General features: G+C 67.5%; 48 protein-coding genes, 9 tRNA genes and 2 pseudogenes (1 of these 59 cut by a window edge). 25 read left to right on the top strand and 34 right to left on the bottom strand.

Features of this window, described 5'->3' with window-relative positions; translation table 11 throughout:
* Nucleotides 1-1,027: the 5' portion of a glycosyltransferase family 1 protein gene (locus TFC3_RS05290; protein ID WP_067496354.1), read on the bottom strand. The gene continues 122 nt to the left of window position 1, outside the view; the window shows 1,027 of its 1,149 coding nt (coding positions 1-1,027); its start codon is at nt 1,025-1,027; its stop codon lies off the left edge, out of view.
* Nucleotides 1,028-1,186: 159 nt separating this feature from the next.
* On the opposite strand from TFC3_RS05290, the gene TFC3_RS05285 reads away from it, so the two are divergent.
* Nucleotides 1,187-1,906, top strand: coding sequence for a TIGR03089 family protein (locus TFC3_RS05285; protein WP_067496351.1), 720 nt, complete (start codon nt 1,187-1,189; stop codon nt 1,904-1,906).
* A 140-nt stretch (nt 1,907-2,046) separates the two neighbouring features.
* Here TFC3_RS05285 and TFC3_RS05280 read toward each other — a convergent pair whose 3' ends face one another.
* From TFC3_RS05280 to TFC3_RS05265, 4 genes are all read right to left on the bottom strand, one after another.
* On the bottom strand, nt 2,047-2,364 hold the full coding sequence (locus TFC3_RS05280) for a hypothetical protein (RefSeq protein ID WP_067496349.1): 318 nt from the start codon (nt 2,362-2,364) through the stop codon (nt 2,047-2,049).
* A 268-nt stretch (nt 2,365-2,632) separates the two neighbouring features.
* Complete coding sequence (locus TFC3_RS05275; protein ID WP_067496346.1) at nt 2,633-3,751, bottom strand: hypothetical protein; 1,119 nt, start codon at nt 3,749-3,751, stop codon at nt 2,633-2,635.
* A gap of 9 nt (nt 3,752-3,760) precedes the next feature.
* On the bottom strand, nt 3,761-5,677 hold the full coding sequence (locus TFC3_RS05270; RefSeq protein WP_067496343.1) for an acetoacetate--CoA ligase: 1,917 nt from the start codon (nt 5,675-5,677) through the stop codon (nt 3,761-3,763).
* A 16-nt stretch (nt 5,678-5,693) separates the two neighbouring features.
* Complete coding sequence (locus TFC3_RS05265; RefSeq protein ID WP_067496340.1) at nt 5,694-6,209, bottom strand: acyl-CoA thioesterase; 516 nt, start codon at nt 6,207-6,209, stop codon at nt 5,694-5,696.
* On the opposite strand from TFC3_RS05265, the gene TFC3_RS05260 reads away from it, so the two are divergent.
* Nucleotides 6,148-7,824: a hypothetical protein gene (locus TFC3_RS05260; RefSeq protein ID WP_173745275.1), complete on the top strand. Its 1,677-nt coding sequence runs from the start codon at nt 6,148-6,150 to the stop codon at nt 7,822-7,824. The two genes, TFC3_RS05265 and TFC3_RS05260, sit on opposite strands and share 62 nt — an antisense overlap.
* Before the next feature lie 612 nt (nt 7,825-8,436).
* Entirely contained in the window at nt 8,437-9,018 is a 582-nt protein-coding gene (locus tag TFC3_RS36755; protein ID WP_153040101.1) for a hypothetical protein, read from the top strand.
* 128 nt (nt 9,019-9,146) lie between these two features.
* Here TFC3_RS36755 and TFC3_RS05250 read toward each other — a convergent pair whose 3' ends face one another.
* A complete protein-coding gene (locus tag TFC3_RS05250) occupies nt 9,147-10,301 on the bottom strand; it encodes an acyl-CoA dehydrogenase family protein (protein WP_067496331.1) in 1,155 nt (384 codons plus the stop codon).
* 333 nt (nt 10,302-10,634) lie between these two features.
* Between TFC3_RS05250 and TFC3_RS05245 the strand changes: the two are divergent.
* Nucleotides 10,635-10,919, top strand: a pseudogene (locus tag TFC3_RS05245) (UDP binding domain-containing protein); the annotation flags it as partial.
* Nucleotides 10,920-11,009: 90 nt separating this feature from the next.
* The gene (locus tag TFC3_RS05240) at nt 11,010-16,538 is read left to right on the top strand and encodes an SCO7613 C-terminal domain-containing membrane protein (protein ID WP_369819573.1); all 5,529 of its coding nucleotides are present in this window, start codon (nt 11,010-11,012) and stop codon (nt 16,536-16,538) included.
* Nucleotides 16,539-16,680: 142 nt separating this feature from the next.
* Here the strand turns inward: TFC3_RS05240 and TFC3_RS05235 are convergent, their stop codons facing one another.
* The 16 genes from TFC3_RS05235 to mca form a co-directional block, all read right to left on the bottom strand.
* The gene (locus TFC3_RS05235; protein ID WP_067496325.1) at nt 16,681-17,088 is read right to left on the bottom strand and encodes a hypothetical protein; all 408 of its coding nucleotides are present in this window, start codon (nt 17,086-17,088) and stop codon (nt 16,681-16,683) included.
* Entirely contained in the window at nt 17,085-17,582 is a 498-nt protein-coding gene (purE, locus tag TFC3_RS05230) for a 5-(carboxyamino)imidazole ribonucleotide mutase (protein ID WP_067496322.1), read from the bottom strand. The genes TFC3_RS05235 and purE overlap by 4 nt, the downstream gene beginning before the upstream one ends.
* The gene (locus tag TFC3_RS05225; RefSeq protein ID WP_067496319.1) at nt 17,582-18,760 is read right to left on the bottom strand and encodes a 5-(carboxyamino)imidazole ribonucleotide synthase; all 1,179 of its coding nucleotides are present in this window, start codon (nt 18,758-18,760) and stop codon (nt 17,582-17,584) included. The genes purE and TFC3_RS05225 overlap by 1 nt, the downstream gene beginning before the upstream one ends.
* Before the next feature lie 185 nt (nt 18,761-18,945).
* Nucleotides 18,946-19,016 (bottom strand) — tRNA-Cys (locus TFC3_RS05220).
* Between the two features lie 192 nt (nt 19,017-19,208).
* Nucleotides 19,209-19,282, bottom strand: a tRNA-Asn gene (locus TFC3_RS05215).
* 23 nt (nt 19,283-19,305) lie between these two features.
* Nucleotides 19,306-19,379, bottom strand: a tRNA-Ile gene (locus tag TFC3_RS05210).
* 22 nt (nt 19,380-19,401) lie between these two features.
* Nucleotides 19,402-19,475: transfer RNA gene (locus TFC3_RS05205), tRNA-Ala, on the bottom strand.
* Between the two features lie 12 nt (nt 19,476-19,487).
* Nucleotides 19,488-19,562, bottom strand: a tRNA-Leu gene (locus TFC3_RS05200).
* A 16-nt stretch (nt 19,563-19,578) separates the two neighbouring features.
* A tRNA-Leu gene (locus TFC3_RS05195) sits at nt 19,579-19,651 on the bottom strand.
* Between the two features lie 22 nt (nt 19,652-19,673).
* Nucleotides 19,674-19,747: transfer RNA gene (locus TFC3_RS05190), tRNA-Gly, on the bottom strand.
* Between the two features lie 12 nt (nt 19,748-19,759).
* Nucleotides 19,760-19,832: transfer RNA gene (locus TFC3_RS05185), tRNA-Ala, on the bottom strand.
* A gap of 376 nt (nt 19,833-20,208) precedes the next feature.
* Complete coding sequence (locus tag TFC3_RS37785) at nt 20,209-20,367, bottom strand: hypothetical protein (RefSeq protein ID WP_161952536.1); 159 nt, start codon at nt 20,365-20,367, stop codon at nt 20,209-20,211.
* 254 nt (nt 20,368-20,621) lie between these two features.
* Nucleotides 20,622-22,613: a thioredoxin domain-containing protein gene (locus TFC3_RS05180; RefSeq protein ID WP_067496316.1), complete on the bottom strand. Its 1,992-nt coding sequence runs from the start codon at nt 22,611-22,613 to the stop codon at nt 20,622-20,624.
* 140 nt (nt 22,614-22,753) lie between these two features.
* Nucleotides 22,754-25,309: a bifunctional diguanylate cyclase/phosphodiesterase gene (locus TFC3_RS05175; protein WP_153040407.1), complete on the bottom strand. Its 2,556-nt coding sequence runs from the start codon at nt 25,307-25,309 to the stop codon at nt 22,754-22,756.
* 817 nt (nt 25,310-26,126) lie between these two features.
* Nucleotides 26,127-26,420: a hypothetical protein gene (locus TFC3_RS05170; RefSeq protein ID WP_236718361.1), complete on the bottom strand. Its 294-nt coding sequence runs from the start codon at nt 26,418-26,420 to the stop codon at nt 26,127-26,129.
* A 615-nt stretch (nt 26,421-27,035) separates the two neighbouring features.
* Nucleotides 27,036-27,917, bottom strand: a complete 882-nt coding sequence (mca, locus tag TFC3_RS05165) for a mycothiol conjugate amidase Mca (protein ID WP_067496307.1) — start codon at nt 27,915-27,917, stop codon at nt 27,036-27,038.
* Nucleotides 27,918-28,027: 110 nt separating this feature from the next.
* Between mca and TFC3_RS05160 the strand changes: the two genes are divergently transcribed.
* Entirely contained in the window at nt 28,028-28,447 is a 420-nt protein-coding gene (locus TFC3_RS05160) for a DUF4307 domain-containing protein (RefSeq protein WP_067496304.1), read from the top strand.
* 184 nt (nt 28,448-28,631) lie between these two features.
* Nucleotides 28,632-29,126 carry a transcription elongation factor GreA gene (gene greA, locus TFC3_RS05155; RefSeq protein ID WP_067496301.1) on the top strand — a complete coding sequence of 165 codons (495 nt, stop codon included), beginning with the start codon at nt 28,632-28,634 and terminating at the stop codon, nt 29,124-29,126.
* A gap of 274 nt (nt 29,127-29,400) precedes the next feature.
* Here the strand turns inward: greA and ilvA are convergent, their stop codons facing one another.
* The 3 genes from ilvA to TFC3_RS05140 form a co-directional block, all read right to left on the bottom strand.
* Nucleotides 29,401-30,624 (bottom strand): threonine ammonia-lyase, encoded by a 1,224-nt coding sequence (gene ilvA, locus TFC3_RS05150; RefSeq protein ID WP_067496298.1) that lies wholly within the window; start codon nt 30,622-30,624, stop codon nt 29,401-29,403.
* A gap of 118 nt (nt 30,625-30,742) precedes the next feature.
* Entirely contained in the window at nt 30,743-32,104 is a 1,362-nt protein-coding gene (locus TFC3_RS05145) for an amidase (protein ID WP_067496297.1), read from the bottom strand.
* 71 nt (nt 32,105-32,175) lie between these two features.
* Complete coding sequence (locus tag TFC3_RS05140) at nt 32,176-33,327, bottom strand: cystathionine gamma-synthase (RefSeq protein ID WP_067496294.1); 1,152 nt, start codon at nt 33,325-33,327, stop codon at nt 32,176-32,178.
* A 24-nt stretch (nt 33,328-33,351) separates the two neighbouring features.
* Between TFC3_RS05140 and TFC3_RS05135 the strand changes: the two genes are divergently transcribed.
* The 15 genes from TFC3_RS05135 to TFC3_RS05065 all read left to right on the top strand — a co-directional run bounded on the left by TFC3_RS05135 (nt 33,352) and on the right by TFC3_RS05065 (nt 45,484).
* Nucleotides 33,352-33,771 (top strand): HIT family protein, encoded by a 420-nt coding sequence (locus TFC3_RS05135; protein WP_067496291.1) that lies wholly within the window; start codon nt 33,352-33,354, stop codon nt 33,769-33,771.
* Nucleotides 33,772-33,858: 87 nt separating this feature from the next.
* Entirely contained in the window at nt 33,859-34,518 is a 660-nt protein-coding gene (msrA, locus tag TFC3_RS05130; RefSeq protein WP_067506008.1) for a peptide-methionine (S)-S-oxide reductase MsrA, read from the top strand.
* A gap of 221 nt (nt 34,519-34,739) precedes the next feature.
* Complete coding sequence (locus TFC3_RS05125) at nt 34,740-35,060, top strand: hypothetical protein (RefSeq protein WP_067496288.1); 321 nt, start codon at nt 34,740-34,742, stop codon at nt 35,058-35,060.
* 832 nt (nt 35,061-35,892) lie between these two features.
* Nucleotides 35,893-36,630, top strand: a complete 738-nt coding sequence (locus TFC3_RS05120) for a uracil-DNA glycosylase (RefSeq protein ID WP_067496285.1) — start codon at nt 35,893-35,895, stop codon at nt 36,628-36,630.
* Between the two features lie 113 nt (nt 36,631-36,743).
* Nucleotides 36,744-37,442 (top strand): DUF4129 domain-containing protein, encoded by a 699-nt coding sequence (locus TFC3_RS05115; RefSeq protein ID WP_067496283.1) that lies wholly within the window; start codon nt 36,744-36,746, stop codon nt 37,440-37,442.
* On the top strand, nt 37,439-38,041 hold the full coding sequence (locus TFC3_RS05110) for a hypothetical protein (protein WP_067496280.1): 603 nt from the start codon (nt 37,439-37,441) through the stop codon (nt 38,039-38,041). Before TFC3_RS05115 ends, TFC3_RS05110 begins: the two co-directional genes overlap by 4 nt.
* Before the next feature lie 37 nt (nt 38,042-38,078).
* On the top strand, nt 38,079-39,065 hold the full coding sequence (locus TFC3_RS05105) for a MoxR family ATPase (RefSeq protein ID WP_067506005.1): 987 nt from the start codon (nt 38,079-38,081) through the stop codon (nt 39,063-39,065).
* Nucleotides 39,066-39,085: 20 nt separating this feature from the next.
* On the top strand, nt 39,086-40,426 hold the full coding sequence (locus tag TFC3_RS05100; protein ID WP_082772369.1) for a DUF58 domain-containing protein: 1,341 nt from the start codon (nt 39,086-39,088) through the stop codon (nt 40,424-40,426).
* A 1-nt stretch (nt 40,427) separates the two neighbouring features.
* Nucleotides 40,428-40,991: a hypothetical protein gene (locus tag TFC3_RS05095; RefSeq protein ID WP_067496277.1), complete on the top strand. Its 564-nt coding sequence runs from the start codon at nt 40,428-40,430 to the stop codon at nt 40,989-40,991.
* A 126-nt stretch (nt 40,992-41,117) separates the two neighbouring features.
* A complete protein-coding gene (locus TFC3_RS05090) occupies nt 41,118-42,476 on the top strand; it encodes an NAD(P)/FAD-dependent oxidoreductase (protein ID WP_067496275.1) in 1,359 nt (452 codons plus the stop codon).
* Nucleotides 42,477-42,600: 124 nt separating this feature from the next.
* Nucleotides 42,601-42,683, top strand: a tRNA-Leu gene (locus TFC3_RS05085).
* Nucleotides 42,684-42,887: 204 nt separating this feature from the next.
* Nucleotides 42,888-43,886, top strand: a complete 999-nt coding sequence (locus TFC3_RS05080) for a small ribosomal subunit Rsm22 family protein (RefSeq protein ID WP_067496272.1) — start codon at nt 42,888-42,890, stop codon at nt 43,884-43,886.
* 174 nt (nt 43,887-44,060) lie between these two features.
* Nucleotides 44,061-44,882 (top strand): Bax inhibitor-1/YccA family protein, encoded by an 822-nt coding sequence (locus TFC3_RS05075; protein ID WP_067496268.1) that lies wholly within the window; start codon nt 44,061-44,063, stop codon nt 44,880-44,882.
* A gap of 81 nt (nt 44,883-44,963) precedes the next feature.
* The gene (locus TFC3_RS05070) at nt 44,964-45,272 is read left to right on the top strand and encodes a hypothetical protein (protein ID WP_067496265.1); all 309 of its coding nucleotides are present in this window, start codon (nt 44,964-44,966) and stop codon (nt 45,270-45,272) included.
* 20 nt (nt 45,273-45,292) lie between these two features.
* A complete protein-coding gene (locus TFC3_RS05065; protein ID WP_161952535.1) occupies nt 45,293-45,484 on the top strand; it encodes an HAD-IA family hydrolase in 192 nt (63 codons plus the stop codon).
* A gap of 12 nt (nt 45,485-45,496) precedes the next feature.
* On the opposite strand, the gene TFC3_RS05060 is transcribed toward TFC3_RS05065, so the two are convergent.
* From TFC3_RS05060 to TFC3_RS05050, 3 genes and pseudogenes are all read right to left on the bottom strand, one after another.
* Nucleotides 45,497-46,741: an acetyl-CoA C-acetyltransferase gene (locus tag TFC3_RS05060; RefSeq protein ID WP_067496260.1), complete on the bottom strand. Its 1,245-nt coding sequence runs from the start codon at nt 46,739-46,741 to the stop codon at nt 45,497-45,499.
* 172 nt (nt 46,742-46,913) lie between these two features.
* Nucleotides 46,914-47,720 carry an SGNH/GDSL hydrolase family protein gene (locus TFC3_RS05055; RefSeq protein WP_067496257.1) on the bottom strand — a complete coding sequence of 269 codons (807 nt, stop codon included), beginning with the start codon at nt 47,718-47,720 and terminating at the stop codon, nt 46,914-46,916.
* Nucleotides 47,721-48,046: 326 nt separating this feature from the next.
* Nucleotides 48,047-48,976: pseudogene (locus TFC3_RS05050) on the bottom strand (SGNH/GDSL hydrolase family protein); the annotation flags it as partial.
* A 269-nt stretch (nt 48,977-49,245) separates the two neighbouring features.
* Between TFC3_RS05050 and TFC3_RS05045 the strand changes: the two are divergent.
* Complete coding sequence (locus tag TFC3_RS05045) at nt 49,246-49,602, top strand: YkvA family protein (protein WP_067496254.1); 357 nt, start codon at nt 49,246-49,248, stop codon at nt 49,600-49,602.
* 49 nt (nt 49,603-49,651) lie between these two features.
* Nucleotides 49,652-51,010 carry a cystathionine beta-synthase gene (locus TFC3_RS05040; protein WP_067496251.1) on the top strand — a complete coding sequence of 453 codons (1,359 nt, stop codon included), beginning with the start codon at nt 49,652-49,654 and terminating at the stop codon, nt 51,008-51,010.
* Nucleotides 51,011-51,180: 170 nt separating this feature from the next.
* Here TFC3_RS05040 and TFC3_RS39070 read toward each other — a convergent pair whose 3' ends face one another.
* Nucleotides 51,181-51,495, bottom strand: a complete 315-nt coding sequence (locus tag TFC3_RS39070; protein ID WP_236717992.1) for a PDZ domain-containing protein — start codon at nt 51,493-51,495, stop codon at nt 51,181-51,183.
* Between the two features lie 106 nt (nt 51,496-51,601).
* Nucleotides 51,602-52,123: a S1C family serine protease gene (locus tag TFC3_RS39065; RefSeq protein WP_236717991.1), complete on the bottom strand. Its 522-nt coding sequence runs from the start codon at nt 52,121-52,123 to the stop codon at nt 51,602-51,604.
* Between the two features lie 323 nt (nt 52,124-52,446).
* Between TFC3_RS39065 and TFC3_RS05030 the strand changes: the two genes are divergently transcribed.
* The gene (locus TFC3_RS05030; protein WP_067496248.1) at nt 52,447-52,761 is read left to right on the top strand and encodes a hypothetical protein; all 315 of its coding nucleotides are present in this window, start codon (nt 52,447-52,449) and stop codon (nt 52,759-52,761) included.
* A 354-nt stretch (nt 52,762-53,115) separates the two neighbouring features.
* Here the strand turns inward: TFC3_RS05030 and TFC3_RS05025 are convergent, their stop codons facing one another.
* The 4 genes from TFC3_RS05025 to TFC3_RS05010 all read right to left on the bottom strand — a co-directional run bounded on the left by TFC3_RS05025 (nt 53,116) and on the right by TFC3_RS05010 (nt 57,443).
* Nucleotides 53,116-53,625 carry a GNAT family N-acetyltransferase gene (locus TFC3_RS05025; RefSeq protein ID WP_067496244.1) on the bottom strand — a complete coding sequence of 170 codons (510 nt, stop codon included), beginning with the start codon at nt 53,623-53,625 and terminating at the stop codon, nt 53,116-53,118.
* Nucleotides 53,597-54,526 carry a ribonuclease Z gene (locus tag TFC3_RS05020; RefSeq protein ID WP_067496241.1) on the bottom strand — a complete coding sequence of 310 codons (930 nt, stop codon included), beginning with the start codon at nt 54,524-54,526 and terminating at the stop codon, nt 53,597-53,599. The genes TFC3_RS05025 and TFC3_RS05020 overlap by 29 nt, the downstream gene beginning before the upstream one ends.
* A gap of 304 nt (nt 54,527-54,830) precedes the next feature.
* Nucleotides 54,831-55,946: a polyphosphate kinase 2 gene (gene ppk2, locus TFC3_RS05015; protein WP_236717990.1), complete on the bottom strand. Its 1,116-nt coding sequence runs from the start codon at nt 55,944-55,946 to the stop codon at nt 54,831-54,833.
* A 75-nt stretch (nt 55,947-56,021) separates the two neighbouring features.
* Entirely contained in the window at nt 56,022-57,443 is a 1,422-nt protein-coding gene (locus TFC3_RS05010; protein ID WP_067496237.1) for a CYTH and CHAD domain-containing protein, read from the bottom strand.
* Between the last annotated feature and the right edge of the window lie 228 nt (nt 57,444-57,671).

Here is a 57,671-nt window from a genome sequence, read left to right as displayed (position 1 = left end):
GCAGGTCAGCGAGGTCCTCGGCGATGCGGTCGGGGTCCTCGGTCGTGTAAGCAACAGCGTCGCCGCCGACTTCGGGAAGCGATAGCCGCGGCGTGGTCAGCACCGGGGTGGCGCACGCCATCGCCTCGAGGATGGGCAGACCGAAACCCTCACCGAACGAGGGATAGCAGGCGACCAGCGCGCCGCCGAGGAAGCCGGGCAGGTCCGCGTACCGCAAATAGCCAGGACGCAGCAGCCGCAGGTGCGACGGCACCTCGGCCACCGCCCGGTCGATCTCGTCGTCGTGGCCCTGCCCACCAGCAATGACCAGGGCCGGCGGCCGCGGCCAGTCGGCCACCGCGCGGGCCCAGCCGCGGATCAGATTGGGCACGTTCTTGCGCGGCTCCTTGGCGCCGAGGAACGCGACGTAACCGGAGTCACCGAGGCCGAGCCGGGCCCGCACCCGCGCCTTCTCCTCGTCGCTGGGCGCGTGGAACGCGGTCTGGTCGACGCCGTGGTAGGCCACGTCGATGTGCGTCGGGTCGGCGTCAAGCAACCGGATCAACTCGTCACGGGTGGCCTTGCTGGGCACGATGACCCGGGCGGCACGACGCAGCGACGTCTTGATGGCGCTGCGGAAGAACGTGCGCTTGGTGTTGTCGTAGTGCTCCGGCTCGGTGAAGAAGGTCGCGTCGTGCACGGTCACCGTGACCGGGCATCCCGCCCGCAAGGGGCATGTGTAGAACGGCGAGTGCAGGACCCTCGCGCCCATCTGCTGGGCGAGCAACGGCAACCCGGTCTGCTCCCAGGCCAGCCGCGCCGGCCGGTGCGCCACCGCGGACGGCCCAGCGATCACCTCGGCGTTGGTGAGCATTCGCGAGTAACGCTCCGCATCCGAGCGCTGTGCCACCACAGCCAGATCAAGGCGTTCGGGATCGACAGCACCGAGCGCGCCGAGCAGGCCGTCGACGTATCGGCCCACACCACCGCGGTCGGCAGGGACGCTCGTAGCGTCGACGAGGACTCGGGGCGGACGACCGGTGGTCACTTGCAACTCCTCATAGCTGTGGGCCAGACCACGGCCAAGGGTACGCCGCTCGATGCATCCCGCGCCGCCCGCGACGCTTCCCGACATCGTGCCGTTACCCGTCCTTCCCCTGCGCGCCGCCCGTATCCACGCTCCGTCACCCAGCTATCGTCGTGTCTGATGAATGACACCATCCCGGCCGCGCTGCGCACAGCGGTCCGCCGCGACCCCACTACGCCGCTGTTGACCTGGTATGACGACGCCTCAGGCGACCGCACCGAACTTTCCGGCGCAACAATGGACAACTGGGTGTCGAAAACGGCGAACCTGCTGACGGACGGAGCCGGTCTGGACCACGGCGACTCGGTTGCCGTGCTGCTGCCGCCGCACTGGCAGACCGCAGCCATCCTGCTGGGCACCTGGGCCGCTGGGCTCACCGCAGCCCGCACTGCTTTCCCACGACCGGTGGACATGCTTTTCACCTGGCCGGGTGACGTCGACACGGCTGCAGCTTGGCCCTCCGGCGAGCGCTACGCTACCGGACTGCTGCCGCTGGCCATGCCGCTGCGAGAGCTGCCCGCGGGTTACGCCGACTACACGATCGAGGTCCGCGCCTACGGCGACCACTTCACCCCGATCCAACCGGTCACCCCCGCGTCCGCCGCACTCGACGACATAACCCACGAAGCCATTTCCGGTACGGCCACAGCCCGCGCCCAGGAGTTGGGCATCACAGCCGGGTCGCGCGTCCTGATCAACGCCGCCACGTACCCCGACCCCCGCGACTGGCTGCTGGCACCCCTGTTCGCCGGGGCAAGCGTCGTCCTCTGCGCCAACCTCGACGAGTCGGCAATCGACAGACGCGTCTCCTCGGAAAACGTCACCCTCGTTCTGCGGTAGGCAGTCGCAACGCAGTCACCGTCACTGAGAAGTCGTCCCCTCGGAGCCGCCCCCGGGAGCCGCTTCCTGGAAACCGTCACCTCTCAGGTGGGACAGCCAGAGCCGCCTCACGGGAGCCGCCTCACGAGAACCGTGACCTGTCAGGTGGAACCCCCTGTCAGATTCGAGCCGGCACCGGAGCGCAGCCGCATAGCCAGTTTGGGCACGAAGGCGTCGACGCGCGTGGTATTGCCGTTGAACTGGTCCGCGCCGACCGTGAACTCGATGAAGTCGCTGAGCGCGGCGTCGGCTGAGCCCAGGTGAAAGGACATCCGGCCGGACAAGTTCGCGGGCATGTCCAGATAGGGCTGCTCGGCGATCGAATGCGTCTGCCCGTTGAATGGCCAGTACACCTTGCTGTCGGGGAACCTGCTGTTGGTCCGGTTCAGCACCTTCACAGTCGGCACGTTCTGCGCCACGAGAATCCCTGCTACGTCCCACAAAGCTCCGCTCGGCATCGTCCTGATCATTGCCGTGTTCCCGCTCCTGGCCTCGCTCGTCGACGCGCCCTTCGCCGGTTCGTCCGCTGCTGACGGGTGCGGGAGCAGCGGACGATGACGCCGATGGGGACGTGGACGGGCTTGCGGCCGATGAGCGGGAGGTCGAAGCGGGCGAGGCAGGCACGCTGGCTGAGACCGGTGGACTGCTAAGGAAAGCTGAACCGGCGCCACGGCTGCCCTGACCCGGTCATGCCGCAACGGGAACAGCGCTGATCTTTCCGAGCAACGTCATCGCCCGCTGCCTCACGTCGGGTGCCGGGTGGCACGCCGCAACTGCGACCACGCCGGCGATGCGTTCGTCCCACGGCACGGTCAGCCTGCTCAGCCAGGTGAGTTGTGACCGCACCAAAGCCTTCTCCGGACGCCTCAGTACCGACCGCGATGCCTCCAGCAGCGTTTCGACGTCCAGGACGTCGGCGCGGCGCAGAGCCTTCTGAGCCATGGTCGCCACCGCTGGTGGGGCTTCGGTGAGCAGGCGCAGGTAGGTGGCGCTGCGCATGGCGATCTCCTCGGGGGTGGGCGCCAGAGCGTCGTGCAGCACGAGGAAGGACCTCAGCGCTCCGGGCCGATCACCGCGCTCCAAGCGTCCGAGAGTGGCGTTCAACACGTCATAGCGGTCGATGACCTTCTCGTCGCAGAGTTGAGCGATGGCTGCCGGAAAGGCGTGGCCCTGCGCGAGGCCAGGGTCACGAAAGAGCATGCGGCTACCGAGCGCGTCCACTTCGAACAGACGCGGCAGGAGCACCGGCAGGAACGGGTCGTCGCGCAGACGGTCGACCAGCGCTTCCAGCTTGGGGCTTCGTGGTGGTTCCGGACGCGGTTCGGCCGGTTCCGGTTGTGGACGCGAGAGGTCGTCGAGCCATCCGGCCACGAAGCGGTCACTCGTGGGCGGAGGGGCACCCTCCGCGCGAACCAGGCCCGCGAGGAATCTCCAGTGGGCCGGGCGGCTCGGCCCCTTGCGCCAGCTGTCGAGCCGGTGAGCGAGCTCCGCCAGCCAGGTGACGCGGTGCGCACGCGCCACGGTCAGAACCGGCTTGAGCGCGTCGGCGTCCAACGTCACCGACCGGCGGCCGAGGACCTGAGCGGCATGCACGGCGTCGGGCAGGCATCCCACGGCCGCGACGCAGAGAGTGACGGCAGTCTTGCCCCACCAGCCGCCGCGGCGGTGCCGGGCCATCGAGGGCAGCTCGGCTGCAAGGCCGCGACGGCCGTCGTTGTCGAGCGCCGAGACGCCTGCAACGGTCAGCGCGACGGAGCCACGGCTGACCAGCGGGATGAGATTTTGATACGCCTGTACGAAATTCATGCCGGGAGATTAGGCCGGAGGTACGACACTTTCAAAAGCGGTGAGGGATTCCGGATCAGCCAGGGCACCCGTCGCGGCGGCTTGCGCTGCGGGCGTACCGGTTAGGATGCGCTTGACCGGTACTTCGAGCTTCTTACCGGAGAGCGTGCGCGGCACGGCTCGTACCTGGTGGACCTCGTCCGGGACGTGCCTGGGCGACAGCGCGGCACGGAGTTCTGACGCGATCCGGCCGCGCAGTTTGCTATCAAGTTCATGACCCTCGCCGAGCACCACGAACAACAGCAGTCGATCTTGTTCGTCCAGGTGCACGACCAGCGAATCCATGACCTCGGGCAGCCTCTCGATGACCGAGTAGAACTCCGATGTGCCGAGCCTCACACCTCCGCGGTTGAGGGTGGCGTCCGATCGGCCGGTGATCACGCAGGTTCCGTCCTCACCGATGGTGATCCAGTCGCCGTGACGCCATATCCCGGGGAAGACGTCGAAGTACGCCTCGAAGTAGCGCCGGCCGTCGGGGTCGTTCCAGAATCCGACCGGCATGCTGGGCATCGGCGCGGTCACGACCAGCTCGCCGAGGCTGCCGATCAGCGGCTTACCGTCCGGATCGAAGGCCTCGACTCGAGCGCCTAAAGCACGGCAGGAGATAACCCCTTCGATCACGGGAAGCAAGGGCGCGCCGCCGACGAAACCGGTGCACACGTCGGTTCCCCCGGACAACGACTGCAGCTGCGGCTTGTCGCCCAGCACCTCATAGATCCAGCGGAAACCTTCCGGCGGCAGGGGTGCGCCGGTCGACCCGACGCCGCGGATGACGGTCGCTGGGGGCTGCACGCCGGCTTTGCGGCACGCGAGGATGAACGGTGCGGACGTACCGAAATAAGTGACTCCGGCGTCGGCGGCAAGTCGCCACAGCGCGCCCAGGTCGGGGTAGCCGGGGTTGCCGTCGAAGAGCACGATGGCCGCGCCTACCGCCGGCCCCGAGACCAGGAAGTTCCACATCATCCATCCGGTGGTGGTGAACCACAGGAACCGGTCGCCTGAGCCGATGTCGTGGTGCAGCGCCAGCATCTTCAGGTGTTCGAGCAGGATGCCGCCGTGGCCGTGAATGATGGGTTTGGGCAGGCCGGTGGTGCCCGAGGAGTACAAGACGTAGAGCGGGTGATCGAAGGGCACCGCCTCAAAGGTCAACGGATCATCACCGTCGAGCAAGTCCCAATCGCCGGATTCATAGAGGTACGGGATGGTGATCAAACGCTCGACGCTGGGCAGGGCGGCATGAATGGCAGCCACTTCAGCCCGGCGATCCACCTCTTTGTCGCCGTAGCGGTAGCCATCGACGGCAACAAGCACCTTGGGCTCGATTTGCGACCAGCGATCGATGACGCTGCGGGAGCCGAACTCCGGCGCACAGGACGAGAAGACCGCTCCTAAGCTCGCGGTCGCCAGCAACAGCACAAACGTTTCGGGGATGTTGGGGGCATATGCCGCTACTCGATCGCCTTGGCCGACTCCGCTGGCGCGCAGCCCGGCGGCGACCCTCCGGACCTGATCGCGCAACTGCCGGGCCGTGAGCACAACGGGTTCCCGAGTCTGGGAGTACGAGTAGACGACCACGTCGTTGTCGCCCATGCCCGGCATGCGCAACACGTTCTCGGCGTAACTCAGGGTCGCCCCGGGAAACCACCGCGCCCCGGGCATCGTGGCATCAGCGAGCGTCTCGGTCGGCTGCGAGTGCGCGACTACGTCGAAGTAGTCCCAGATCGCGGCCCAGAATCCGGCGAGATCAGTCACGGACCAGTCCCACAGCGACGGGTAGTCGTGCACCTCAACGCCGCGCTCCTCACGTACCCATGTCAGGAAATGTCCTATGCGTGAGGTGGTGAGAACGTCGGCCGGTGGCGTCCACAACACGGTGCCCGTCGTCATGCCGACACCTTAACGCTCATTCAGCAGGCGTGGCTCGCGCATCCTGAATGGCTTTGCGGCGGGCCAGCCGATGTTCGCGCCGAATCAAAGCCTCCCGGAAGCGGCGCTGGTTGTCAGCGCCTTCCGGCAACACAGGCGGAACCACTCGCGGTTGCCCGGACACGTCGACGCCGACAAACACCAGGTAGGCGGTGGCGACGGTCAGCGGCTCGCCTCCAGCGGTGTCCCAGCGCTCCGCCGTCACCCGCACGCCCACTTCCATCGAGGTGTGACCAGTCCAGTTGACCTGGGCGGACGCGTGCACGAGATCACCGACACGCACCGGTTCAACGAAGAGGATTTCGTCAATTGCCGCAGTCACTGCCGTGCCACCGCTGTGCCGCGCAGCCGCCGCTCCGGCAACGTCGTCGACGAACTTCATCAACACCCCACCGTGCACCGTGCCGTAGAGGTTGACGTCGGTCGCGGTCATGATCCGGCTCAGCGTCACCCGCGAGTGCGCGGTGGGTCGCCCCTGCGGCTTGTCACTCATGTCCGAAAGGCTATTCGGTACGTTTGCCGAGCTTGGGTACGGTCCGGTGGTGAGGCATCTCCGATCGATCCTGTATGCACTTGTGCTGGCACCGGCCACCTGGATCCTGTGCGGCGCGGGCTTCGACCGGGACTTGACCGGCCGCGCCCTGGACAATGGCAGCGGCCCGGAAACAATCGGCGGCCCGCTGCTCCTGCTGCTGGCCGGGGCCGCCTACGCGATCCTGCTTTTCGCGCCGATCTCCCCCGCCGGACCGCTCCTCGCCGGCGTACTCCTGCTGGGTATCGGGATCTTCGCCCGATTTGCCCGGGACGCGTACGCCGATCTGTGGCCGGCCGGGATCACCAAGGGTGGCTTTGACCTGAGTACACCGGGCTACGGCTTGACGCTGCTTCTTGCCGTACCCCTGATCTGTACTGCGTTGAGCGCCCGCCGTTGGGCCGCATACGAACCGCCGCATGTCATCTTTCTGGGCACCCTCGGCAAGGCGCGTGGACAGGCGCGGGCTTACGGCACGCCGATCGCCGCCGAAAGCACCACGGTGTTCGCAGCCGACTCCGACTTCGCGGCGGACCCCCACGCGGAGAGCTCACTTGACGAGCAGACGACGCTGTTGTCCGCATTGTTCGCAGAGTCGGCTAGCGAAACGGGAGCAGTTAAGGGCAGCGCTGCAGAATCGGATTCCGAGGCAGCGGAGGTGCTGGCTACTGGGGACACTCGACCTTCATCGGGACCGGCGCGGCCGTCACCTGGGGAAGCGACGGTGGCGATTACACGGCCGGCGATCGACGCGGATCGCACACAGGCGCTGCAAGTCGGCGCGTTCGCGCCGACGGTTCCGGATGAGGAACGGACTACGACGGTCGTGGCGATTCCCACCCAGAGAGTTCCGGACCGGGAACAGACCACCCGCATCATTCCCCTCAAGACAGAGCAGGCACCGGCAAAACGGGCCGCCGGAACGAGGCACGCTGAGCCCGCCGCGGTGTCCGGAACAACGGGCGATGATCCAGGCGATGTCACGACCGTGCTCGCGCCCATCAAACCGGCCGGCGGGTCACCCCTCGCTGATCAGGAGGAAGAGACCACGCTGCTGGGCATGCCCATAGCGGGTAAGCCGCCGGCGCCGGCGCAGACGCCTGCGATTGGCAAGTCGCCGGAGCCGCGCAAGCCTCCTACAAGGCCCGAGTCGCCAGAGTCGCGCAAGCCTCCTACAAGGCCCGAGTCGCCAGAGTCGCGCAAGCCTCCTACAAGGCCCGAGTCGCCAGAGTCGCGCAAGCCTCTTGCGAGCGACGAGTCGCCAGAATCAGGCAAGGCGGCCACGGTACGGCCGGAGCAGACGGAAGCCGCAACCGAGGATGCACGGGAGTCGCACCAGCAACTTGCGACCGAGGAGATGCCGGAGGCCCGCCCACCGCTCACGACCGGCGTTACGGACGGGGAGGGTGAACCGCTCGCGGCCGAGGGGTCACGTAAAGCCCTCCCAGCTGATGCGTCGCGGCCGACAAATCGGACGACCGTCGCGGGTCTTGAGAGTCCCGCCGACGAAGCCGCCGAGGACACCGGCCCCTTGACGGTCCCCGACTCCGGCGACGAGCCCACCCGCCGCCTCTGAGCAGCGGCGGCGGCCATGGAATCATGGGCGCAGCCCAGGTCGCGGAGATTGTCCATGCTTGACGAACGGGATGTCGGACACGTTAGCCCAGCCGACGAACATCGTGCTGACCCTGCCCGGCAAGTACCGGACGCCTATGACCGCGGGTACCGCTCCTGGCCGGTCGGCGAGCCGGCCGACCTGCGGGACTGGCCGATCCCGGCGTTCCCGTCCGGCGCCGGACCGGATCGTCGCCGCGAAATCGCGATGGTCCTTCTCAAGGGCCTCCCGGTGGGCCTGGCACGAGACCTTCTCGCCGCAGTCGGCCCTTCCGCCGAGCCATCCTCCGAGGGATCGGTCGGTCAGGTGCTGGGGCCGCTGCGGTCAGCTTTTGAGGCTGCCCTCGAGTGGACAGCCGGCAGCGGCCATCTAGCGAATCGTCTGCCGGCTGACCTGTGGACCTCGACCGCGGAGTTCGCGTCCGCGTGCACCGAGCAGTTCGCCGTACGAGGGGATGTTCTTGACCTTCCCGACACCCCGCCCTTGCCACCGCTGAATTTCTCGGGTCCTGGATGGCTGCGAGTCAGTTACGGCGAAACGTCGGGCAGCCGGAGCCATGCACCGGATTGCCGGGTGTTGAAGAGCCTGTCGCTGGCCCCGAACCAAGCTCCCACCTGGCCGGCGTGGCGCTTGAACCTGCCCGGCACGGACATGTGCACGATTTGTGGGGGTCCGGGCGTGGCGGCCACACCGGCGCTGCTCGGTTTCTTGGCGGCCGCTGTCATCTGGGAGCACCGTTCCGGCGAGTTGGTGGAGCGCTGGCAACTACGGGCCTGCCTCACCATGCTCGCCGAGGCCGCAGCTGCCCGCGCGCGCGAGGTCGAGCCGGACATCAGCTGGTACGAAAATGTCGTCACGGAGTTGCTCGCCGATCCGCCCGGCGAGCGCGGTCAGGAGGCTTGCCAAGCGCTCACCCAGCCCGACCGGCAGTACCGGAAGCTGGCGCGGGTTAAACAGCTCAGCGCGCTGACGCTGGCTCAGGACCGGTTGGAGGTCCTTGAGCAGGCTCTTCCGCCTCACCTGCGGCCGGAGCGGCCAATGCGGCTGAGCACCCGTTCGTCGCTGCAGACCTGGTACAAAAACCTCACCGAGGTGTGCCGGGACGAGATTCCGCACGTAGAAATGCTGCTGTTTTCCCTGCCTGACGAGGGTTAGCCAAGCGGCACCCAGCGGGAGACGTCCTCCGCCTGGAGGGACGCACTCCGCCTGGAGGGACGTTCTTCCGTCTGACGGGACGCGAACGGCCCCCACGCCTGGCGGGGCGTGAGGGCCGCTGCGAGCCTCTAACCCTTGAGCATCTGCCGGGCCATGACGATGCGCTGCACCTGGTTCGTACCCTCGTAGATCTGCGTGATCTTCGCGTCACGCATCATGCGCTCGACCGGGTAGTCGCGCGTGTAGCCGTAGCCGCCCAGGAGTTGCACCGCGTCCGTGGTGATCTCCATCGCGGCATCCGATGCGAAGCACTTGGCTGCCGCGCCGAAGAAGGTCAGATCCGCATCGCCGCGCTCGCTCTTGCCGGCCGCCACATAGGTCAGCTGCCGGGCCGCCTCGAGCTTCATGCCCATGTCCGCAAGCATGAACTGAATGCCCTGGAAATCGGCGATGGGCTTACCGAACTGCTTGCGCTCCTGGATGTAGCCCTTGGCGAAGTCGATGGCCCCCTGGGCGATGCCGATGGCCTGCGCCGCGATGGTTACGCGGGTGTGGTCAAGGGTGCGCATGGCCGTGGCGAAGCCCGTCCCCTCGTCACCGATCATTCGGTCGGCGGGGATCCGGACGTTGTCGAAGTAGACCTCGCGGGTAGGGCTGCCCTTGATGCCCAGCTTCTTCTCCGGCGCTCCAAAGCTGACGCCTTCATCCGCTTTTTCCACGACGAAAGCAGAAATGCCGCGAGAGCGCGCGGTCGGGTCGGTTACCGCGAAGACGGTGTAGTACTCCGATATGCCGGCGTTCGTGATCCAGCGCTTGACGCCGTTGAGCACCCAGAAATCACCGTCGCGAACCGCGCGAGTGGTCATCGATGCTGCGTCGCTGCCCGCTTCTGGCTCCGAGAGGCAGTACGAGAACATCGCCTCGCCGGCCGCCACAGGGGTCAGGTACTTGCGCTTGAGCTCGTCGGAGGCCGCAAGGATGAGCGGCATCGTGCCCAGCTTGTTCACGGCCGGGATGAGCGACGAACTGGCGCAGGCCCGTGCCACCTCTTCGATGACGATCGCGGTGGCCAGCGCATCAGCGCCCGCGCCGCCGTACTCCGCAGGGATGTGCGGGGCGTGGAAGTCCGAGGCACGCAGGGCGTCGTAAGAGGCTTTCGGGAATTCGCTGTTCTCGTCGGCTTCGGCCGCGTTCGGCGCCACGCGGGCGTCGCAGACCTCGCGGACCGCCTCGCGGATCGTCTCGTGGTCCTCTGGCAACTGATACACGTCGAAATCAGACATGCTTCGCCCTCTCTGCGCACCGCAACAACGCCATGTTACCGACGCGTAGGGTACGCGCACTATCCTTCGCCCGGGACGCCGCCAGGAAGCAAATCTGGCAGCGCCCCGAGACGACTCCGACAGCAGCGAACACCTCAGACAAACCGGGCACCGCTACGCCGGCATGTCCCCGAGGTGCGCCTCACCACCCTGGGCAGCGGCCCGGCACGCCGACCCCCGGCCTCGGCATCGAGGTGGCCTGGTCGCCGGAATTCCTGCAGGAGGGCTTCGCGGGTCGAGGACGTCCTGCGGCCGAACCGAATTGTGGTCGGCGCCAAGAGCGACCGGGCCAACCGCATCGCCGTGCTGGGAGCAGCGTTCAAGCCCAATTCCGATGACGTACGCGACGCGCCCGCGCTCGCAGCCGCCGCCAGCCCGGTCAAAGCCGGCGCCGACGTGCACGTCTACGACCCGCAAGGCACAGCGTGGGCCGAATTCCGCAACGCCGACCCGCAGGTCCTCGAAGCGCTCCTTGCCGGCAAACGCGTGATTGACGGCAAGAGCTGCCTGGACATGACCTTGTGGGCGCGGGCGGGCCGGGAATATCGCGGCATGGGGCGTCCTGCGCCGGCACTCTGACGGCTGACCGTTTTACGGCTGCGGCGGCAAACCTGCCGGGTTCACGGCCGTTTCCCATTATCTCGACCGGGTTGGGACTGTTCTAATGAGGTGTCGGAAGGGCATGGTCCTCCGGTAGGCGGGGTCGAAGGGAGTGCCGTGGCTCAGGCGCACAAGCCGGACGATAGCTACGACGATGAACTGGCCCGGATCGACGCGTCCATCGCGGAGCTGAAGATCCAGGACATGGCGGCAGCGAAGGAACGCACGAACATCGCCAGCAAGATCCAGGCCGCTCAGTTCCAGCGGGACATCCTGGCCCACGCCAATCAGCAGCGCAAACGTGCCGCTGCGGCGAAATCGGCCCGGCGGGTGCGCCGCCGGCCACCGGAGACCGGGGCGCCAGCCGCCGGACCGGCCGGCCCCGGCGCGGGCCACGCCGGCCCAAGCGCAGGTCAAGCAGGTCCAGGTCCGAGCCTGGGCGCGAGTCGAGCAGGCTCAGGCGCAGGCCAGGCAGGCCCGGGACCGGTAGGTCCTGGCGCAGGCCAGGTGTCCTCCGGCGCGGGCCAAGTGGGCCCAGGCGCGGCGGCGCAGGCAGGTGCAGGTCTTGATCAAGCGGACTCAGGCGCACGCCTGGCCGGTCCGGACGCGGGTCCGGGTGGGGGGTCGAGCGCAGGCCCGGCCGGTGCAGCAAGCGCGGTCATAACGGACACTCGGAGCGCTGAGCGCCGGACAAGTCGGGCAGGACGCCGCAGTGCGACCGCTTCGACGGCCACCGCGCCGCCGGAGGGCCCGCCGTCCTGGGCGTCGCCCGGCACGCCGTACACCGGGCCCGGTCCGGAAGGCGCGGCGACCGATGGCGTCACCGTCCTGGTGGACGACCCGCCGCCCACCGAGACACCGGCCCCACCGCGCCGGCCCCGAGTCGCGCCGCTACCGCCCGAGCATCCGCCGCCGCACGCGCCGGAGACATCGTCACAGTCGGTACAGAACATTTTGCTCGGTCTCAGCGCCTTGGTGCTGGGTGTGGCCGCGGTGGTGTTCGCCGGTGCGGCCACGAACGCCTTCGGCCGGGCGCTGATCCTGGGCATCTTCACCGCGATCTCCCTGACAGTGGCACCGGTCATCGCGCGCCGTGGGCTGACCTCGACCGGGGAGACGCTCGGAGCGGTCGGCCTCGTCCTGCTGCCGATGAGCCTGTACGCCTTGCACGGCAGCCCCGCGTTCGGCGGTTCCGCCCCAGTGTTCCTCGGGTTCACGCTCCTCATCACGGCAGCGGCCAGCTTCGTGTACGCAGGCGCGACGCGGCTCGCCGTGCCCAGGTACGCCACCGTGGTGGCCGTGCAGCCGGTGGCACCGCTGCTCGCGTACCCCATCATCGAAAGCCCGGCAGGCTGGGCGGGCGCCCTGACCGCCGTGGCCGTGATCGACCTGCTGCTGCTCACCACTGTCATCCGCCAGGGCCGCTTGCTTCCGCGCTGGCCGGTCGGCCGCCCGGTGGCCGGCGATCGGGAATCGCTGGCCGAGGCCGACGCCCGCACGATCGGCGAGCGCGACTTTGAGCGGCGTGCCGATCCCGCCGACCCGGGCGCGTACGAATCATCCGATATGCCGGTGCGGCCGGAGACCTTGCCCGAAGAACCGGACCTGATCATCGACGGGCTGGCCGGTCGTCGCCGCTGGCGCTGGCTGCCCACCCGTATTTTCCCTGGTCCTCGCCCGGCGGGCGCGCCAGCAGCCGGTTCGGTTCCGCTCGCGCCACCGGCGACACCGCCGTCGGCCGGCTGGCTGCGGCAGATGACGTACGTACTGCTGCTGATTGCCGCCGCAGGCGCCTTGTTCTACGGAACAGCAGGCCTGATCGGCGCGGACACCGTACCCGACGCGCTGCGGTCCGGCCTGATCCTCATCGCCGCGGCGGTCACCGCCGCGGCTGCCGCCCGGATGGTCGACCATGTCACGGCGAGCAACATCGCCGGCGCCGTGCTCACCCTGGCGATCATCGTGGTTTTCGCCCGGGTTGCCAACGTGGCCACTCCGGCCTGGACCCTGGCCGCCGCAGCCGCCGCCGTCGCGCTCACCGGCGCGATCGTCGGCCTGCTGCCGGACGAGGTGCGGCGCGGCCCGCAGTACGCGTCCGCCGCCGCCCTCACCGTTATTGGGGTTTTTGTCGCCCTCGACGCTCTGCGCGCGGCGTTCGCGCCCGTCCAAGCCGCCCGCCCGGTATGGCACGCGGACACAGCGGCATATGCGGATAAAATTTCCTCTGCCGCCGACGGGTCCGGGTGGATGCTGGCACTCAGCGCCCTCCTGCTGACCGTGGCTGCCGCCCTCGCGTTGCCGAGCGAATACCGGCGTGAGGGCGCCGTCATCGGCGTCGCTCTGACCGCTTTGTCGGTACCGTCGTCGCTGGCGCTGCCCTGGTCGGAAGCACCCTGGCCACTCGTCATCGCGTCAATCGGCATCGGCGGAGCCGGATTGCTCGCGCCGACAAGGCGGGTCGCCATCGCGCACATCGCGGCCGCTGGGGTGGTCGGGCTCTTCGGCGCGGGCGCCGCCTTGAGCGCGTCCTGGCTCACTGCCGCAGTACTGACCGCGCTGGCCGGCGCAGGCGTGATGGTCACGGTTGCGGCAAGGCAAATCCCGGTACGCCTGTACGCGTGGCTCGTCGGCGATTGGGCGTCCGGCGCGGCTGCCCTGGCCATCCCGGGCGCCGTAGTCACTGCCCTGCTCGCAGTCAACGACCCGGGTGGTGGCCCACCGCCCACTGAAGCAGTCACGGTGCCCGCGCTGGCTCTCGGGTTCCTCGCGGTGGCCGGCACGCTCACCTACGCTGCGGTGTTCCAAGTTGCCCGGCGCGAGGTCAGCGTGCCGATGACTGCGGGTGCCGGGCTGGGCGCGGTCGCGCTCGCCTTTGCCGCGCTGTTCGCCCCCGGCGCTACCGCACCGGACGTGTGGGTCGGCGCCCTGCTGCTGGCCGCCGCGCTCCTCCTGTTCTTCGCCAAGTCGCTGGACAACGGCCGCCGCGCCGACCGGATGCTGGACGGACCGGACATCGCGGCCGCCGCAGCCACCGTGGCAATCTGCGGCGCGCTGGCCCGAGTCACCGCTCTGGCCTTCCCGGATGCCCCGCTGGCGGTGGGGGCCGTCGTGGTGCTCATCGTCGCCTTCGGAGTACGAGCGGTGCCCGCCGATTGGCGACGCGGCCCGGTCCGCGGCATCGCCTTGGCCGGCCTGGTGGTCGGGTTCATCGCTGCTTGGCAGGCAGCCGGGCTCGGCCTGCGCATCATTGCCGCGCCCGGCCCGATCTGGGCGTCGGACGTCAGCAACGTTCCCGGCGACGTACCGGCCGGGGCGTGGCAAGCGCCGTTCGCACTGCTGATCATCGCCATTGCCGCGGCAACCGCGTTGCCGCGGCCGTGGAAGTACGACATCAGCGCCGCCGCTGCCGCGCTGGCCACCATCGGCGCGCCGGCAGCCTTCGAGTTGCCGTGGTGGTCACCGCTACTGATCGGCTGTGCTGTCGCTCTGGCCTACGGCATCGCCGCCGTTGCGGCAACCGATCCCCGCGACGCCCTTGCGCGAGCCGCCGCAGCCGCCGTGGTCCTTTTGCACGCCGCCGGCGCGGGCCTGGTCCGGCCCTGGTCCACGGCTCTCGCCCTCGGCATGATCGTGCTGATCGGCGCGCTGGTCGCCTGGCTGGCCCGAACCGGTCTGACACCGGCGGAGCGCCGAAACTGGATCGAGCGCGCCGAGGCCGAGGACGGCGTCGCACTCGCCTTCGACGACACGGGTATGCCCAGGCACCGCGCCAAGATTGGCGGCGCGGCCACGATGGGCGCCCTGCTCGCCGCGCCCGGAATGCTCGCCGCGATCGAGGCGGACCAGGGACAAACCGCCCAGGTCGTCCTGATCGCTGCGATCGCCGGGTCCAGCCTCATGCTCGCTTTGATGGCGGCGGTGGCCCGCCGGGTGCCGCAGTACCTGCCGTGGGCAACCGCCGGGCTGGTCGGTGGCGCGCTGGTCACAGCCATCGCTTCGGTTCCCAGTGATTACCCCACAGCTCTGTATGCGGCGGCCGCGGCGTTGATCGGCGTCATCGCGGAGCTGCTGCGCGGCTCAGTACCGGCGCCCGGTTTGACCGTGGCTGCGACGGTGGCCGAGCAGCAGGATCAATTCGCCACCACACGGTACGGGCGAAACCGGCGAATCCGCCCGTTGAGCCTGCACAGTCGTTGGCTTGTCGACCCGGCCACCGGCGCGGTCTGGGTTGCGGCGTTCCCCACCTTGCTCGCGCTCATCTCCATCTCACCGGCGCTGCGGGCTGCCCTCGTGGACCCGCTGGGACAGATAAGCGCGGTGTGGGACGGCCCGATCGAAGCGCTGACCGCCCCGGCTTCCGGCAGTGTGGACGGCACCAGCGTGCTGGCAACGGTGCTGCTCACGGTGGCTGCGGCGCTGGCGGCGCTCGGCTTTGGCGGCAAGGCGACTGAGGCCGTACCGGTAATCTTGCCCGGTTTGGCCCTGACGATTTTGATCGCGTCCATTGCTTTGGACGCGCCTTGGCCAGCGTCGACCACGGCGGCGCTGGTCGTCTTCACCATCTCGATGCTGGGGCTGGCCCTGACGCCTCCGCCGGTCCCCACGCGGGCCGCGATGCTGCGCACCACGCGCAACATCGTGTTCATTATCGGTCTGCTCGCCGGCGGCGCCGGTCTGGCCGGCAGCCTTGCCACGCAGCGGCTCACGCTCTTCACTCTCGGTTCGGCAGTCGGTGTCGGCCTAGTCGGAGCGGTCGCGGGACGCAGCCGCCACGCCCGGATCCTCGGCTGGATCTTTACGGCCGTCATGGGTCAGTTCTTCGTGCTGACGGTGACGCTGGTCGCCGGCCTGTCGCCGCAATGGGCAGCCTTCGGCGTGCTCGGTGTCGGAGCTGCGCTGCTCGTGCTCGAGGCTGCGCTCCCCCGCCTTGGCCTGCCGGAATACCGGTTGGAGGCGGCAACAGTCGAGTGGAGCGGTTACGCCTCGGCGCTCATTGCCGGTGCGCTCGCCTACAACTCCCCGCCGCACCTCGCCGCGCTGCTGGCTGCCTGGGGCGCTGTCCTCGGACTCGCGGCGACGCGCCCCGACCGCAGCCCGAACCAGCGCCGGAATCTGTTCTGGCTGGCAGTCGGCTTCGAAATCATCGGCATTTGGCTGTTCGTGGCGCTCGCGGATGTTGCGCTCCCGGAGGCGTACACCCTGCCGTTCGCCGCGCTCGCGCTGCTGGTGGGCATCCTCGAGGCCCGTCAGCGTCCCGACTTGAGCAGCTGGGCGGCGTACGGTCCGGCTTTGCTCGCGGCGTTCGTCCCGACCACCGGCCTGGTGATTGCGACAGACGCGGGTGACCTGCGTGAACTGCTGCTTCTTCTCGGCGCGGTGGCGACTTTGATCATCGGCTCCCGGATGCAGCAGCAAGCTCCGGTGGTGATCGGCGCGGTAGCTACCGCCGTCGCGACGCTGCACTTCGCGACGACCCTGGTAGGGCCGTGGCTGGTTTTGGTGCCGGTGGGAATGGTGCTGCTCTTCCTGGGTGCGACCAATGAGAATCGGCGTCGGACGCAGGAACGACTGAAAGGCGCCTTGGTCCGGATGCGCTGAGTTGGCGTGCTTCGGGCCTTGGCTGCTGGCGTGCGCCTTTGGCGGCGGCGTCCGCCTTTGGTCGTGGCGGTCCGCCTCTGATGGCGGCGTCCGGCCTGCGCGGCGGGAGTCGACTTCCGCGTCGGGTGGAGCTGCCGAGCGGTCAGGCGAAGGTCTCGCCGCTCAGCAGCGCCGGCATCAGCTCGGCGTTGTGCGTAGCGGCGAGATCCGGTCGTCCTTTGTACCTGGCCGGCGTGCTTTGGAACAGAATGATGCCGCTATCGGCGACGACCACGGTATGCACAGCGTTCAGCGCAGAATCAACATCGAACCGGCTCGCCGGCACCACGCCTACAATGGCGTGCAGCACTGACCCGTGAACACCACGGACTTTAGCGACATAGCGGGATTCGTCGGGAAACCCCACGCGCGCCTGTATATCTGCGCCGATGGTCTGACTACCGTCGAAGTCGACCATCAGCGCATCGGCCGCGAAGAGGTTCGCGAAGCCGGGCGCGTCTTTGCGGTGCCAGGCAGAGAGTAATTGCTCGTAGAACTCGGGCAGGGTCACGCCATGAGCCGCTGACGCAGCGCCTCGTCCTTCTCCGCAACGGCCTGCTCCAAGCTGGCCTGGAATGCCTGCATTTTTTTGAGCAGCACCGGATCCGAAGCCGCAAGCATGCGCACGGCCAGCAAACCCGCGTTCCGTGCACCGCCGATCGACACCGTGGCCACCGGCACCCCCGCCGGCATCTGCACGATCGACAGCAACGAGTCCATCCCGTCGAGGTACTTCAGCGGCACCGGTACACCGATCACCGGAAGCGGCGTCATCGAAGCCACCATGCCCGGCAGGTGCGCAGCGCCACCGGCGCCGGTGATGATGACCTTGAGCCCGCGGTCGGCGGCCGACGTGGCGTATTCGACCATCTTCTGTACGGTGCGGTGCGCCGACACCACGCCCACCTCGAACGGCACCTCGAACTCGGCGAGCGCAAGGGCCGCCGCCTCCATGGTGGACCAGTCCGAGTCGCTGCCCATGATCACGCCAACGACCGGAGCCATTACTCGCCTTCCTGAATGCCGTCCTGGAGCCAGCGCGCGGCGCGCACCGCCCTCGCGCGTACGGATGCCATGTCGTCTCCGAGCACCGTGACGTGCCCGATCTTGCGGCCCGGACGGACCTGCTTGCCGTACAAATGCACCCGGGCACCGGGATCAGCGGCGAACAAATGGTGCAGCCGCTCGTCGATCGACATGCCGCCGGGCTGCCCGCCGAGCACATTCGCCATCACCACGGCCGGCGCCGTCAGCGACGTCTCGCCCATCGGGTAGTCGAGCACCGCCCGCAGGTGCTGCTCGAATTGCGACGTCCGAGCACCTTCAATGGTCCAGTGCCCGGAGTTGTGCGGCCGCATGGCGAGCTCGTTGACCACGATGCCGGCTTCGGTCTCGAACAGCTCCACGGCCAGCAGCCCGACTACACCGAGCGCGCTGGCTAGGTCAATCGCCAACTGCTGCGCTTCAACCGCGCGCTCCTCGGGCAAATCGGGTGCTGGCGCCAGCACCTCGACGCAGATCCCGTCCTTCTGCACCGTTTCGACCACCGGGTACGCGGCAACCTGTCCGAACGGTGAGCGCGCCACCAGCGCGGCCAACTCGCGCCGCAATGTCACCCGCTCTTCGACGATCAAGGGCGTCCCGCTGGCAACGAGTTCCTCTGCAGCCGCGGCGCTCTCGAGCATCCAAACGCCGCGTCCGTCGTACCCGCCCCGGACCGCCTTGGCGACCACCGGCCAGCCGGATCCCGCGCGGGCGGCGGCAACTTCGGCGGCAAAGTCTGATATTTCAGACACGCTGGCGACCGGCCGCCACAGCGGAACCGGTGCGCCCATTTCCGACAGCCGCTCGCGCATCCGCTGCTTGTCCTGCGCAAACACGATCGCATCAGCACCGGGGTAGATCTTCACACCCTCGTCGGCCAGTGCAGCGATGTGCGCGGTGGGCACGTGCTCATGGTCGAAGGTGACCGCGTCGCACCCCTTCGCGAACTCCCGCAGCGCCGCGAGATCGGTATGCGTTCCGGTCTGCACGTCGGCAGCAACGAGGGCGGCACTGTCGTCGGGCTTTTCGGAAAGCACCCGCAACGACTGACCGAGGGCGATCGCGGCTTGGTGGGTCATCCGGGCCAGCTGGCCGCCACCCACCATGCCGACAACAGGGAGGCCGGTTCGAGTATCCATCGCGCCGCCAGCCTATCGACCCGCCTTGGCCCTCCGGTTGCCGAGGTAAGACCCCCACCTTCAAGACCAATTCATCGGGTACGGCAGCAACGCCAGGCTGAGCGCTTCGGCCACGATACGCATGGAACTGCAGCGGATGACCCAGGAGGAGGCTTGCCCGAGCGAAATGCCCGGGTTGCCGCTCGAGACCGCAGCCGGATTCGAACCGGCGTGTACCGCTTTGCAGGCGGCCCCCTGACCACTCGGGCATACGGTCGTGTCCGACAGAGCGGAAATAGTGGTGCGCGTCCCTGGTGCCGACCCAGGTCTGCCCTAAGGCGACGGTTTTACGGACCGTTGGACGTGCCGCCGTCCACGACGCGCGTGTGACCTCACCGGCGAAGCCAAGTCGGCCGAGCCCCACTGCTCCCAGCAAATCGGCCGGAATGCCGCAGGCCATGGGACTGAGCTCCGGCGGAAGGACTCGAACCTTCACCTGTGCGCATGAACAGTGCGCTGCCCTGCCGATTGGGCGACGCCGGATTGCGGACCCCGTTGGACCGCTGTATCGCCAGCTGGACTTAAACCAGCGACCTCCGCCTTATCAGGGCGGCGCTCTGACCAACTGAGCTACGACGATTCGCCGAAGCGGCAACGGTGCGTGGACCCGGCCGGTTTCGAACCGGCCACCTGCCGCTTGCAAGGCGGGCGCTCTACCAGAATGAGCTACGAGCCCTTATGACGTACGTACCCGGAGCGCGATTCGAACGCGCACTGTCGCCGACCTGAACGGCGCGCCTCCTGCCAATTGGGCTACCCGGGCCAAAGGTGGTGCTGCGTGCCCCCGGCGCGATTCGAACGCGCACTGGCGACGTCCTCAACGTCGTGCCTCTGCCATTGGGCTACAAGGGCGAAACTGGGTCAAGGGAAACAGAGCGGCTGGCCGGAATCGAACCGGCGGCCTCCACCATGGCAAGGTGGCGCTCTGACCTGCTGAGCTACAACCGCATCAAGGTGCCGTGGACCTGAGCGGACTCGAACCGCTGACCCCCGGTCTGCCGAACCGGTGCGCTACCAACTGCGCTACAAGCCCATGCCGGTCGACGGTGCCTGACCAGCAATCCAGCCGCTGATAGCGACCGCATGTTCGGCCGCGCGTTGCGACCGCATGTTCGGCCGCCGCGTTGCGACCGTTGACATGCCGGCGCTTTGAGACTGGCTGCCGGTCACGGCTTCGCGACCAGCCTTTCGGCCGCCACTTCGGCGGCCGGTTGCCCGGCTTTGCGTAAATTGCGTGCCAGGCTGTGTGTCATCCACTGTGCAGTTCTCAAAATACGGTGCCGCTGTTTTCGCTGAGGCAGCGTTCAGAGCGGAAGCACCGGCCGGTAACCGGTGTCCGCAAGGTGATCTTGAAACGAAAAAACCGCCCGATCCCGGTCTGGGTGGGCGGCGCTTATCGCTAGCTCCCGCTAGCTGCGCCACCGATGCAGATACAAGTTCAGGTAGTCAGCCGCATTCACGCCGTTGCCGGCTTCGGCGGCGGAAGAAACGAGGGAGGCCTGACAGATGAGTGCGCCGGCACCACACAGCGTCGTGCGCTGCGAAATGCCGCTGGGCTGCCCCATCATCGGTCTCTCCTGACTGCTCGGATCGCTTTGTGGTTCCTAGATTAGGGAGTCGGCTTCAGCGCGGCAACGCATTTATTATCCAATCTCGGGTGGTTGCTGCGCCCGACGACGACTGCATGAGGAGCGGCAATGTGACAGCGCATGGCCCATGCTTTCGCCGAAGACCTTGCATGACTACGACACGCCCGATTACCAGGTCAAGGGCGGTCGACAACCAAGCGGGCTCCGCACTTCCCGGGCCGTGGAGACGGCCGTTACCGAGCTAACCGTGCCTCGAGGTCGTCCACCGTGGTCACCGGCCGATCGCACACGAAACCGCGACAAACATAGGCTGCCGCCGCACCCTCGATGAACGGACGGTCGGCGAGCAGCGGGACGTCATCCTGGTCCGGCCGGCCAACGACGATCACCGTTCCCGGCGGAGCGTGCCGGTAGGCGGCCCCCACCAGGGGCTCCTCCGGATTCTCGGTAACGATCGCGATCTCGAACGGGCCGGCGAGCGCAGCTTCCGCCACCGTCGCCGAGTAACCGGTGAAGCGTGGATGTCCACCGATCAGCGGTCCGACGGTGGCCAGCGCAGCATCGGCAGCCTCGCGGAACCGCGTTTCGCCGCTGAGAGCTGCATACGCGACAAGACCCGCGCACATGGCGGACAAACCGGACGGGGTGGCGTTATCGGTCGGATCTGCCGGGCGGGTGACGAGCCGTTCCGCGTCGTCCGCAGTGTCGTAGAAGCCGCCGTTGCCCGTCCCGAAGTGATCCAACGCCACCTGAAGAAGATCGCCAGCCAGACTGAGCCAACGACCATCACCGGTGAGCTGGTGCACAGCGCAGAATGCTTCGGCGACGGCCCCGTAGTCCTCCAGAACCCCGGCCGGTTCACCGACCACGCCACCCCGGGAAACACGGCGCAGGCGCCCGTCGACGAGGTGACGGGTGGCGAGCACGTCGGCCAGCGCGATCGCAGCTTGGCGGGAGGACGGCGAATTCAGCAGGATGGCATGTTCAGCGAGGGCGGTGATGGCGAGGCCGTTCCAGGATGCGACGACCTTGTCATCTCGTGCCGGTTGAGGACGCTTTGCCCGTACCGAATGAAGACTTGAGCGAATTTTCTGCCAGCGCGCCACCAAGGCCGGGTCTGCCGCATCGATGTCCCGGGCGAGCGCCAGAACGCTGGTGCCGTGTTCGAATGTGCCTTTGGTGGTGACCGCGAACAGGTCGGCCGCCCAGGTGCCGTCGTCTTCGCCCAGAGCTTCGATGAGCTGAGCCGGCGTCCAGGAGTAGGTAAGGCCCTCGGTCCCCTCGGTGTCTGCGTCGAGGGCTGACGCCAGGCCGCCCGCGGAGGTTGCGAGATCGCGGAGCAGGAACGTCGCGGTCTCATCGGCGATGCGACGGGCGAGCGGGTCCTCAGTCAAACGCCAGAGCTGGGTGTAGACCCGCAGCAGCAGGGCGTTGTCGTACAGCATCTTCTCGAAGTGCGGCACGGTCCAGGTGTTGTCCACGGCATAGCGGGCAAATCCCCCACCGATCTGGTCGTAGATGCCGCCGCGAGCCATCTGCTCGGCGGTATGGCGGACCATCTCCAGGTCCTCGGCCGAACCGGTGCGCTGATGGCGGCGCAGCAGGAACAGCAAGTTCATGTGCGGCGGGAACTTCGGGGCACCGCCGAAGCCGCCGTACTGAGTGTCGTGGTCCTTGGCGAGCTGGGCCGCGGCCGCGTCGAGCAAATCGGCCGAAATGGGAGCGGTAGGACCGCCGACCAGTTGCGCGCCCCCGATGGCTTCGACCACCGTTGAGCTTTGCTTGAGTACCGCTGCGCGCTGGGTGCGCCAGGCTTCGGCGATCGAGTCGAGTAGCCGGGTGAAGCTCGCGGGCGGGAAGTACGTACCGCAGAAAAAGGGTTCGCCTTCCGGCGTCGCAAAGACGGTCATCGGCCACCCGCCCTGCCCGGTCATGGCCTGCGTGGCAGCCATGTAGACAGCGTCGACGTCCGGGCGCTCCTCGCGGTCAACCTTGATCGCCACGAAGTGCTCGTTGACCTGCCGAGCGACCGTTTCATCCTCGAACGACTCATGCGCCATGACATGGCACCAGTGGCAGGCGGCATAACCAATCGAGACGAGCACCGGTACGTCCCGCCGACGGGCCTCCTCGAACGCCTCCGGCGACCAGGGCCACCAGTCAACCGGGTTGGTGGCGTGCTGGAGCAGGTACGGCGAAGCGGCGGTCGCCAGACGATTTGTCATGACGTCAAATTAACCTCGGTTAATCGAGGAAAACGTGTGGTGCAAGCGGAACACGCGGTAGCGCGAAGTGAGCCGCGCTGGTCGGGCCGATGGTCAGTCGGGGATAAGGATCAGGCCGGCGCGGAAGCGGGTAGCGCTGGTCAGGAGGCGCCATCTACTCGGAGCGGCAGGATGGTGGGCGGAGCGGCGGCGGTCATCTGCTGCAGTACCGGAACGATTTTGTCGGCTGGTAGCGGGCGGCTGAAGTGGTAGCCCTGGGCGGAGGTACAGCCCAGCGCCAGCAGCGCCGCTCGCTGGTCGGCGGTTTCGACGCCCTCGGCGACCACCCGGGCACCCAGGCGTGTGCCGAGTTCCACCGCGCCACGAACGATCGCAGCAGCGCTCGGCGAATCGGCCATTTCCTGGACGAATGACCGGTCCACCTTGAGTTCGTCCACGACGACCCGCGTGACGAACGCCAGCGACGAGAAGCCGGTGCCGAAGTCGTCGACCGAGATCTGCACGCCGAGTTCGCGCAGCGCGTCCAGGACCTCGTCAACAACGGTGGAGTTACTGACCGCCAGCGACTCGGTGACCTCGAGCACCAACCGGTCGGGGACGATGCGATGCCGCCGCAAGGCTTCGGCGACCTGGGCCGGGAAAGTCACGTCGAGCAGGCTGCGTGCGGACACATTTACCGAAACGGGTACGTCCAACCCGGCGGCCGCCCAACCGGCAGCCGCCAGAAGCGCCCGGTCGAGGATGTATCGAGTGAAAGGTCCGAGAAGCCCGCCGTTCTCTGCCGTGCGAACGAAGGAATCAGGCGTCAGTAAGCCCCGCCGGGGATGATTCCATCGGATCAGCGCTTCGACGCCGGTTGGCGCCCCGGTTTCGAGGTCGACCTCGGGCTGCAACATCAGGATCAGTTGGTCGTCCGCGGTGAGCGCGTCGAGCAGCTCGGCAGGCAACGACAGGTGGTCGGTGCTGGTCGGGTCGTGGTTGCTGTCATACGCCGCGACTGCCACGTTGAGCGCCTTGGCCTGGTCGAGCGCTACGCCGGCCCGGCGGATGAGTTCGCCCAGCTCGGCACAGCCGGCTGTTTCCACAACGACGCCAACGGCTACTTCGGTGACGAGACGGACGCCGTCGATATCAACCGGTTTGCCCACAGCGTCAATGACTTCGCGGGCACGGCGCAAGGCGTGGGGAAGGGGGCTCGGCACCTCCTGCAGCGGCGTGGACGAATCGGTAACCGCTGCCACGGTGGGCAGCAGGATTGCGAACTCGTCGTCACCCAGCCGGGCGATGATCTCCTGTTCCCGGGAGAGATCGATCAGCCGCTCGGCCATGGTTCGCAGTACGGCATCGCCGGCTCGATATCCGAGGGTTCGGTTGACCTCGCGGAAGTTGTTGACATCGAGCAGCAGGACGGCGACCGGGCAGTCCGGGTTGAGTGACTTGAGTGTTTCGTCCCCATCGGACAGCAACGCGGCGCGGTTCGCGAGGCCGGTCAATGGATCGTGGGCTCCCTCGTAGGCGACCTGAGCATCGAGCAGCGCCAGCCGCTCACGTGCCGCCGCGTCATGCAAGGCGCCGGCCAGCACATCCGCGAAAGCGGACACAGCAAGCTCATCTTGAGCGGCGGGCAGAGCCGGCTCGGCGAGCCAGACGGTCAGATCGCCCACCTGCGCGCCTCCGACGGTCATCGCCCGCGTGATCACCGGACCCGGCATCGCGTCAGACGCCCGCTCCCACGCGTCCGCGGCGTATCGCCGGTCCTCCGGAAGTCCGCCGTCAGCCACGACACCCGCCGACAACCCGAGCGAAGAACCGATGGGGTTTTTGTCCACCGACGTCAAGGACGCGCCGGAACTGCCGGGCGAAAGCGACAAAGTCACTTCAATCTCAACCCGTCGCGCGCCGAAAACATCCAGCGCCCCGCGTAGGCCCGCCTCGGCTACGGCACGCTCGGTCGACCCGTTCAGGGTTCGGGTGGCCCGGGCAAATGCCGCCCAAATGCGCTTTTCTTCTTCAGCGCGTAGATGGCTGCGATATCCACGCTGCAGTAACCAGAGCACCACCGGCACAGCGATCAGCCACACCGGACCGTTGACCAGCAGATAGAGGATGGACAATCCGACTATCACGTTGCCTACGAACATCGGCAACTTCGCGTGCAAGGCCTGAACGGCAACCTGCATCGGCGCCGCGTCCTGGCGCAGAGTCAAGGTGAGGACCGCAAGTCCGAGCGTGATGACCTGGTACACGGCGGCGCCGGCCACCAGAGCCAACTGAGTTCGACGGCTGTCCACAGACGCAGCAGGTCCAGCTATGACGTACGAGATGAAGGTTGCGCCCGAAGCTCCCAGCGTGAGAGACGCAGCGAGATGAACGACATCCGCGACCATCCGCTGACCGTTGAGCCAGGTGATGAACAGCCACGCGGCGGCCACGCCCACGAGCGTCGCGGCGGGCACCCATCCGGGCGGGGCGAAAGTGAACCCGAGGATGAACGCCGTCTCGGCCCACGACACACTGACAGTGCCACGGCCGACACGGAAGCGCAGACGTCCTAGTTGCCCGAGCATGACCAGCAGCAACGCCATGCCGACGCCAACAATCGGCGTGACGGTGAACGACTCGGTGCTCGACAGCGGAAGAAAAACGCCAGCAAAAGCGCTGGCAAAAGCCGCAACAAGGACAGAAGCAAACAACATGCGTACGGCCGAAGCGCGCCGAACTGACGCAACAACGGCGCCTCCAGCATCCCGGGGTGCCATCGCCGTAACAGCGGTCGACGAAGTCATGTCACCTCCTCGCCCGAACGATCCGAACCGGGAGCGGGCCTGCTCCCGGAGTTCGAGGCGATCCGGCGTGGCTCGATCGCCGAAACGGGCGAGGCCTTCCGGAGCGAGCCCTTCTGAAGCGAGGCCAGGCCGGGATGGGCGCGAAAGCACGAGGCCGGTGCGAGGAGGCACGAAGCCGGCGACTGCAGGCGCGAGGCCGGAGCAGACAAGCGCAAGGCCGGAGCAGACAAGCGCGAAAGGGGTACCCGGCCCGCCCGGGGAGATGAGTCCGAATTAGCGTCATGCGCACACGCCGACAGGAGCAAGGCAGTGACTGCACTGTCGCTCACGTCCAACGCGGCCCTTGCCGGGACCACCGGCGCGGGTGCGTCAGCCGGTTGCTCTCTTCGTAACGTGGCTTGGGGTGGTCCCACGATTGCCGCAGGAGCCAAGGGCCGAAGCGCTCGGGAACGATCTTGCTCCTGGTCACACCGGAGGCCGCTGACCAGCGGCACAGGCGGATGCACGTGCATCTGCAGTGGAGGAAGCAGCGGGCGGGAGATGGTCATCGACGGCCCCCTTTCCGCGCAGGGTCGAGGGACGTCAAAGCCCCCCGGCGGAAGGCTAAGCCAATCCGGCGGAACGCAACAGGGGTTGACGGAGAAGCATCATCGATGCCGAGACGGTGATGGCCGACCGGGATGATTGCTCAGGGCAACTTGACAAAGTGGATCCAGCGCACTCGATCTCAGGAGCGATCGCTGCGGCCACCGTCCTTTGTCCGGTCTTCTGCAGAATCCACGCCCGCGACCTCAGCATCTGTCCTGGATTCGTCCATCGAGGAACGTCCGCCCTCGGCCACACGCGTCTTAGGGGTGTCGTCACCCTGAGCGAGCTTCGCTTCGACACTTGTCGCCTCAGCGTCCCGCGTGACACCGCGATTGTCGGGAAAACTGTCGGGAAGCCGACGCAACCGCTTATTCATGTTACGGATCAACAGCACCGTCGCGACGGTCAACAACACGATGATGAAGAGGCCCATGGGGCCGGCCAGCCCGCCGGACCGGGTGTCCCCGAAGTTGTTCACGGCAACGATATCCACACGTCAAAGGTACGCCCGCCAGCACCACACCCGGCCGCGGGATCCCGCAATTTCGCGCGAACCGACCCCGGCCCCGCCGCCCGGGGCCCAGCACGACCGCCGATGGCCCAGCTGCGGGCCCGGCAATGCCGGGCTACCGCTGCGGGGTCGCTCTCGATACCGCCCAAGCGCCATCGAGGGCAGCGCCGTTGATGGTGCTGACCGTCACGAGCGCTCGCCAAGCGTGGGCGCCGCGACTTGAGTACCGGGCCAAACACGTCCCGGCCCCCGCGAGGGGGCCGAGCCCAGCCCAACGTCCATGGCGCCTCCAGCCATCACGAAAGAAGGCCGGGCCCTCACCTCTCGCGGAACCACCTCGGGAACCCGCCAAGAAGCACGCCCGCCGCAACCGCCTGCTGAAGAGTCGCGGCAGCCACAACATGCGGTCGATCACCAACACCGCAGGAAGCCAACCGGCGCCAGCCGAGGTGATCACAAGCAAAAGCAGATCTCCGGGGTACGCCTGGACGGCCCTCAACAAGCCAGATGAGCGCGTACCCCCGAGAAACCACCCGATCAGCGAGCCTGAATTGACTCCCGGATCCCGGCAAACAAGTCCGACTCCGGGATCGGGCTGTCAACCAGCGACCGGGCCAGTTCGAAGTCCTCTGTCGGCCATACCTTCTGCTGCATTTCGGTTGGGACCTTGAACCAGAAGCCGTCCGGGTCGACCTGGGTGGCGTGGGCGCGCAATGCGTCGTCGCGGACCTCGAAGTATTCGCCGCATTCGATCCGGGTGGTGACCTTGTCGCCGCGGTCGGGGCGGTCTTCGGACTTCTCGAGCCATTCCGTGTACGGCGATTCGAGGCCGGCGGCGATCATGCCCTCGTGCAGTGCGAGCATGCGGGCGCGTGTCCAGCCGCCGTTGTAGTACAGCTTCAGGGGCTGCCACGGCTCGCCCAATTCCGGGTGCTGGCCGGGGTCACCGGCTGCGTCGAACGCCACCACGGAAATGTTGTGGCACATGATGTGATCCGGGTGCGGGTAGCCGCCGTTTTCGTCGTACGTGGTGATGACGTGCGGCTTGAACTCCCGAATGAGTTTGATCAGCGGAATGGCGCCCTCGGCCGGGTCGACCAGTCCGAAGCAGCCTTCGGGTAGCGGCGGCAGCGGGTCACCCTCGGGCAAGCCCGAGTCGACGAAACCGAGCCACGCCTGGCGTACGCCTAGGATTTCTCGCGCATTGTCCATCTCCCGCTTGCGGATGTTGGCAATGTCGGCCAGCACCTCCGGCCGGTCCATTTTCGGGTTGAGCACGCTGCCGCGCTCGCCGCCGGTACACGTTGCGACCAGCACGTCAACGCCCTCGGCGACATAACGCGCCATGGTGGCGGCACCCTTGCTCGACTCGTCATCCGGGTGCGCGTGCACGGTCATCAGACGCAACTGCTCAACCACTGATATCTCCCTCGACCGGACCTCATGTGGTGGACCCGGTTTCGGCTGCGAAGATGGACAAGGCCATTCTGTCCGATGGCACTGACACTTTTCGCAGGAGAGGTCCCCTGGTGAGCGAGACGCGCGCCACAGCACCGGTATTCCCACCGGGCCGTTACGGCCGGCGTCGGGACGGGCGCCGTCGCCTTGCCGGGCCGATCATATTCGCAGCGGTGATCGCCGTGGCCGCAGTTGCGCTTTCTTTCCGCCTCTACAGCCAATACGGCGACCCTGACTATGACGCTCAGATCGTTCGCTGGACCGATGTGACGCCCACTCAGGTGACCCTCGATTTCACCGTGCAAGTACCTCCGGGCGGCGCGGCAATCTGCGGTTTACGCGCCCGCGACTATGCCGGCGCGACGGTTGGCACCCGCACGGTGACGGTCCAGGCCGTCGGCGACGAACGCACGATCAAGGCCTCCGAGATCGTTCCGACCACGGCCCAGGCATTCGTCGGAGACGTGCTCAACTGCCGAGCCGCAAGCTGATTTCCGGTACGTCCACAGTTTTCCCACGCACCCTGCGCGCCGGTTCCGCACGCCGGACCAAGGAAACTGTCAGACCCGCACGGTAAGAAAGCACCAGGCAATTCCAGCGAATCGTCCACCTACCCTACCGCTGGTAAGCTTGGTGATTCGCTCCGCACGCTCAGCCCGCTTCAAGGAGAAGTCTGTGACCAGTTCAGAAGCGTCGAAGACCTGGCTCTCCCAGGACGCTTACGACCGGCTGCAGGCCGAGCTCGACGAGTTGATCGCAGCCCGGCCGGCCGTCGCCGCCGAGATCAACGCCCGCCGCGAGGAGGGCGACCTGCGAGAGAACGGCGGCTACCACGCTGCCCGTGAGGAGCAGGGCAAGCAGGAAGGCCGGATCCTCTACCTGAAGGAATTCCTGCGCAACGCCGAGGTCGGCGACGCCCCCACCGCCAACAAGGTCGCGCCCGGCATGGTGGTGACGATCTACTTCGACGACGACAAGAGCGACACCGAGAAGTTCCTGCTCGGCTCTCGCGAGATCGCGTCGACCACTGACCTCACCGTATACAGCCCTGAGTCGGCGCTCGGCAAGGCCATTCTCGACGCCAACAAGGGCCAGACGGTCACCTACACCGCCCCCAGCGGCGCGGACATCAAGGTCACTGTCGTGGAGTTCTCCCCCTTCGGCGGCTGACCCCGCCCTCGACTGTTCGCAGGCCGGCGCCGCTGCTCTCACCGGGGCAGGGGCGCTGGCCTGCGCAGGTATGCCTTCCTTATGTGGGGTGCTGGCCGGGCCTCGGCAGCGCGAGCGGCACTATGCGGGGCGGGCGGCGCTGCGCAAATTTACGGGCCCGACCGCCGGTAGTGCCGCACTGCGCCGACTGACGAGGGTGCCCAGCTGCGGGTAGCGCGGCGCGGCGCTGAACTAAAGGGTGCCCCACCGCAGCCGGTGCGGCGGGGCGCTTCCTCTACGGGGTGCCGGAGAGCAGGGTTACCGCGTAACCGGATTCGCGGAGTGAACCGATCAGCGTTTGCGAGTGGTCGGGGCCCCGGGTCTCCACCGACAGTTGCACTTCCACCTCACCGAAGCTGAGGCGCGGTTCCTGCCGGGTGTGCATGACGTCCACGATGTTCGCGCGATGCCGGGCGATCTCGGCGAGGATTCGGGCGAGTTCGCCGGGTTTGTCGCCGGTGCGCACGGACAGCCGAAGGAAGCGGCCCGCGGAGGCCAGCCCGTGTTCGATGACGCGCATGAGCAGCATCGGGTCGATGTTGCCGCCCGAAAGGATGCCCACGACTGGCGGCTTCAGCGGGAGGCTGGCGGAGAGCAAGGCGGCGACCGCTGCTCCCCCGGCCGGTTCCACCACCAGCTTGTGACGTTCGAGCAGCACCAACAGCGCTGCCGACAGGTCCTCGTCGGTGACCGTGACAACGTCGTCGACCAGGTCAGCCACATGCGCAAAGGTCAGATCACCCGGGCGCATCACCGCGATGCCGTCGGCGATGGTGGCGGACTCCGCCAGCGTGACGGGGGCACCCGCAGCCAGGGAGAGCGGGTAGGCAGCCGCGCCCGCCGCTTGCACGCCGATGATCCGAATATCGGGTTTGATGGCTTTTGCCGCCACTGCCACACCCGAAATCAGGCCACCGCCACCGACCGCGGTGACGATGGTGCCGACCTCGGGACACTGTTCGAGGATTTCGAGTCCGACTGTGCCCTGGCCCGCGATGACATCGCGATGGTCGAACGGGTGAATCAGCACCGCCCCGGTTCGGTCCGCGAATTCGCGGGCGGCGGCGAGCGAGTCGTCGACCGTGCTGCCGGCGTACTCGATCTCAGCGCCGTACCCTTTGGTCGCGGCGACCTTGGGCAGCGGCGCGCCCTCGGGCATGAAGACCGTTGCGTGCGTACCCAAGAGTCCAGCAGCCAGCGCCACACCCTGGGCGTGGTTGCCCGCGCTGGCCGCAACGACTCCCCGCGCCCGCTCCTCCGGCGATAGCCGGGAAATTCGGGTATATGCCCCGCGAACCTTGTACGAGCCGGCGCGTTGCTGGTTCTCGCACTTGAGAAACGCCGGCATGCCCAGCGTCGCGCTCAACGGCATCGAATGATCGAGCGGGGTGGTCCTCACGACGCCGGCGAGCAGCTTGCGAGCGGCCTCGATGTCGGCGAGCGAAAGCAGGTCCCTCATAGCAGTGATCGTGCCACCCAACGGGCACGCAGCGACCACCACCTCCCGTGAGCCGCGCCGCCATGACGACCGGATGGAAGATTCGGACCCCGCGACCCGGTGGCAAACCGGGTCGCGGTCACACGAACGCGTGCCGCTGCCAGGGGTTCGCCACTTCGAGCAGCCCCGCGATCGACAGCAGCGTGAGCTCCGAGTCGGGCGGGCCTACGAATTGCACGCCGACCGGCAGCCCGTCCGGGCGCACCCCCACCGGCACGACTATCGCGGGCAGGCCGGCGACGTTCCAAGGGGCGGCATAAGGGGCATACGTGATGTTCGTCCGCATGTTGGCGCGCCAACTGCCGCTGGCATGCCCTCCGGCCGGGGGTGGGACGGTGGCCAGCACGGGGGTGAGGAGCACGTCGATTTCGTTCTTCGCGAAGAACTCGATCGCCTTGGTTCGCCACGCGTCGCGGGTTTGCTGGCGTACCCAACCGCGGTTCGAGGCGACCTTGCCAAGCGCGATGTGCCGGCGGGTTCGCGGTTGCAGCTTCTTCACGTCAAGACCGGAGGATTCCTGGTACGCCGAGGCGAACCAGGTCAGCAGCACCGCGAGCCCGAGGGCCGTGGTGTAGGGCGGGTCGGCGGTCACGGTGTCGTGCCCGGCATCGACCAAGAGCCGTGCGGCGGTTGCGACGGCGGCACGGTTCGGCTCGTCTGGTCGTACCCCCTGAATCGGGGAGCGCAAGCTCACGCCCACCCGCAGCTTTTCCGGTGGGGTGAGCTTGGCGGGAGCCCGACCGGCCAGAGCACTGAACCCGAGCGCAGCATCCGCGACCGTGGTGGCGAGAATGCCGTGCTCCACCAGACCGAACCAACCATCCTGGCCCAGGTCGACCGGGACGGTGCCGCGACCTGGTTTAAGTCCGACAAGTCCGCAGCAAGCAGCCGGGATGCGCACCGAGCCGAGCCCGTCGTTGCCATGCGCAATCGGCACCAGGCCCGCCGCGACTGCCGCCGCCGCGCCGCCCGACGAGCCGCCTGCCGTGCGGTCAAGCAGCCAGGGGTTACGGGTGGGAGCATCGGCGTCGTCGGTCGTGGCCCACAGTCCCATTTCGGGCATTCGGGTCACGCCGACGACTACGGCACCCGCGCCACGCAACCGGCGGACGACTTCGTGATCCTCCTCGGCGATCTCCTTGCGCGCGGCCTCCGAGCCATGCCAGGTAGGCAAGCCGGCGACCTGCGTGTTCTCCTTCACCGCAACCGGCACACCGGCCAGCGGAAGGTTCGCCAGGTCCTCCTGCTCGTCGACCTTCTCGGCCTCGGCGATCGCCTCGCCGCCGCGCACCACCCGGAACGCCGCGATCTCCGGATCGGAGATCGCGATCTGTTCGAGGTGATCCGCTACCACCTGCGTGGCGGTCGTGTCTCCGCGACGGACCGCTCGGGAGATCTGCTTCGCCGTGGCACCCACCCACGTGGTCGCCAGGTTATCCATGGCCCGTCTCCGCTTTGTCTGTATTGAAAGCCTTTACACCGCCGTCACATCGTCGTCCGCCGTCCAGGAGCTCAGCTGAGCGCCTGTTCCAGATCGGCGAGCAAATCGTCAGCGGTTTCGATGCCGACAGACAGTCGCACGAGATCGGCGGGGACTTCAAGCGGTGAGCCCGCCGCGCTGAGGTGTGTCATTTGCCCAGGGTGCTCGATCAGCGATTCCACGCCGCCCAGCGACTCGGCCAACACGAAGAGTTTTGTCCGGTTGCAGATGTCAATGGCCTGCTCAAGACCACCGCGCGCCCGGAAGGAGATCATGCCCCCGAAACGCGACATCTGCTTGGCAGCAGTTTCGTGTCCGGGATGCGACTCGAGACCGGGATACAGAACCGCGCCCACCTTGGGGTGCCCCTCAAGGAACGCGACGATGCGCTCGGCGTTGTCACAGTGCCGATCCATCCGTACGCCCAAAGTCTTGATTCCGCGAAGAGTGAGCCACGCATCGAACGGCCCGTTCACCGCACCCATGGCGTTCTGATGGAACGCGAGCTGCTCCCCCAACCCGTCATCGGCCGCGACCAGGGCCCCGCCGACCACGTCGGAATGCCCGCCCAGGTACTTCGTCGTGGAGTGGATGACCACGTCGGCGCCCAGGGCGATGGGCTGCTGAAGATACGGCGAGGCGAACGTGTTGTCGACCGCGAGCAGCGCGTCATACTCATGCGCCAAGGCAGCCAGCGCAGCGATGTCGGCAATGTTCAGCAGTGGATTCGTGGGCGTTTCCACCCAGATCATCCGCGTATGCCCGGGGCGGAAGGCGGCACGAACGGCATCAAGGTCGTTCAGCGGCACCGCGGTCCAGTCCAGCCCCCAGTTCTCGGCGACCTTGCTGAACAGGCGGAACGTGCCGCCGTACGCGTCATCGGGGATCACCACGTGATCACCCGGCCGGCACACCGCCCGCAGCAGCGCGTCCTCGGCGGCGAGGCCGCTGGCGAAGGCCAAGCCGCGGCGTCCGCCCTCGAGCGCCGCGAGGCATTCCTGCAAAGCGTCGCGAGTCGGGTTGCCCGAGCGGCTGTACTCGTAGCCCAGCCGCGGCGAGCCAACGGCATCCTGCGCGTACGTGCTCGTCTGATAAATAGGCGGCACCACCGAACCCGTCCGAGGATCCGGTTCCTGCCCCGCGTGAATGGCGAGAGTGTCAAAGCCGTAGTTGTTACCCGTCATGAAGGGCAACGTTAGTCTGCGCTGATGGCTGACTGTGTCTTCTGCGGCATCGTGGCGGGCACGGTCCCCGCGTTCAAGGTGGCCGACACGCCTGAGGGCGTCGGGTTCCTGGATGTCCGCCCGGTGTTCAAGGGACATGTCCTGATCGTGCCGCGTGCGCACGTACCCCAATTGACTGATCTGCCGTCAAGCGATCTGGCGGACTATTTCGGACTTGTCCAGCGCTTGGCTGAGGCGGTGCCGGCGGCGCTCGGCTCGCAGGGCACCTTTGTGGCGAACAACAACGTGGTGTCGCAGTCGCAGCCGCACCTGCACTTCCATGTGGTGCCCCGGACAAAGGGGGACGGATTGCGCGGGTTCTTCTGGCCTCGGCACAAGTACGCCTCGGACGAGGAGGCCGCGGAATACGCCGCTCGGATCGGTACGGCCTTTGGTTCGGGTTGATCGTGGCCTCTCGGCCGGGCGTCTTGCTCGATCGGGTAAGGATGGCGGGGTGGATGGTGTTGCACCCAGCGGATGAAGGGAGTCACCGTGTTCCTGCGGTACAAGAAGGCCGAGCTACCCACCCCCGATAAGGCCCTTCCGGGCCGGTTCATCGAGATGCCGGTGGCCGACACGCACACGGTGCTCGGAAACCCGCTGAAGGGCCCCTGGCCGGCCGGACTCGAGACGGCCGTGTTCGGCATGGGCTGTTTCTGGGGCGCCGAGCGCATCTTCTGGCGCCTGCCCGGCGTGTACTCGACCTCGGTCGGCTACGCGGGCGGCTTCACCGAGAACCCGACGTACGAGGAGACCTGCTCGGGCGCGACCGGCCATGCCGAGGTCGTCCAGGTGGTCTACGACCCCTCCAAGATCGCCTACGAGGACCTGCTCAAGGCGTTCTGGGAGAACCACGACCCGACCCAGGGCATGCGCCAGGGCAACGACGTGGGCACCCAGTACCGCTCGGCCATCTACACGACGACGCCGGAGCAGGCCAAGATCGCCCAGGCTTCCCTGGAGGCGTTCCAGCCGATCGTCACCAAGGCCGGCCGCGGCTCGATCACCACTGAGATCGGCCCGCTGACCAGGTACTACTACGCCGAGGATTACCACCAGCAATACCTCTCGGACAGCAAGAACCCGGGCGGCTACTGCAACCACGGCCCCAACGGCATGACCTGCCCGGTCGGCGTCGCCAAGACCGCCTGATAGATCTCATTGCACGTCCGCTGCCGCGCCGATTTCCGGCGCGGCAGTTTCGTTTGGCACGGCATTTTCGCTTTGGCGCTGCGGTCATCGGCGCTGGTGAGCGCGTCTACCTGCGGCTGGGTACCCCCTGCGGGTGTAAAAGATCGACACTCGCCAAACCCATCTCACACACTGAATGGACGGACATTTCGCCAGCCTGATCCCGTGTGGGAGGTGTCGCCATGCCTGAGTTTCACAGCGACGAGGAGCACGCCGCCTGGACCCTTGCCGAGTCCCTCATCGAACAGGCCCGGGCCATGATGCGGCAGGCCGAAGCGGCCCTGGAGACCTGGCGACTCGGCAAGGAGATGACTCTGCAACGCTGCGCACGGCGCGGGATCAGCCCCACCGACGCCGAGATTCGCTGGTCCGAGACCGCGAACGCCAAGAACGCCCTGACCGACAACAGTTTCCACGTGTCGCTCGCGACGATGTACTACGGAGCAGCGGCCGCCCATTACTCGCGTGCGCAGTACCTGCACAGCCGATATGGCCGCTTTTGAGACGGCCCACTGCGCGAATGCGGTCAAAGAAAAGCGCCGCCTCGACTGGGGCGGCGGTCGTGACAGCGCTTCTCGTTCAACCTGCAGGGCCGGCGCACGCACGGGGGACGAGCACCGACCCTCCAGGGGCCTGCCTCCAGTGTGCGACGCATACCTAGGAATGCCCTGTGCCGTAGCCCGAGAAAAGCTGGGAACTCGCTGACCGCCGATTTGAGGTTGCGGGGGCTTGACCCGGCAACTCGCGCAGCGCGTTGGCCGCTGTCATCACACCGCGCTGGCGTAGCCAACCCGGCGCGGTGACGGCTGATTCGCCGCAGTGGCAACACCGCCCGGCAGTGATCAGCTGGACGTCGGCGGGTCCGCAGCCGGCGGGTCGGCGGGGGCGGTCGCCGTGGTCGGCGGGGCGGCGGCGTCGGTCCGCTCCGGGCCGGCTCCGGCGAGGGCGAGGCCTAGACGAGTAAGTCCTAACTACCCCTGAGTCGTGGGCATGACGAAGGGTGTCGATGATCCGTTTGTGACGACAGACATCAACACCCTTCTGACCGCGCCCAGCCCCCTACCTGAGCGGCTCCGTAACCGCCTCCGCCGCCACCCGCTGAGCCGAGCAGTCCCCGCATCGACCGGTTCCGCCCCGCTTGGCGCACCGGAAGCCCACCCGTCCGCCGCCGCATTGATTGGTCGCCTGAAACGCCAATCGCCGCGCCAGCCCAGACTGACCGCCACGCCGAGCCACCCGCCGGCACGCCACGCGCCCTCGCCCGATCGCCTCAACCAAAATCAATCGCCCGGACCGGACCCACCTTCCCGGCCGGATCGTGCTTCGCTAGAGGGCGTGCTCAGCCGTACCCCAGAAGATGTAGCCACCCAGGCATCCGCCGCGCCCGATTTGCCCGTGCTCGACGCCGAAATTTCGGACTGTTTTGCCTGTCCGCGGCTGGTTGCCTGGCGGGAGGAAGTTGCGGTCACCAAGCGGGCCGCCTTCCGTGACCAGACCTATTGGGGCCGTCCGATCCCCGGAATGGGTCCCAGCGACGCCGCGATCGCAATACTCGGGCTCGCCCCGGCTGCGCACGGCGGCAACCGCACCGGCCGCATCTTCACCGGCGACCGCTCGGGTGATGTGCTCATCGCCGCCATGCACCGAGCCGGCCTCGCCAATCAGTCCACCAGCGTCAGCGCCGACGACGGTCTGGCCTTCGCACACACCCGGATTTTCGCGGCGGTCCGGTGCGCGCCGCCGGACAACAAGCCACTGCCAGTCGAGCGCGACACCTGCGCGCCCTGGCTGCACCGCGAGGTCTCACTGATCAGACCCACGCTGCGCGTCGTGGTCGCTCTCGGCGGTTTTGCCTGGGCTGCATGGTGGCCAATTCTCAAGCAGGTGTACGGACTCAGCGCCCCCGTCCCACGCCCCAAATTCACGCACGGCGCCCACGTCAGCATGCCCGGCGGCCCGGATCTGCTCGGCTGCTACCACGTCTCGCAGCAGAACACGTTCACCGGCCGTTTGACGCCCGCCATGCTGGACGACGTGTTCGACAGTGCGAAACAGCTAGCGGGCCTGGCATGATTCGGTCCTGCGGCACACACCGCGCTGAACAAGCGGTTTGCGGCCCCGCCGCGCTGAATGAGTAAAGGTCGTGCGGCACCCGCCGCGCTGAGCCAGCAAGGATCGCCGGACTCTTGGATCTCGCCGCACTGCGCCGTTGGTGGCCCCTGGTCGCCGTCATCATGCTGCTCAGCATCGCCGCGCTGGCCGCCACCCGCTCGGCGCCGCAGCTTGAACGCTTCAACCCGGATGCCCTGCCGGAGGAATCGGCTGTTCCGTTGCTGCCGCCCACTCCCGAGCCGATCGCCAGCCAGTCACTCAAGCCGGTCGAAGCGGCCGGTGGTTTGCCCGATTGGGTAGGAACTGCGGCGTGGATTGTGCTCGCGATCGCGGGCGTTCTGGTGGTTTCCCTGGTGATATGGGCTCTGTTCCGCGATGTCGCGCGCCGACGTGGGCGGCGGCGGGGGAAGCGGGCGGCAAAGCGGACAGATGTACGTACCGCCGAAGATTTGGTTGCTGCTGTTGATGCCGGCTTGCAGGAGCTGTCGGACAGCGACCGGGACCCGCGCCGAGCCGTGATCGCCTGTTGGGTGCGCCTGGAGGACGCCGCGGCCGCGGCCGGAACCCCACGCCACGCCGGCGACAGCCCCACCGACTTGGTCGCTCGCCTGCTCGCCGAGCAGCGGCTCGAAGCCGCAGTGCTCACTCCTTTCGCGCACGTTTACCGGCAAGCGCGATATGCGACGCACACCGTGGACAACCAGATGCGGCAGCAGGCCCGAACCGCGTTGGAGCGGCTGCGCACCGATCTCGGGGCGGGGGTGGCGTCGTGAGCCGCGATCCGGACGAGGGGCTTGCCGGACTTTTCGGATCTGTCGAGGAGCCGGCCGCCGCCGAGGAGTATCAGGAGCCGGTCGAAAAGCCCCGATCCAAGGTTGCCTGGGTCCTGCGCAACGCCTTGCTCGTCGGCGCCGCCTCCGCGATCACCGTGGCGGTGCTGCGGTCTCAGGGCCTCAAGGTGTCGGTGCTGCTCATTGTGGCTGCGTTCGTGGCCCTGCGCCTGCTCATGCTCGCGGTGTCCGAAGTGGCCCCGCCACCGGTACCGCGCCGGTCGGGCCGTCGTGGCGAGGAGCCTGGCGAGTATTTCTGGTCCGGTGGTGACACGCTGCGGACAGCGGTGCATCGCTGGGAAAAACAACTCCAGTGGTCGCACGATGACCCGGACCGGTTCTCGCGTATCGTCCTGCCGGCGCTGTCGGAATTGACCGATGAGCGGCTGCGGCTGCGGCACGGCATCACGCGCGAGTCGGATCCGAAGCGGGCACGCGAGCTGATGGGCGAACCGCTGTGGGAAATGCTCAACGACTCGGTGCGGCGCACGCCGAAACCGCGGGACCTGGCGTCGTACGTGGAAGCCTTGGAAAGAATTTGAGAAGGGTGGTTCGGTGACGGACGCGAGCGTTGAGGCGATGCCGCCCTACGAGGTGGGCCGCCTGGCAGGCGCAGTCCTCGACGCGGTCGGCAGCGTGGTGGTCGGCAAGCGGGATTCCCTTGAGCTGGTGCTGGCCGGCATTCTGGCCGGCGGGCACGTGCTTTTGGAGGATTTGCCCGGCCTTGGCAAGACGCTGACCGCTCGCTCGTTCGCGCAGGCCCTCGGACTCGACTTCCGGCGCCTGCAGTTCACCCCAGACCTGCTGCCCGCCGACGTGACCGGTTCGTTCCTCTATGACCAGCGCAAGGGCGACTTCGCCTTCCGGGCAGGTCCGGTATTCACCAACATGTTGCTGGCGGACGAGATCAACCGCACGCCACCGAAAACTCAGGCGGCGCTGCTCGAAGCCATGCAGGAAAAGCAGGTGTCGGTCGAGGGCGTCACCTACCGTCTGGACCCGCCGTTCCACGTGCTGGCGACCGCAAATCCCATCGAGTACGAGGGCACGTACCCGCTGCCCGAAGCTCAGCTGGACCGTTTCATGCTGCGCGTGTCGTTCGGCTACCCGACGCAGGACGAGGAATGGGACGTGCTGCGCCGGCGGATGTCGCGTCGTCAGGAAGAGGCGCAGATCGCACCGATGGTGGATGCTCGCACGTTGCAGTCCATGCAGGCGGCGCTCGAGTCGATCGTGGTCGAGGATTCGATCGGCCGCTACATAGTCGCCCTGACCTCCGCGACCCGTGAGCACGCGTCCGCTTTGGTCGGTTCGTCGCCTCGTGGTTCGCTTGCCCTTCTGTTGCTCGCTCGCGCCCGAGCGGTCATGGCCGGCCGCGATTACGTGGTGCCCGAGGACGTCAAGGACGTTGCGGTGCCTGCGCTGGCGCACCGGATCACGCTGCGGCCGGAGATGTGGCTGCGCAGGGTGGACCCGTCGTTTGTGGTCCAGGAGGTGCTGCAAAACGTTTCAGCGCCGGCCAGCGGGGCGCTGCCCACGTACGCGGGCGGGTATGCCGAGCAGTGAGCGCGACCGATTCGCCGACGCTGCGCGCTGCGGTGCCCCCGACGGAGGCCGTGGCCGATGACGGCTGGGCTCAGCCGGCTTGGGTGCCCACCCGCGCGCTGGGGCGTACGGTCCTGATCACCGGCTTGCTCCTGGTGCTCGGAGTGGCGCTCGGCCGGGTGGATCTGGTGCTGCTGGCCGCACCCTTCGCCATCGGTGCCGCGGTTGCTTTGCGACGGATGCCCAGATTCGCCCCCGAATTGAGCATTGAAGCCGACGAAGAGCACATCGTCGAAGGTGGCAATGTGCGTGCCGGGCTAACCGTGGCAAACCCGGACGTCATCACCTACGACCTCGTGGTTGTGCGCGCCCGGACGTCGCCGTGGCTGGAGCTGGAGGACGCCGACCGTCCGCACGCGATCAAGGTGGCACCGGACGGCTGGACCGCTGTTGACTTGAGCGGCCGCGCCACCCGCTGGGGCCGGCAGGACGTGGGACCGGCGGCTGCCCGGGTTGCCGCGTGTGGCGGATTGCTGGCGTGCCGGCCTGTGGTGATCCCCGCCCAGGGCGTGCGCGTGTACCCGGAGACCGAGCCGTTCGCGGCCACGGAGGCGATGCCCGCGGCGGCAGGGCTGGTCGGTAACCATCGCTCGCGACGACCGGGGGAGGGCGGCGAACTGGCCGGGGTGCGCCCCTTCGCGCCCGGCGACCGGCTGCGGCGCATTGACTGGCGAGTTTCCCTGCGTACCCGCGATTTGCACGTTGCGTCCACTTTGTCGGACCGAGACGCGGAGGTTCTGCTGCTCCTGGACGTGCTCGGCGAAGCCGGAGAATCAGGGGGCGTAAAGGGCAAAGCCTCAGTTCTCGACACCACCGTACGAGCGGCCGCCGCGATCGCGGAGCACTACTTGCAGCGCGGTGACCGGGTGTCCCTGGCCGAGTACGGCTCCTCCGCCCGCCGCCTGCGTCCCGCCACCGGGCGCCGGCAATACCTCACCGTCCTGGAATGGCTTCTCGACGTGCGAGCCGACACTGGCGAGCCGAATTCAGAACACGTCTTCGGCGCCCACAACGTTTCTTCCGACGCGCTCGTCGTGGTGCTGACCCCGCTGGTCGACCCGCGCGCGGCGGACATGCTGGCCGGACTCGTGCAGTCCGGCCGATACACGGTTGCTGTGGACACCCTGCCGCATGATGCGGCACCGCCACCCAGCGGACCGTGGACGTCACTGGCCACCCAGCTGTGGCGGATGGAACGGGAGAACGTACTGGGCCGGTTGCGCGAGCACGGCGTACCGGTCGTTGACTGGGCCGGCGCGGGCAGCCTCGACCTGGTGTTGCGCGATGTCGCGCGGCTCGCCTCCGCCCCGCGGGGTCGTTGACATGGCCGGGAAAATCACCCAACGAGCGAATCGCGCCCGCACGGTCATCAAGCGCGCCACCATTCTGCCGCTTCTCGTTCGCGCTGGTGTGGCCGTCGCCTTCTTCGGCGCGATGACGGTTGCGTGGCCGGTGTCCGTAGTGGTCAGCTGCTGGATGGTGTTGCTCGCGGTCGCAGCCATCTATCCGGCATTCGCGCCACGCGGCCGCGGTGTCACCATCGTTCTGATCATCGCGGTGGGCGGTTGGATCCTCGACACCACTTGGTACGACGCCCGGATCGCGCTCTGGCGGGTGCTCGCGATCGCCACCTTGACCTACGCCGGCCATACCCTCGCCGCACTCGCCGCCGTGCTGCCCTACGACGCAATCGTCAACGCTGATGTCGTACTGTCATGGGCCGGCCGGGCCGGGCTCGCGGTGTTGGGATCGGCGGTGCTGACCGTCATTGTTCTGGGCCTGACCTCGGATCTGGCCGGCGGAGCGTTCCTCGTGGCGACCCTGGTGGGACTAGCCGCAGCAGTTGGCCTGACCTTGCTGCTGGCCCGGTTGTTGCGCCGTCCGTGACGGAACTCTCACAGCTCGCACTCAGCGAAACAAAATCGAAATCCAGGCGTTACGACTCTTGACGTCCCAGCTTGTCCTTGGTCACACAACGACGCATCCAGCGGCCCCTGGCGCGACAATGACAACGTGAACCCGCAACGCATCGTGGTGGTAGGAGCAGGGCACGTCGGCTTGTACACGGCCCTTCGCCTGTCGAAGAAGCTCAGCTCGCGCCGTGCCGAGGTCGTCGTCATCGACCCGCAGCCGCACATGACGTACCAGCCGTTCCTGCCCGAAGCGGCAGCCGGCAACATCTCGCCGCGCCACTCGGTTGTGCCGCTGCGCCGCGAGCTCAAGCGTTGCCGGATCGTCGCCGGTGAGGTCACCAGGATCGAGCACACCCGCAAGACGGTCACCGTGCAGCCGATCGACGGTCCGGTAAAGGAAATCGAGTACGACCACATCGTGGTCGCCCCCGGTTCCGTGTCGCGCACTCTGCCCATCCCGGGCCTGCGCGAGCAGGGCATCGGCCTCAAGACCATCGGTGAGGCCATCTACCTGCGCAACCACGTCCTCGACCGGCTCGACGTCGCCGCCGTGACCCCGGACCCCGAGGTCCGCAAGGCGTCGCTGACGTTCCTGTTCGTCGGCGGCGGTTTCGCCGGCGCCGAGGCGCTGGCCGAGATGGAGGATGTCGTTCGCGACGGCCTCAAGTACTACCCCGAACTCAATCAGGAGGAAGTCCGCTTCGTCCTGGTCGAGGCGGCTAACAAGATCCTCCCCGAGGTCGGCCCGCAGATGGGTGCCTACGCGGCCCGCCAACTGCGCAAGCGCGACATCGACATCCGCCTCGAGACCATCATGAAGTCCTGCGTGGACGGTGAGGTGCACCTCTCCGACGGCGACGTCTTCCGCGCCGACACCATCGTGTGGACCGCCGGCGTCAAGCCGTCCCCGATGCTCGAGCAGACGGACCTCCCGCTCGGCCCTCGCGGCCACGTCAACTGCCTGCCCACCCTGCAGGTCGTCACCGAGGACGGCAAGGTCCTCGACGGCGCCTGGTCGGCCGGCGACTGCGCGCAGGTCCCCGACCTGACCAACCCCGGTGGCTGGTGCTCTCCGAGCGCCCAGCACGCCGTGCGCCAGGCTGCGGTGCTGGCCGACAACATCCGCAAGGTGATCCTTGGCGGCACCCCCGCCGACTACAAGCACAAGTACGCCGGCAGCGTGGCCAGCCTGGGCCTGCACAAGGGCGTCGCCAAGGTGTACGGCATCAAGCTCAAGGGCTGGCCGGCCTGGATGATGCACCGCCTCTACCACGTGAGCCGCATCCCCTCGTTCAACCGCAAGGTGCGCGTGCTCGCCGACTGGGGTCTGGCCTCGGTCCTCAAGCGCGAGGTCATCTCTCTGGGCCAGCTCCACGAGCCCCGCGAGGAGTTCGAGGACGTAACGCCGCCGCTGACCGGCAACAAGGAACTCCGCCGAGTCGGCGCTGGCGCCCGCTGACCGAAATCGCCACCCCGGTGCCAGAGCCAGCGCAACACTCCTGACACCGGGCCCAGCGACGATTTATGCCCGTCCGGCGTCGTGCCGGGCGGGCACCACCCGCTACGGTGGTCAGCAGCACTCGGCCCGGGTGGTGGAACGGCAGACACGGCCGCCTTAAAAGCGGCTGCCCCAAAAGGCGTGCGGGTTCGAGACCCGCCCCGGGCACATCCCCTTCCGCGCAGCCAGACCTCCGCCTGCGTGACTCGCCGTCGGATCCCAGATGACCTGGGCGCCGCGAGCGACTCTTGCGTGACTCGCTGTCGGATCCAGATGACCTGGGCGCTGCGAGCGACTCTTGCGTGACTCGCTGTCCCATCCATATGACCTGGGCGCGGCGAGCGAATACGGCATTGCCTAGGATTTCGGATCGTGACCGCCGAGCTGCCCGCTGATCTCCGTGCCGGTCTTGAGACCGAAGCCGCTCGGGCGCCCGAAGAGCGCCTGGCCCAGTCGGTGAGTCGGCTGATCGAGGCCTACCGCTCGGGCAAGCCCGCCTCCGTGCCGATCCTTACCTCGTCAACCGACGTTCTCGCGTATGCCGCCTATCGGATGCCCGCTACCTTCGCGGCAGTCCGAGCGGCCCTAGGGCAAATTGCCGGGGCTTATTCGGACTTCTCCCCGCGCAGTCACCTGGACATCGGCGGCGGAACCGGCGCAGCAGTATGGGCGGCAGCCGACGCCTATCCGGGCTTGTCCGATATTTCGGTACGCGATCAAGTCGCCGACGCCCTCACGTTCGGCGCTCGCCTGACCGGAAAAGCGAACAACCCGGCCTTGCGAAAAGCCATGTGGGACCAGTGGCACGCCAGCACCTCCGCCGGCCTTCCCCGCGCCGACCTCGTCACCGTCTCCTACGTTCTCGGCGAGCTCCCCGCCCAAGCCCAAGCCGCCCTGCTCGCCCAGGTCATCCCGGCGGCCGCCGGCCTGCTGCTGGTCATCGAGCCCGGTACGCCGGCAGGCTACGAGCGAGTCCTCCGCGCCCGCCAAGCGATGCTCGATCTGGGGCTGACGATCGTGGCTCCCTGTCCCCACCAGAACGCCTGCCCGTTGTCGACAACCCCGGGCGACTGGTGCCACTTTGCCGCCCGAGTAAACCGGTCCGCGGTGCATCGCCGGCTCAAGAACGCCCAACTCGGACACGAGGATGAGAAGTTCTCGTTCATCGCGGGCGCGCCGTCACCAACTCTCCAGCAGCCCGGCGGTCGAGTACTGCGGCATCCGCAGTTCCGCAAAGGCATGGTGACAATGCAGCTCTGTCGCGCCGCTGGGGACGTACAGCTGCAAATCATCTCGAAGAAGGAGGGAACGCTCTACCGTGCGGCGCGCGATGTCGAGTGGGGGGACGCCTGGCCTCCGCCCGGCGCTTGAGCCGGCACTCAGCAGCAGAATGGGCAAGAAACATGCCCTGTGCAGGCATCTTGCTTTTCAGCTCGTTCACAGCCAGCAGAGCCGGTCCTGTGCCGATAGTGCGCTTACCCTTGGTAGAAGCACGCCACCGAAGCACGCCCGCGTGCTAACCAACCCCCAGGGAGGCTGGACCCAGTGAAGACATCGAACCCGGTGCTTTCGCGCCTCGGCCAAGCGGCTGAGCGGGAGCGCGGGGCCGGATACGGACCCTACGGGCCGCCTGCCCAGCCGGGTTACGGTCAGCCGTACGCGTCGGACACCGGCTACCCGGCCGCGCCCCCCGCCGTACGCCCCATGACGATCGACGATGTTGTCGTCAAGACCGTGACGCTGCTCGGCATCACCGGCGTTTCCGCCGTCGCGGCATGGAACCTGATCCCGAACAGCCTGCTCGGTGCCGCCTGGATCGGTGCCGCCGTGGTCGGCCTGGTGCTGGGCTTCGTCATCTCGTTCATGCGGATGGCCAACCCGGCCCTCGTCGTGGCGTACGCGGTCGTTGAAGGGGCTTTTGTCGGCCTCGTCAGCAAATTCTTCAACGACATCATGGGCTATTCGGGCATCGTCCTGCAGGCGGTGGTCGCCACCTTCGGCGTCTTCTTCCTGATGGCGTTCCTGTATCGCGCCCGCGTCATCCGTGCCACGCCCAAGTTCACCCGGGGTCTGATCGCGGTCATGGGCGGCTTGTTTGCCGTCATGCTGATCAACCTGGTGCTGTCGTTGTTCGGCGTGCACACCGGCCTGCGCGACAACGGTGCCCTCGGCATCATCTTCAGCCTGGTCTGCATCGTCGTCGCGTCGCTGAGCTTCATCCTCAACTTCGACGAGATCGAGCAGGCGACCCGCATGGGCTTGCCGCAGCGCTACTCCTGGACCGCCGCCTTCGGCATCCTGGTCGGCCTGATCTGGCTGTACCTCGAGGTCCTGCGCCTGCTGAGCTTCCTGCAGGGCGACGATTAAGACCCGGCAAACCAGCATTGAGCAACCGAACGCCCGGACCATGCAACCGTCCGGGCGTTCGGCGTTGGATAGGGTCGCCGGGTGGCTGAAGATTTCCAGGTAGCGGTTCAGCGCCTGCTCACGCAGGTTGGGCATTGGGAGACCGGGCGCTGGGGGGTCGCCGCCGGCGAGGGCACGCGGGGAGACTTGGTGTACGCCCTGGTGCAGCGCCTGGCGGATTACGCAGCCGACGCCGAGAACCGCCCCCGTCGCGCCGTTCCGCGCGAGCCGGACATGATCCTGCCCGACCAGCTCAAGGTGATGACCGACGACCTGTTGGCCGCCGATCCGGCTCCCGAGCTGTTGGACCAGGCGGTCGATAATGTGATCCAAATCCGGAATTCCCTGTGAATTCGCGGACGCTGCCATCGGTGCGATTGCTCAAGCCGGACCCCAAGGCCTTCCACGACGCCTGTGCCCGGATCGGCACCCCGCCAGCCGACTGCCTGCTCATCGACGACCTGCCCGCCAACGTCGAAGGAGCCCAGGCAGCCGGCTTGCAAGCCGTACTCCACGAGGGCAACGCGCGCACGATGGCGTACATCGAACGCTTCCTGCAGTAAGAACGACCCAGCTCAGCTGAGCCGTTCGAGCACCATCGCCATGCCCTGGCCGCCACCGACGCACATGGTCTCCAGGCCGATGGACTTGTCGTGCCAGTCCAGCGCGTTGAGCAGCGTGCCAGTGATGCGGGCGCCGGTCATGCCGAACGGGTGGCCGACCGCGATCGCGCCACCGTTCACGTTCAGCTTCTCGATCGGAATGCCCAGGTCGCGGTAGCTGGGGATGACCTGCGCGGCGAATGCCTCGTTGATTTCGACCAGGTCCACGTCGTCGATGCTCATGCCGGCGCGGACCAGCGCCTGCCGGGATGCCTCCACCGGACCGAGCCCCATGGTCTCGGGGGAGAGCGCCGTGACGCCCGTCGACACGATCCGGGCCAGCGGGGTGATACCAAGCTCGCGGGCCTTGGTGTCGCTCATGATGACCACTGCCGCCGCACCGTCGTTCAGGGGGCAGCAGTTGCCTGCGGTGACCCGGCCATCCGGACGGAACACCGGCTTGAGCCCCGCCACACCTTCAAGGGTCACGCCGGCGCGCGGGCCGTCATCGGTGGAGACGACAGAGCCGTCGGGCAGCGTCACCGGGGTGATCTCACGCTGCCAGAAACCGTCGGCGATGGCCTTCTCGGCGAGGTTCTGACTCCGTACACCGAATTCGTCCATGTCCTCGCGGCTGACATCCTTGAGCTGGGCGAGGTTCTCGGCGGTCTGCCCCATGGCAACGTAGATGTCGGGCAGGGCCCCATCTGCGCGCGGGTCGTGCCAGGTTTGACCGCCTTGCGCATATTTGACGGTACGAGCTTGAGCACCCGCGAACTCGGGGTTCTGCCAGCCGCCGCCCACCAACTCCTGAGCGTCCGACGGCAACCCGTCCGAGCTGCCCCGGGCAAACCGGGACACAGTCTCCACGCCCGCCGACACGAAGATGTCACCCTCGCCGGCCTTGATCGCGTGAAACGCCATCCGCGTGGTCTGCAGCGACGAGGAGCAGTACCGCGTAACAGTGGCACCGGGCAGGCCGTCGAGGCCCAGCTTCACGGCAACCACGCGGCCCATGTTGAAGCCCTGTTCGCCGCCGGGCAGACCGCAGCCGAGGTACAGGTCCTCGATCAGCGTCCGATCGAGCTGCGGCACCTTGCTCAGCGCGGCGTCGACGATGGTGGCGGCAAGGTCGTCGGGTCGCAGATCCTTCAAGGAGCCCTTGTGGGCGCGCCCGATGGGAGAGCGGGCAGTGGCGACGATGACAGCTTCCGGCATGACTTCACGTTAACGCGTCAGTAACTTAGCCGGGAACCCCAACTTCGTCACACGCGTCCCGCGAGGCTCTTCCCTTCAGGTCCCCGCGAAAGCGTCGCCCTCAGGTGAAGGCCCGCGCCTGCTCCGAGCGCTCTGAAGGCCCGTGGCCGTGCCCGCGAAAGTCTCCACCGCTTTACTCCTGGGTCGACCGCCGCCCAGCCGCCTGCGCCGCTTCGAACACCGCCGGGTACAGCGCCAACGCCCACACCCGGTAACCGTCAGCCGAAGGATGGAATCCGTCGTAGCAGAGCGTCCCCGCGTCCGCCCGGAACACCGCGCCGGTCTCCTCGCCGAGGTCGACCACAGCTCCGCCCGCATCGGTAACCGCGAGTGCCTGCGCCTTGGCCATCCGGCGGCCGACCCAGCCCGTTACCTGCCGCAGCGGCTGGGCGATCGAGCGCGACGCCCCCAAGTCTGGGCAAGTGCCCACTACCACCTGAACGCCGGCGTCGTGCAGCCGGCGAACGGCCTTGCCGAGCAGCTCAGCCGAGTCCTCGGCGTTGCGCAGGCCGGTGGCGTCGTTGGCGCCGATCAGCACCAGGGCCACGTCCGGGCGGTCGCCGAGCAGCGCCCTGGCCACCTGGGTGCCGAGGTCGACCGATCGGGAGCCGGCCACGCCGACGCTGGACAGCAGCACGTGTCGCGGTCCGGTTTCCGGGGTGCCCTCGGCGAGCAGGCGGGCGAGCTGACCGCCGACCGTCTCGGAGAGCCACTCCACGCCCACGCCGATGGCCGCCGAATCGCCGAGCAGCACCAGCCGCAACGTGGGCGCGCTGGACGGACCCATCGAGGTACGCAACGCGAGCCCCATGGTCGGCTTGGCATAGCGGCGGCTGCGGGCCGCAATCGCGTCCCCGGCCAGCAGGGCGGCTCCGCCCACGGCAGAGGCGAACAACGTCGTGGCCGCAGCCTTGCCGATTCGACCCGTTACGCCCGTCATGTCGCCTCCTTGACGTCGGCACCGGTCGCACCACTGGGCTTGCGACCGCCAGATTCCGCACTTGGTCCGGCGTGCCCGCCGGTCCGCTTCTGGTGTGAGGTCTGTTGATCCTCTGGTGTCCAGCCTACGGCGCCGGAAGCCGAGCGTCCCGACCCACGAGTAACACGACTTCCCGGACGGCTCGTCAGATGTGCCCGAGCGGGGCCTTCCTCCGATGCTGGGCCGGTGGCCGGTCGCTGATCCGACGCCGGGTCATCCGGCAGGGGACCGGCGGGTGAAGAGCCGGAGAAGGAGGGGGCCCGGTGCCCGAACCACAACCGCGGCTCGCCGAACCACGGATGACGCCGCAGCTGCGCCCAGCGCCCGGCAGGCCCGCGCTCACGCCCGTTGACCTCAGCGCCGCTGACCTCTGTTCCTGCTGCTCGTACCGCTTCCTGGGCAGCTTCGGGCAGCGCGCGGACGCCCTCGGTGCCGACAGCCGGGGTGCGGTCGTCCTCGCCCAGCACGGCCATCAACGCGGGCATGATGACAGCGGCAGCGCGGGCGTACCCCTCGACCGACGGGTGGAAGCGGTCCGAGCCGAACATGCGTACCGGATCGGCCATGAACGCCGGGCCCAGCAGGTCGGCCAGCGAGACTGTGCTGCCACCGGCCTCGACCACCGCGACGGTCTGGTCGGCGGCGAGCTGCCGGCTCCAGGAGCGGGCCAGCCAGCGCAACGGCGGCTTGATCGGCTGGATCGCACCGACGTCTGGGCAAGTGCCCACTACGACCTTGCATCCGGTCGCGCGCAGCCGGCGGACGGCATCGGCAAGATGGCGTACGGCGGCAGCGCGCGCGGAGACGTGGGTGACATCGTTGCCGCCGATGATGATCACAGCGAGTTCGGGCCGGTACTCCAGAGCGGCGTCGACCTGGTAGCTCAAGCCCGCGGACACGGCGCCAACCACGGCGAGCCGGTGCAGCCGGACGGGCCGGCGCAGTCGGCGCGACACGCCGGTAGCCAGCAGTGCGCCGGGTGTTTCGCGGGGCCGGTGCACGCCGTACCCGGCCGCCGTCGAATCGCCGAGGATGACCATGCTCAGCGCCTTGCCCGGAAATTTCGGCCCATATACTCCGTCGCCGCGCGGTGGCGGCGCCTCGGCCATCGGAATGATCCGTCGTGCGTCGGCCGCCTGCCGCAACAACACGCCCGCGGACAGCAGGGTGATGCCCGCTGCCGCGCCGGTGACGCCGCCGGCGACCTGGCTGGCCAGCTTGATCCGCCGGCGGTCCTCCGCTGTCAAACTACGCACCCTTTGCACGATCTCCCTCGCTCTCAGCCGATGAAGCGCCGTGGCCGGTGGTGACCGGCCCTGGCCGGTAACGCCCGGTCCAAGCCGCTGGTTGCGGTCGCGGGCCGGGCGAAACCTTTCGTGGTGGGGCTTTCGAGGCTAACGCGGCTGTGCGACGAAAATCTGAACCGCCGCGGAACGGGCGGATGTGGCGAGGTGCAGTCATGCTTGTTTCAGGGAAAGGGGACAACATGGCTAGAACGTTGCGACGAACCGCCGCGTTTACCGCGCTCGCCAAGGCACTCATGTCCGGCGCGCGTGGTGGTCCCTCTATTGGCAAGCGACTCGCGGCCTTGCCCAGAATGCTCAAAGCAACTGCCCGCCGGGAGTACGACGGCGGCTTACGAGTAGCGATGATGGCGGCGGCTACGGCGTACGTCATTTCGCCCATCGATGTGATCCCGGAGGCCGCGCTGCTCGTCTTCGGTCTCGCCGACGATGCCGTCATGATCACCTGGCTGGCGGGCACCGTGCTCGCCGAAACCGAACGTTTCCTGGAATGGGAACGGCAACGAGATGCGGTCCTGAACGGGAGTGTCGTGCCCTGAGCCGTAGGCTGACCTCAATCAACGGGTCGGCACGGAAGGGCGCAGAGACGTGCGGTACTACGACAACGTCGTCGAGATCATTGGGGACACCCCCCTCGTCCGGCTACGCAACGTCACCGAGGGCATCGCGGCGACGGTGCTCGCCAAGGTGGAGTACTTCAACCCCGGCGGATCGGTGAAGGACCGGATCGCGCTACGGATGGTGGAGGACGCGGAGAAGGCCGGGCTGCTCAAAGAAGGCGGCACAATCGTCGAGCCCACCAGCGGAAATACCGGCGTCGGGCTGGCGCTGGTGGCTCAGCTGCGCGGTTATCGCTGCGTCTTCGTCTGCCCGGACAAGGTGAGCGAAGACAAGCAGAACGTGCTGCGGGCGTACGGTGCCGAGGTAGTGGTTTGTCCCACCGCAGTGGCCCCGGAAGATCCGCGCTCGTATTACAACGTCTCGGACCGCCTGGCCCGTGAGATCCCGGGCGCGTGGAAGCCGGATCAGTACAGCAACCCGGCCAACCCGCGTTCGCACTACGAGGAGACCGGTCCGGAGCTCTGGAAGCAGACCGAGGGCCGGATCACCCATTTTGTCGCAGGTGTCGGCACCGGTGGCACCATCAGCGGCGTCGGGAAGTACCTGAAAGAGCAGGGACAAGTCCGAATTATCGGGGCAGACCCCGAAGGGTCGGTCTACTCCGGCGGCACCGGGCGGCCCTACCTGGTGGAGGGTGTAGGCGAGGACTTCTGGCCAACCACCTACGACCAGAGTGTCTGCGACGAGGTCATCGAGGTGTCGGATTCCGACTCATTTGAAATGACTCGCCGCCTGGCTCGCGAAGAAGGCCTTCTGGTCGGCGGCAGTTGCGGCATGGCAGTGGTGGCAGCCCTCGAAGCAGCCCGCAAGGCCGGCCCGGACGACGTGGTGGTGGTCCTGCTCCCCGACGGCGGCCGCGGTTACCTGTCCAAGATCTTCAACGATCGCTGGATGGCCCGGTACGGCTTTCTGTCCTCGGCCGACGGCAGCCCCACGGTCGCCACGGCGTTGGAGTCCAAGGGCGGCTCCATTCCGCCCCTGGTCCATGTGCACCCGACCGAAACGGTCCGCGACGCCATCGACTACATGCGCGAGTACGGCATCAGCCAGCTCCCGGTTCTCAAGGCGGAGCCGCCGGTCGTCACCGGCGAGGTAGCCGGCTCGATCGCCGAGAAGTCCCTGCTCGACGCCTTGTTCACCGGCCAGGCGCACCTGCACGACACCATCGAGCGCCACATGGGCGAGCCCTTGCAGATGATCGGCGGCGGCCAGCCGGTGAGCGAGGTGGTGGCCCTGCTGGAAAACGCGGACGCGGCCATGGTCCTGATCGACGGCAAACCCGCAGGCGTCCTCACCCGCCAGGACCTCCTCGCCCATTTGAGCTAGTTTTCCCGGTACGCCCCCAGCGCGCCACCAGCGAAACGAGCCGCGGTCCCACAGCCGGAACCGCGGCTTCGCAACCTCCTGCGAGTGACCCGGACAATCGCTCGGTGATGAGGGACATCCGGTTAAGTTGGTTCCGGGGAAGCGCTGAGCACATCACCAAGGCGTTCCGCTCAGCCCAGTTCAGTGGGAACGCTGACAACATCGACCAGTGCGTTCTTGCGTAGCACTGTTATGGGAAGGTTCTTCCCAATTGCCGGGCCAAGCATCAGCCGTTGCAGGGCCTGCACGCTCTGCACCGGTTGCCCGCCCGCGCTGAGCAACACATCACCCAGGTAGATGCCAGCCGTGCCCGCCGGGCTACCCGGCACGACCTCGACCACCCGTAGCCCGAGCTTCTGCCCGAGCCGCTCGGCCAGTGGTGGTGGCAGCGGAACCGGAACCCCCGCTACCCCAAGCCAGGCCCGCCGGACCCGCCCGGTAGTCACCAGGTCCCGATGATCTGCCGCGTGGTCGCGTTGATCGGCACTGCCAGCCCCAGCCCGTACCCGGCGACCGCGGTGTTGATCCCCACAACCGTGCCGGTGGAGTTGGCTAACGCCCCCCCGAATTGCCAGGGTTCAGCGCAGCGTCGATCTGAATAACGTTGTCGATGATGCGAACCCGCCGCCCATCACGGGCCGGCAGCGAGCGGCCAAGGCCGGAAACCACTCCTGCGGTTACCGAACCGGCCAGCCCCATCGGATTACCCACCGCAACGACCAACTGGCCGATGTGCAGCGTGTCAGCATTGCCGAGCGGAGCAGAAGGCGCGCCCGATTGGTGCACGCGAACCACGGCCAAATCGGACAGAGCATCCGCCCCAACAACGTCGAAGCGGGTCTCAGTGCCGTCGGCGAACTCGGCGACCCCGCCGGTAGCCCCGGCAACCACATGAGCGTTGGTAAGCAAAAATCCGTCGTTGGTGAAGGTCACCGCAGACCCGGCGCCCGCACCCCGAGGGGTACGCACACTGAGCGCGGCAACGGAGGGCAGGAGGCTGGTGGCAACACCGGTCACCACACGGCTGTAGGCATCAAGTGCCTCAGTTTCGACACCCGTGTGTTCTGTGTCCATGGCAGCGCCAACGCCACCGTCAGCACCGCCTATATCCGGTTCCCGTCCGCTGACGGCGAACAGCCCCAAGCGGCGTTCTGACCTATGGCGTGCGGGGCGCCTGATGCTGGGCCTGTACTGGCTGGGTCGCGCTATCCCTGCTGCCGCAACCCTTGCCGTGCGCGCTTGCGCTGTCCGCGCTGGATGGAGACATCGCCCAAGCCTGCGAATATCGGCCGTCACTGATAGTTGCGAGGGTCGCACACTCAGTCCGACCGGTCCGTCCGTTTCGGGCGTTGTATGAGTCAGACAAACCGACCCGTCGGACGGAGGTTCGAGAAACAATGGTCACCGCCGACCAGTCCGCACCGGCTGGCATCGTGGACCGCCTGCTGTGGCAGGACGCCCAGCGCATGCTGGGCCGCCACGCGAGCGCCGGCCATGACGGCAATTGTGTCTGGTGCGGATGGCGCTGGCCGTGTGCTCCCCGGCGCATAGCCGAACGCGCCGACGTTGCTTCCCGCCGCCCCTGGCGCGAGGCCTGGACCATTCGGCACGACCTGAACAGTATGCGCGATTTGCCCGGCATGCAGGACGATAACCGCCCGCGCCGGGACATGCGCCAGATCGACGAACTGAACCGAGGGCATTTCGACTGAAAACCCCAAGGGTTCCCCTTGCAGGGCGCAGCCGAGCTCTTCCGTCCCCCGGCACGAGCACCCGGCGCAGCCGCCCTCCGCGGTGACATCGCGCGTAGCCCCGCCAGCATGCCGGTGTCCCGCACCATGGACCCGCCCAGAACCAAACCGACCGGCACGCCTCCGCCGGTCGGCGCCTCCGGCCAGGCGCACAACGGTTCGGGCGGGCGCGGTAGGCGGGAGTGCGTGACCACAGGTTCCCCCGCATTTATTCGGTCACGCGCTCCCGCCCTCCCTCCAGAGCGGTCCGTTCAGAGCGAAGCCATCCCCGCCTGCCAAGCGACCCCAGGCCCACCCCGCCTGGACCAACCCCTCTCAAATAATCGACAAATCCACCGAATACCGAAGCTGCATCACCGGCTCGTCTCCAATAGGCTCAACGCGCGTCTCCCCATCCGCCGCCCAGCCGCCTTTCTCATAAAACCGCCGGGCGCGTGCGTTTCCCTCCAAGACCCACAGGACCCCGCGCTCCCCGTACGACCGAAGCGCCGTCATCGCATGCGCCATCATCAGGCGTCCCACCCCCTTGCCTACGTAGGCCGGGTCCGCATGGATGGCGCTGAGTTCGGCTACGCCGGGGTTCTCGCTGGCGCCCAGGTAGGTGAAGCCAGCCAGTTCGTCACCGACCACGGCCACCGTCAGCCGGTGCGCTTCGCGTTCCCACCTGTACCGTTCGGCCCACCATTCACCCAGGGTTTCGGGGGAGCCGAAAGTGAGCGCCTCGGGGGTGAGGATGTGCGCGTATGCCGCAGCTCGCGACCGGTAGTGCAAGTCGCCTATGCCGGACATGTCATCGTCAATTGCCGGTCGCAGATGCACGCTCATGCGTCGAAACTAGCCGCGGTGGCACGGGCACCCGCATGAGGTCTTCGGCGAGCACGATGTCGCCGTCGAACTCGGTGCGGGCCTCGTCGAGGAAGCGCTCGCTGTCGGCGTACCGCTGGGAGAAGTGGGTCAGCACCAGGGTGCGCACTCCAGCTTGCCGGGCCACCGAGGCAGCTTGCCCGGCTGTCAGATGTCCGACTTGGGCGGCCATTTCGGCGTCCTCGGCCAGAAATGTCGACTCGATAACCAGCAGGTCGGCGCCCTCGGCGAGCGCGAAGACGTTGTCGCACAGGCCGGTGTCCATGATGAAGGCGAACCTTTGGCCGGGCCGCACCACGCTGACATCGTCGAGGGTGACCCTGCCGGCTTTCCCGGTGCGCTGCAGCCTGCCCACGACCGGGCCGCTGATGCCGTACGCGGCGAGCAGCGCGGGCACCATCCGGCGGCCGTCCGGCTCGACGAGGCGGTACCCGTACGTCTCGATCGAATGGTGCAAAGGCAGGGCGGTGAGCAGGCCCGCGGGGGTTTGCACGCAGAAGTCCGGCCCGACAGGCTCGGGAGCCAGGTCAGCGACATCGTAGAAGCTGGTGGCGTGCCGCAGCCGGCCGAAGTATTCGTGGCCACCGGCTGGAAAGTGCACGCGCACCGGATGCGGGACCTTGTCGAGCGAGATGCGCTGGATGATGCCGGGCAAACCGAGCGAATGGTCGCCGTGGAAGTGCGTGATGCAGATCCGGGTGAGCGGGGAGACGGCGAGCCCGGCCAGCAACATCTGGCGCTGAGTGCCCTCGCCCGGGTCGAAGAGGATCACCTCGTCGTCCCAGCGCAGCTGGTAACCGTTGTGGTTGCGGTGCCGGGTGGGCACCTGGCTGGCCGTGCCCAGGATGGTCAGCTCGCGCATCTGCCCCTCTTGTCAAAAGCAGGAAGGCGGACATAAAGCGACCCCCGGGGACTTCCACGTGCACAGAGCGCGTGGTCCGGTCGGACAAGGCCGGATCCCCGGGGGTCGGGTGGCTGCCTGGTACTCGCCTGACCGCTGCCACACGGTCTCGACGTACTACAACAAAATTCGAAGCTGTCGAGGACAGCGGCTAGCGGACAGCCACCTCACGAGTCCCGTTGCTATACAACTTCGGACCACCTCCCTTCACGTGTACAGCTACGTTAACCACCCGGGAGGCTTTCCGACAACGCCTTTAAGGTCACTAGAGGCGCGGGAATACGCGGGGGGACATTTCGGTACCTTCTACCGCCAGCGAGGCGTGCCCGATGATCTGGGGATCCGCGGTGCCGACGACCTCATCGTCCTTGCCGTCGTAGTTGAAGCGGCTGAGGACGTACCGCATCGCCTCGATCCTGGCTCTTTTCTTGTCATTGCTCTTGACGACGGTCCAGGGCGCGTCGGCGGTGTCGGTGTAGAAGAACATCGCCTCCTTGGCCTCGGTGTAATCGCCCCATTTGTCGAGGGATTCCAGGTCCATCTTCGAGAGCTTCCACTGCCGCACCGGGTCGACTTGACGGATGGCAAACCGGGTGCGCTGCTCGCCCTGGGAAACCGAGAACCAGAACTTGATCAGGTTGATGTCCGAGCGGACCAGCATGCGCTCCAGGTCAGGGGCTTGGCGCATGAATTCGAGGTACTCGGCGCGGGTGCAGAAACCCATCACCCGTTCAACGCCGGCGCGGTTGTACCAGGAGCGATCGAACAGCACGATCTCCCCGGCCGCCGGCAGGTGCTTGATGTAGCGCTGGAAATACCACTGGGTGCTCTCGCGCTCGTTCGGCTTCTCCAGCGCGACCACACTGGCTCCGCGCGGGTTGAGGTGCTCCATGAAGCGCTTGATCGTGCCGCCCTTGCCGGCCGCGTCACGACCTTCGAACAGGATTACCAGGCGTTCGCCGGTGCTCTTGCACCAGTTCTGCAGCTTGAGCAGTTCGATCTGCAGGAGCCGCTTGTGGTGGTCGTACTCGAAGCGCGGCATGCGGTCCTCGTACGGGTAATCCTCGCGCCACGTGTCGACCGGAGTGCCGTCCTGGTTGAGCAGCACCGGGTCATCGTCATCGTTGTCGGCGACCCGGTAGCCGGTCAATTCGTTGATGGGGCCGGAGTACGGCTCGGTGGTCAGGCTTTCAGCATCGGAATTATCCGACTCGCCCGGACCGCTGTGATCGTGGCTCTTGTGCCGGTCGCCCTGCTCGGGCTGATCGCCCTGCTGTAGCTGGTCGCCCTGCTGTAGCTGGTCGCCCTGCTGTTGCTGGTCGCCCTGCTCGTGCCGGTCGTCTTGCTCCTGGCTGTGATTCTGCTCCTGCTGGGCCTGCATGAATCGTTTCTTACCCACCGGGCCCGACATCCCACCTCGCTCAGGGTGTCCGAAAAATGGACGGAAGGTTAACGCCTACTTCAGCCAGCTGCGGAGCTTGCGCGTGCGCGACGCCTTGGTCACCGCCGGAAGTTCGGTCAAGGTCTCCGCCCCAACACCTTCCTGACGGGCGTAGAGAATTCCGTACGGGAAAGCGTCCGTCGCCGTGCGCGACACCTCCCGCAGAACCTCGCGAGCAACGACCGAGTCCTGGTGCGCGCCGAGCACGTCCTGGAGCTCGGTCAGCGCCTTGACCAGCTCCCTGCCCGATTTGCCGGCGTCTTCGGCGAACACTTCCACCGCATACCGCGCCTGCTTGTACCGCTTACGGGCATCGTGCAGCTCGGCGTCCACGCCATCGGCCACCGCCTCGTCCAGCAGCCGGTCGGCCTTGCGCAGCACGTTACGGGCACGCCGCTGAGCCCCGGCGGTGTCTGTTGCCGCGCTGTCGATCACGTCGTCCAGCGCGTCGAGCAGCGCCAGATAGCGATCGGAGTTCAGATCCGCGGTGAGCGCCTCGCGCCCGTTCTTGACGTCGGAAGTGAGCTTCTCCCGAATGTGGGTGGCAACCTCCGGGAAGGGTTCCGCCGCGGCCACCAGCTTGTGCGAGAGCACCTGAGCATCGCGGACCGCACCGAGGCTGCCCGCCAGCCACCTGAGTTCATCGCGCAGGAACACCGCACGCTCGGCGTCGAAGGACTCCTTGAACGTCTTCAGAGTGCTGCGCAGCCGCCGCGTGGCCACGCGCATCTTGTGCACTGCTTCCGGGTCACCCGCGCGGACGCCGGCGTCGTAGCCCTCGATTGCATCGCGCTGCTCACGGGCGTACCGGAGAACGGGTTTGACCCTTCTGGGGGTCTTTGCCGTCAGTCGGTCGCCCAGGGCCCGCGCCAGCTTCGAAGGGCCAGCAGCCGGAGTGGCACCCGCGGCCTGCAGCATGCCCTCGACCGCATCGAGCACCTCGGCGTCGCCGTCCACGAGCTCCACCTCGAGTTCCTGCCAGCGCTGCTCTCCGCGATCGGTATCCGCGATCACCTCGTCCTGCGCGATCAAAGCGAGCGTGCGGCCGCCGGCATCCTGCAGCGGTGTTTCCACCCGGTGCGTGCGGAGGCGGGCAACAGCCTTCAATTCCCGGGTACGAACAATGGTGCGCACCTCGGCGACCAGTTCCTCAGGCACCGTGCCGGCATCCTCACCCAGCGGTAACCGATGCTCGGTGCGGCTGGACCCACCGCCCGGCGTCTTGAGATGCCACCCGGCATCGTGCCCGCCGGTACGTCGCCGCAACGTCCGCTTGTTACGGGCAAGTCGGAGATCTCCGGTGTCGAAGTACGTAGCATCCAGCTCGTGGGTCTCCGCCTCGCCGCACCCGCTCGCTCCACCCACGCCGGATAAATCAGGCAACGTGAAGCCGGCCGGCACCTCGTACTTACGTTCGGTTTCCGTAGCCGTCTGCATATACGCAGTCTCGCCGATCCGCGCCGTCTCAGCGAACGCACAGGGATTGCGGGCACCCTGGATCTCGTGAACGAACCGGAACGCCGCAAGGTCTCCCTCGCCGGGCTCGGTCTGATCAGCGCCGGCGCCGTCCTAGACGAGTAATTCCTAACCGCGGTTAGTGGTCGTAGGCGATGAGTGACCTGGTCACGGGCTGGCCGGTTGCCCGGTTGTGCCAGATTGCGGCGG

The organism is Actinoplanes sp. TFC3, assembly GCF_001553785.1.
In the GTDB taxonomy this organism is placed as follows: domain Bacteria; phylum Actinomycetota; class Actinomycetes; order Mycobacteriales; family Micromonosporaceae; genus Actinoplanes.
This window is presented reverse-complemented; position numbering and strand designations above follow the sequence as displayed.

Coding starts and splice junctions, on each gene's coding strand:
- ppk2 (WP_236717990.1), bottom strand. CDS start 55,946: ATGCAGGCCCAGCAGGAGCAGAATCACAGCCAGGAGCAAGACGACCGG.
- TFC3_RS05105 (WP_067506005.1), top strand. CDS start 38,079: ATGCCGCCCTACGAGGTGGGCCGCCTGGCAGGCGCAGTCCTCGACGCG.
- TFC3_RS05145 (WP_067496297.1), bottom strand. CDS start 32,104: ATGGATAACCTGGCGACCACGTGGGTGGGTGCCACGGCGAAGCAGATC.
- purE (WP_067496322.1), bottom strand. CDS start 17,582: ATGGCTCCGGTCGTTGGCGTGATCATGGGCAGCGACTCGGACTGGTCC.
- TFC3_RS05010 (WP_067496237.1), bottom strand. CDS start 57,443: ATGCAGACGGCTACGGAAACCGAACGTAAGTACGAGGTGCCGGCCGGC.
- TFC3_RS05045 (WP_067496254.1), top strand. CDS start 49,246: ATGGCTAGAACGTTGCGACGAACCGCCGCGTTTACCGCGCTCGCCAAG.
- TFC3_RS05125 (WP_067496288.1), top strand. CDS start 34,740: ATGCCTGAGTTTCACAGCGACGAGGAGCACGCCGCCTGGACCCTTGCC.
- TFC3_RS05055 (WP_067496257.1), bottom strand. CDS start 47,720: ATGACGGGCGTAACGGGTCGAATCGGCAAGGCTGCGGCCACGACGTTG.
- TFC3_RS05135 (WP_067496291.1), top strand. CDS start 33,352: ATGGCTGACTGTGTCTTCTGCGGCATCGTGGCGGGCACGGTCCCCGCG.
- TFC3_RS05175 (WP_153040407.1), bottom strand. CDS start 25,309: ATGTTGTTTGCTTCTGTCCTTGTTGCGGCTTTTGCCAGCGCTTTTGCT.
- TFC3_RS05030 (WP_067496248.1), top strand. CDS start 52,447: ATGGTCACCGCCGACCAGTCCGCACCGGCTGGCATCGTGGACCGCCTG.
- TFC3_RS05275 (WP_067496346.1), bottom strand. CDS start 3,751: ATGAATTTCGTACAGGCGTATCAAAATCTCATCCCGCTGGTCAGCCGT.
- TFC3_RS05225 (WP_067496319.1), bottom strand. CDS start 18,760: ATGGATACTCGAACCGGCCTCCCTGTTGTCGGCATGGTGGGTGGCGGC.
- TFC3_RS37785 (WP_161952536.1), bottom strand. CDS start 20,367: ATGATGGGGCAGCCCAGCGGCATTTCGCAGCGCACGACGCTGTGTGGT.
- TFC3_RS05180 (WP_067496316.1), bottom strand. CDS start 22,613: ATGACAAATCGTCTGGCGACCGCCGCTTCGCCGTACCTGCTCCAGCAC.
- ilvA (WP_067496298.1), bottom strand. CDS start 30,624: ATGAGGGACCTGCTTTCGCTCGCCGACATCGAGGCCGCTCGCAAGCTG.
- TFC3_RS39065 (WP_236717991.1), bottom strand. CDS start 52,123: ATGGACACAGAACACACGGGTGTCGAAACTGAGGCACTTGATGCCTAC.
- TFC3_RS05250 (WP_067496331.1), bottom strand. CDS start 10,301: ATGTCTGATTTCGACGTGTATCAGTTGCCAGAGGACCACGAGACGATC.
- TFC3_RS05025 (WP_067496244.1), bottom strand. CDS start 53,625: ATGAGCGTGCATCTGCGACCGGCAATTGACGATGACATGTCCGGCATA.
- TFC3_RS05020 (WP_067496241.1), bottom strand. CDS start 54,526: ATGCGCGAGCTGACCATCCTGGGCACGGCCAGCCAGGTGCCCACCCGG.
- TFC3_RS05270 (WP_067496343.1), bottom strand. CDS start 5,677: ATGACGACGGGCACCGTGTTGTGGACGCCACCGGCCGACGTTCTCACC.
- TFC3_RS05095 (WP_067496277.1), top strand. CDS start 40,428: ATGGCCGGGAAAATCACCCAACGAGCGAATCGCGCCCGCACGGTCATC.
- TFC3_RS05285 (WP_067496351.1), top strand. CDS start 1,187: ATGAATGACACCATCCCGGCCGCGCTGCGCACAGCGGTCCGCCGCGAC.
- TFC3_RS05140 (WP_067496294.1), bottom strand. CDS start 33,327: ATGACGGGTAACAACTACGGCTTTGACACTCTCGCCATTCACGCGGGG.
- TFC3_RS05170 (WP_236718361.1), bottom strand. CDS start 26,420: ATGGGCCTCTTCATCATCGTGTTGTTGACCGTCGCGACGGTGCTGTTG.
- TFC3_RS05060 (WP_067496260.1), bottom strand. CDS start 46,741: ATGCCGGAAGCTGTCATCGTCGCCACTGCCCGCTCTCCCATCGGGCGC.
- TFC3_RS05260 (WP_173745275.1), top strand. CDS start 6,148: ATGATCCGGCTCAGCGTCACCCGCGAGTGCGCGGTGGGTCGCCCCTGC.
- TFC3_RS05265 (WP_067496340.1), bottom strand. CDS start 6,209: ATGAGTGACAAGCCGCAGGGGCGACCCACCGCGCACTCGCGGGTGACG.